General features: G+C 53.1%; 50 protein-coding genes, 2 tRNA genes, 1 other RNA gene, 2 pseudogenes and 1 other annotated feature. Of the genes and pseudogenes, 27 read left to right on the top strand and 28 right to left on the bottom strand.

Going from position 1 to position 57,502, the window contains the following annotated elements:
• Positions 1-141 precede the first annotated feature (141 nt).
• Entirely contained in the window at positions 142-1,560 is a 1,419-nt protein-coding gene (locus tag ACOTXD_RS13205; protein WP_061856460.1) for a YchO/YchP family invasin, read from the top strand.
• A 1-nt stretch (position 1,561) separates the two neighbouring features.
• Here ACOTXD_RS13205 and narL read toward each other — a convergent pair whose 3' ends face one another.
• Positions 1,562-2,212, bottom strand: coding sequence for a two-component system response regulator NarL (gene narL / locus ACOTXD_RS13200; protein ID WP_003856701.1), 651 nt, complete (start codon positions 2,210-2,212; stop codon positions 1,562-1,564).
• Entirely contained in the window at positions 2,205-4,001 is a 1,797-nt protein-coding gene (narX, locus tag ACOTXD_RS13195) for a nitrate/nitrite two-component system sensor histidine kinase NarX (protein ID WP_061856459.1), read from the bottom strand. The genes narL and narX overlap by 8 nt, the downstream gene beginning before the upstream one ends.
• A gap of 309 nt (positions 4,002-4,310) precedes the next feature.
• Between narX and ACOTXD_RS13190 the strand changes: the two genes are divergently transcribed.
• From ACOTXD_RS13190 to narI, 5 genes are all read left to right on the top strand, one after another.
• Positions 4,311-5,708, top strand: coding sequence for a NarK family nitrate/nitrite MFS transporter (locus ACOTXD_RS13190; protein ID WP_003856705.1), 1,398 nt, complete (start codon positions 4,311-4,313; stop codon positions 5,706-5,708).
• Positions 5,709-6,089: 381 nt separating this feature from the next.
• Positions 6,090-9,833 carry a nitrate reductase subunit alpha gene (locus tag ACOTXD_RS13185; protein ID WP_023300281.1) on the top strand — a complete coding sequence of 1,248 codons (3,744 nt, stop codon included), beginning with the start codon at positions 6,090-6,092 and terminating at the stop codon, positions 9,831-9,833.
• Positions 9,830-11,365, top strand: a complete 1,536-nt coding sequence (gene narH, locus ACOTXD_RS13180) for a nitrate reductase subunit beta (RefSeq protein WP_017384243.1) — start codon at positions 9,830-9,832, stop codon at positions 11,363-11,365. The genes ACOTXD_RS13185 and narH overlap by 4 nt, the downstream gene beginning before the upstream one ends.
• On the top strand, positions 11,362-12,072 hold the full coding sequence (gene narJ / locus ACOTXD_RS13175; RefSeq protein WP_022651366.1) for a nitrate reductase molybdenum cofactor assembly chaperone: 711 nt from the start codon (positions 11,362-11,364) through the stop codon (positions 12,070-12,072). The genes narH and narJ overlap by 4 nt, the downstream gene beginning before the upstream one ends.
• The gene (gene narI / locus ACOTXD_RS13170) at positions 12,072-12,749 is read left to right on the top strand and encodes a respiratory nitrate reductase subunit gamma (protein WP_003856712.1); all 678 of its coding nucleotides are present in this window, start codon (positions 12,072-12,074) and stop codon (positions 12,747-12,749) included. The genes narJ and narI overlap by 1 nt, the downstream gene beginning before the upstream one ends.
• Positions 12,750-12,960: 211 nt before the next feature.
• Here narI and ACOTXD_RS13165 read toward each other — a convergent pair.
• The 5 genes from ACOTXD_RS13165 to ACOTXD_RS13145 all read right to left on the bottom strand — a co-directional run bounded on the left by ACOTXD_RS13165 (position 12,961) and on the right by ACOTXD_RS13145 (position 14,846).
• Positions 12,961-13,091, bottom strand: a non-coding RNA gene (locus tag ACOTXD_RS13165) — RtT sRNA.
• A gap of 45 nt (positions 13,092-13,136) precedes the next feature.
• Positions 13,137-13,221 (bottom strand) — tRNA-Tyr (locus ACOTXD_RS13160).
• A gap of 34 nt (positions 13,222-13,255) precedes the next feature.
• Positions 13,256-13,340, bottom strand: a tRNA-Tyr gene (locus ACOTXD_RS13155).
• Between the two features lie 157 nt (positions 13,341-13,497).
• Positions 13,498-14,340 (bottom strand): formyltetrahydrofolate deformylase, encoded by an 843-nt coding sequence (purU, locus tag ACOTXD_RS13150; RefSeq protein ID WP_003856715.1) that lies wholly within the window; start codon positions 14,338-14,340, stop codon positions 13,498-13,500.
• Between the two features lie 41 nt (positions 14,341-14,381).
• Positions 14,382-14,846 carry a YchJ family protein gene (locus ACOTXD_RS13145; protein WP_045897570.1) on the bottom strand — a complete coding sequence of 155 codons (465 nt, stop codon included), beginning with the start codon at positions 14,844-14,846 and terminating at the stop codon, positions 14,382-14,384.
• 113 nt (positions 14,847-14,959) lie between these two features.
• On the opposite strand from ACOTXD_RS13145, the gene rssA reads away from it, so the two are divergent.
• The 3 genes from rssA (at position 14,960) to galU (ending at position 18,070) form a co-directional block, all read left to right on the top strand.
• Positions 14,960-15,862, top strand: coding sequence for a patatin-like phospholipase RssA (rssA, locus tag ACOTXD_RS13140; RefSeq protein ID WP_126501371.1), 903 nt, complete (start codon positions 14,960-14,962; stop codon positions 15,860-15,862).
• Positions 15,863-15,951: 89 nt separating this feature from the next.
• Positions 15,952-16,965, top strand: a complete 1,014-nt coding sequence (rssB, locus tag ACOTXD_RS13135; RefSeq protein ID WP_003856721.1) for a two-component system response regulator RssB — start codon at positions 15,952-15,954, stop codon at positions 16,963-16,965.
• Positions 16,966-17,164: 199 nt separating this feature from the next.
• Positions 17,165-18,070, top strand: a complete 906-nt coding sequence (gene galU, locus ACOTXD_RS13130; RefSeq protein WP_003856723.1) for a UTP--glucose-1-phosphate uridylyltransferase GalU — start codon at positions 17,165-17,167, stop codon at positions 18,068-18,070.
• A gap of 202 nt (positions 18,071-18,272) precedes the next feature.
• On the opposite strand, the gene hns is transcribed toward galU, so the two are convergent.
• A complete protein-coding gene (gene hns / locus ACOTXD_RS13125) occupies positions 18,273-18,686 on the bottom strand; it encodes a histone-like nucleoid-structuring protein H-NS (RefSeq protein ID WP_003856724.1) in 414 nt (137 codons plus the stop codon).
• 550 nt (positions 18,687-19,236) lie between these two features.
• On the opposite strand from hns, the gene tdk reads away from it, so the two are divergent.
• Complete coding sequence (gene tdk / locus ACOTXD_RS13120; protein ID WP_032610234.1) at positions 19,237-19,851, top strand: thymidine kinase; 615 nt, start codon at positions 19,237-19,239, stop codon at positions 19,849-19,851.
• 69 nt (positions 19,852-19,920) lie between these two features.
• Here the strand turns inward: tdk and adhE are convergent, their stop codons facing one another.
• Entirely contained in the window at positions 19,921-22,602 is a 2,682-nt protein-coding gene (gene adhE / locus ACOTXD_RS13115; RefSeq protein WP_003856730.1) for a bifunctional acetaldehyde-CoA/alcohol dehydrogenase, read from the bottom strand.
• A 480-nt stretch (positions 22,603-23,082) separates the two neighbouring features.
• Here adhE and ACOTXD_RS13110 point away from each other — a divergent pair, with 480 nt between their 5' ends.
• From ACOTXD_RS13110 to ACOTXD_RS13080, 7 genes and pseudogenes are all read left to right on the top strand, one after another.
• Complete coding sequence (locus ACOTXD_RS13110; RefSeq protein ID WP_017384236.1) at positions 23,083-23,730, top strand: YchE family NAAT transporter; 648 nt, start codon at positions 23,083-23,085, stop codon at positions 23,728-23,730.
• Between the two features lie 769 nt (positions 23,731-24,499).
• Positions 24,500-26,131: an oligopeptide ABC transporter substrate-binding protein OppA gene (gene oppA, locus ACOTXD_RS13105; protein WP_003856736.1), complete on the top strand. Its 1,632-nt coding sequence runs from the start codon at positions 24,500-24,502 to the stop codon at positions 26,129-26,131.
• Between the two features lie 82 nt (positions 26,132-26,213).
• Positions 26,214-27,134, top strand: a complete 921-nt coding sequence (gene oppB, locus ACOTXD_RS13100) for an oligopeptide ABC transporter permease OppB (protein WP_003856738.1) — start codon at positions 26,214-26,216, stop codon at positions 27,132-27,134.
• A gap of 12 nt (positions 27,135-27,146) precedes the next feature.
• Positions 27,147-28,055, top strand: coding sequence for an oligopeptide ABC transporter permease OppC (oppC, locus tag ACOTXD_RS13095; protein ID WP_003856740.1), 909 nt, complete (start codon positions 27,147-27,149; stop codon positions 28,053-28,055).
• Positions 28,056-28,066: 11 nt separating this feature from the next.
• A complete protein-coding gene (locus ACOTXD_RS13090; RefSeq protein ID WP_003856742.1) occupies positions 28,067-29,080 on the top strand; it encodes an ABC transporter ATP-binding protein in 1,014 nt (337 codons plus the stop codon).
• The gene (gene oppF / locus ACOTXD_RS13085) at positions 29,077-30,081 is read left to right on the top strand and encodes a murein tripeptide/oligopeptide ABC transporter ATP-binding protein OppF (protein WP_003856743.1); all 1,005 of its coding nucleotides are present in this window, start codon (positions 29,077-29,079) and stop codon (positions 30,079-30,081) included. The genes ACOTXD_RS13090 and oppF overlap by 4 nt, the downstream gene beginning before the upstream one ends.
• A gap of 14 nt (positions 30,082-30,095) precedes the next feature.
• A pseudogene (locus ACOTXD_RS13080) lies at positions 30,096-30,963 on the top strand (ion transporter).
• Positions 30,964-30,994: 31 nt separating this feature from the next.
• On the opposite strand, the gene ACOTXD_RS13075 reads toward ACOTXD_RS13080, so the two are convergent.
• Both ACOTXD_RS13075 and cls read right to left on the bottom strand, forming a co-directional pair.
• Entirely contained in the window at positions 30,995-31,324 is a 330-nt protein-coding gene (locus ACOTXD_RS13075; protein ID WP_006810881.1) for an HI1450 family dsDNA-mimic protein, read from the bottom strand.
• A 33-nt stretch (positions 31,325-31,357) separates the two neighbouring features.
• On the bottom strand, positions 31,358-32,818 hold the full coding sequence (cls, locus tag ACOTXD_RS13070) for a cardiolipin synthase (protein WP_003856750.1): 1,461 nt from the start codon (positions 32,816-32,818) through the stop codon (positions 31,358-31,360).
• A gap of 143 nt (positions 32,819-32,961) precedes the next feature.
• Here cls and ACOTXD_RS13065 point away from each other — a divergent pair, with 143 nt between their 5' ends.
• From ACOTXD_RS13065 to leuE, 4 genes are all read left to right on the top strand, one after another.
• A complete protein-coding gene (locus ACOTXD_RS13065) occupies positions 32,962-33,135 on the top strand; it encodes a YciY family protein (RefSeq protein WP_017384232.1) in 174 nt (57 codons plus the stop codon).
• A gap of 118 nt (positions 33,136-33,253) precedes the next feature.
• Positions 33,254-33,382 carry a KPN_01571 family protein gene (locus ACOTXD_RS13060; protein WP_208985927.1) on the top strand — a complete coding sequence of 43 codons (129 nt, stop codon included), beginning with the start codon at positions 33,254-33,256 and terminating at the stop codon, positions 33,380-33,382.
• Between the two features lie 11 nt (positions 33,383-33,393).
• Complete coding sequence (locus tag ACOTXD_RS13055; RefSeq protein WP_061856458.1) at positions 33,394-33,804, top strand: Exc2 family lipoprotein; 411 nt, start codon at positions 33,394-33,396, stop codon at positions 33,802-33,804.
• 67 nt (positions 33,805-33,871) lie between these two features.
• Positions 33,872-34,507 carry a leucine efflux protein LeuE gene (leuE, locus tag ACOTXD_RS13050; RefSeq protein WP_022651359.1) on the top strand — a complete coding sequence of 212 codons (636 nt, stop codon included), beginning with the start codon at positions 33,872-33,874 and terminating at the stop codon, positions 34,505-34,507.
• Positions 34,508-34,540: 33 nt separating this feature from the next.
• On the opposite strand, the gene ACOTXD_RS13045 is transcribed toward leuE, so the two are convergent.
• Positions 34,541-34,837 carry a YciI family protein gene (locus ACOTXD_RS13045; RefSeq protein WP_003856755.1) on the bottom strand — a complete coding sequence of 99 codons (297 nt, stop codon included), beginning with the start codon at positions 34,835-34,837 and terminating at the stop codon, positions 34,541-34,543.
• Positions 34,838-35,058: 221 nt separating this feature from the next.
• Here ACOTXD_RS13045 and tonB point away from each other — a divergent pair, with 221 nt between their 5' ends.
• Positions 35,059-35,769: a TonB system transport protein TonB gene (gene tonB, locus ACOTXD_RS13040; RefSeq protein WP_126501377.1), complete on the top strand. Its 711-nt coding sequence runs from the start codon at positions 35,059-35,061 to the stop codon at positions 35,767-35,769.
• A 38-nt stretch (positions 35,770-35,807) separates the two neighbouring features.
• On the opposite strand, the gene yciA is transcribed toward tonB, so the two are convergent.
• From yciA to ACOTXD_RS13015, 5 genes are all read right to left on the bottom strand, one after another.
• On the bottom strand, positions 35,808-36,203 hold the full coding sequence (gene yciA, locus ACOTXD_RS13035; protein WP_003856759.1) for an acyl-CoA thioester hydrolase YciA: 396 nt from the start codon (positions 36,201-36,203) through the stop codon (positions 35,808-35,810).
• A 98-nt stretch (positions 36,204-36,301) separates the two neighbouring features.
• Positions 36,302-38,488, bottom strand: coding sequence for a TonB-dependent siderophore receptor (locus ACOTXD_RS13030; protein WP_047051556.1), 2,187 nt, complete (start codon positions 38,486-38,488; stop codon positions 36,302-36,304).
• A gap of 180 nt (positions 38,489-38,668) precedes the next feature.
• Positions 38,669-39,208 (bottom strand): septation protein A, encoded by a 540-nt coding sequence (locus ACOTXD_RS13025; RefSeq protein ID WP_003856762.1) that lies wholly within the window; start codon positions 39,206-39,208, stop codon positions 38,669-38,671.
• 13 nt (positions 39,209-39,221) lie between these two features.
• Positions 39,222-39,965 (bottom strand): YciC family protein, encoded by a 744-nt coding sequence (locus ACOTXD_RS13020; RefSeq protein WP_061856457.1) that lies wholly within the window; start codon positions 39,963-39,965, stop codon positions 39,222-39,224.
• Positions 39,966-39,990: 25 nt separating this feature from the next.
• Positions 39,991-40,395, bottom strand: coding sequence for a YkgJ family cysteine cluster protein (locus ACOTXD_RS13015; RefSeq protein ID WP_003856766.1), 405 nt, complete (start codon positions 40,393-40,395; stop codon positions 39,991-39,993).
• 282 nt (positions 40,396-40,677) lie between these two features.
• Between ACOTXD_RS13015 and ompW the strand changes: the two genes are divergently transcribed.
• Entirely contained in the window at positions 40,678-41,310 is a 633-nt protein-coding gene (gene ompW, locus ACOTXD_RS13010; RefSeq protein WP_003856769.1) for an outer membrane protein OmpW, read from the top strand.
• A 286-nt stretch (positions 41,311-41,596) separates the two neighbouring features.
• Here ompW and yedF read toward each other — a convergent pair whose 3' ends face one another.
• The 8 genes from yedF to trpL all read right to left on the bottom strand — a co-directional run bounded on the left by yedF (position 41,597) and on the right by trpL (position 49,884).
• Positions 41,597-41,830, bottom strand: coding sequence for a sulfurtransferase-like selenium metabolism protein YedF (yedF, locus tag ACOTXD_RS13005; protein ID WP_003856774.1), 234 nt, complete (start codon positions 41,828-41,830; stop codon positions 41,597-41,599).
• On the bottom strand, positions 41,827-43,038 hold the full coding sequence (gene yedE / locus ACOTXD_RS13000; RefSeq protein WP_421766424.1) for a selenium metabolism membrane protein YedE/FdhT: 1,212 nt from the start codon (positions 43,036-43,038) through the stop codon (positions 41,827-41,829). The genes yedF and yedE overlap by 4 nt, the downstream gene beginning before the upstream one ends.
• 174 nt (positions 43,039-43,212) lie before the next feature.
• Positions 43,213-44,022, bottom strand: coding sequence for a tryptophan synthase subunit alpha (gene trpA, locus ACOTXD_RS12995; protein ID WP_032609356.1), 810 nt, complete (start codon positions 44,020-44,022; stop codon positions 43,213-43,215).
• Complete coding sequence (gene trpB, locus ACOTXD_RS12990) at positions 44,022-45,215, bottom strand: tryptophan synthase subunit beta (protein ID WP_003856780.1); 1,194 nt, start codon at positions 45,213-45,215, stop codon at positions 44,022-44,024. Before trpB ends, trpA begins: the two co-directional genes overlap by 1 nt.
• A 10-nt stretch (positions 45,216-45,225) precedes the next feature.
• Entirely contained in the window at positions 45,226-46,584 is a 1,359-nt protein-coding gene (trpCF, locus tag ACOTXD_RS12985) for a bifunctional indole-3-glycerol-phosphate synthase TrpC/phosphoribosylanthranilate isomerase TrpF (RefSeq protein ID WP_050870698.1), read from the bottom strand.
• Positions 46,585-46,587: 3 nt separating this feature from the next.
• Positions 46,588-48,183, bottom strand: coding sequence for a bifunctional anthranilate synthase glutamate amidotransferase component TrpG/anthranilate phosphoribosyltransferase TrpD (gene trpD, locus ACOTXD_RS12980; protein ID WP_048244299.1), 1,596 nt, complete (start codon positions 48,181-48,183; stop codon positions 46,588-46,590).
• Positions 48,183-49,745: an anthranilate synthase component 1 gene (locus tag ACOTXD_RS12975; RefSeq protein WP_045343250.1), complete on the bottom strand. Its 1,563-nt coding sequence runs from the start codon at positions 49,743-49,745 to the stop codon at positions 48,183-48,185. Before ACOTXD_RS12975 ends, trpD begins: the two co-directional genes overlap by 1 nt.
• A 23-nt stretch (positions 49,746-49,768) precedes the next feature.
• Positions 49,769-49,863 (bottom strand) — a sequence feature (Trp leader region).
• The gene (trpL, locus tag ACOTXD_RS12970) at positions 49,840-49,884 is read right to left on the bottom strand and encodes a trp operon leader peptide (protein ID WP_071524153.1); all 45 of its coding nucleotides are present in this window, start codon (positions 49,882-49,884) and stop codon (positions 49,840-49,842) included. Its footprint overlaps the feature before it by 24 nt.
• Positions 49,885-50,011: 127 nt before the next feature.
• Here trpL and rnm point away from each other — a divergent pair, with 127 nt between their 5' ends.
• Both rnm and ACOTXD_RS12960 read left to right on the top strand, forming a co-directional pair.
• The gene (gene rnm, locus ACOTXD_RS12965; RefSeq protein ID WP_023314252.1) at positions 50,012-50,905 is read left to right on the top strand and encodes an RNase RNM; all 894 of its coding nucleotides are present in this window, start codon (positions 50,012-50,014) and stop codon (positions 50,903-50,905) included.
• Positions 50,902-51,522, top strand: a complete 621-nt coding sequence (locus ACOTXD_RS12960; RefSeq protein ID WP_025756578.1) for an L-threonylcarbamoyladenylate synthase — start codon at positions 50,902-50,904, stop codon at positions 51,520-51,522. Before rnm ends, ACOTXD_RS12960 begins: the two co-directional genes overlap by 4 nt.
• 389 nt (positions 51,523-51,911) lie before the next feature.
• Here ACOTXD_RS12960 and wcaA read toward each other — a convergent pair whose 3' ends face one another.
• From wcaA to ACOTXD_RS12945, 3 genes and pseudogenes are all read right to left on the bottom strand, one after another.
• Positions 51,912-52,781, bottom strand: a complete 870-nt coding sequence (wcaA, locus tag ACOTXD_RS12955; protein WP_072201505.1) for a colanic acid biosynthesis glycosyltransferase WcaA — start codon at positions 52,779-52,781, stop codon at positions 51,912-51,914.
• A 33-nt stretch (positions 52,782-52,814) separates the two neighbouring features.
• Positions 52,815-53,117, bottom strand: a pseudogene (locus ACOTXD_RS12950) (pentapeptide repeat-containing protein); the annotation flags it as partial.
• Between the two features lie 200 nt (positions 53,118-53,317).
• Positions 53,318-53,896, bottom strand: a complete 579-nt coding sequence (locus ACOTXD_RS12945) for a tyrosine-type recombinase/integrase (protein WP_023306404.1) — start codon at positions 53,894-53,896, stop codon at positions 53,318-53,320.
• Positions 53,897-56,235: 2,339 nt separating this feature from the next.
• Between ACOTXD_RS12945 and ACOTXD_RS12940 the strand changes: the two genes are divergently transcribed.
• Both ACOTXD_RS12940 and ACOTXD_RS12935 read left to right on the top strand, forming a co-directional pair.
• Entirely contained in the window at positions 56,236-56,409 is a 174-nt protein-coding gene (locus ACOTXD_RS12940; protein WP_023306402.1) for a hypothetical protein, read from the top strand.
• Positions 56,410-56,466: 57 nt separating this feature from the next.
• Positions 56,467-57,300 (top strand): ArsR family transcriptional regulator, encoded by an 834-nt coding sequence (locus ACOTXD_RS12935; protein ID WP_421766423.1) that lies wholly within the window; start codon positions 56,467-56,469, stop codon positions 57,298-57,300.
• The last annotated feature ends 202 nt before the right edge of the window (positions 57,301-57,502 follow it).

Genomic DNA, 57,502 nt, shown 5'->3' with positions numbered 1-57,502 from the left:
GGTACGAATTTGTAGGTCGGGTAAGGCGAAGCCGCCACCCGACAAATCTTTTCAGGATATTCCTGAAATTTCTGTTAAGACTGGTTTTCAGGGCTTATGGCGTTAACATAATAAGTGTTTGTTCATAAACACAGGTTCTGATTGACGACGTTGAAGGCTGTATCGTCCCGCATCCGTTTTTTGCTGTTACTCCCCCTTTTTACGGCTGGAGCCCTTCACGGTGCGCCGAAATCCTTCGTGCAGCAGGCGCAGAATCCGTTTGATAATAACGGCGATAGCCTGCCGGATCTCGGTATGGCGCAACCGACCACCGAAGGCGAAAAGCATCTGGCTGAAATGGCAAAGGCCTTCGGTGAAGCCAGTATGACCGATAACGGCCTGACGGCCGGGCAGCAGGCGCGACAGTTCGCGTTTGGCAAAGTGCGGGATGCCGTCAGCGGTGAAGTCAACGAGCAGATTGAATCCTGGCTTTCACCCTGGGGAAACGCCAACGTCAATGTACTGGTGGATGACGACGGAAACTTTAACGGCAGCAGCGGTAGCTGGTTTATCCCCTGGAACGACAACACCCGTTATCTGAGCTGGAGCCAGCTTGGCCTGACGCAGCAGACAGATGGGCTGGTGAGCAATGTCGGGATCGGGCAGCGCTGGGTTGCCGGAAACTGGCTGCTGGGCTACAACACCTTTTACGACAACCTGCTGGAAGACAACCTGCAACGTGCCGGGCTGGGCGCAGAGGCGTGGGGTGAAAACCTGCGCCTGTCGGCCAATTACTACCAGCCGTTCGCTGGCTGGCAGCCGCGTTCCGACATCCGCGAGCAGCGCATGGCGCGCGGGTACAACGTAACGGCCAAAGCCTGGCTTCCCTGGTTTCATCACCTGAACACCAGCGTCAGCTTTGAACAGTATTTTGGCGATAACGTCGATCTGTTTAACAGCGGTACGGGGTATCACAACCCGGTTGCGGTCAACCTGGGGCTGAACTATACCCCCGTTCCGCTGGTCACCCTGACGGCTGCCCATAAGCAGGGCGAGAGCGGCGTTAGCCAGAATAACCTCGGGCTGAAGCTCAACTATCGTTTTGGCGTGCCGCTGGCGAAACAGCTTTCCGCCGGGGAAGTGGCGGCGACGCGATCGTTGCGGGGGAGCCGCTATGATTCACCCGATCGCGATAATCTGCCCGTGATGGAATTCCGTCAGCGCAAAACCCTCTCGGTATATCTGGCCACGCCGCCGTGGGATCTTAAGCCAGGCGAAACGGTGATGCTGAAGCTGCAAATTCGCAGCACGCACGGTATCCGGCAGATCCACTGGCTGGGTGATACCCAGGCGCTCAGCCTGACCTCACCGGCAAACGGCAACAGCAGCGATGGCTGGAGTGTGATCATGCCTGCATGGGATGATTCGGAAGGGGCGAAAAATACATGGCGGCTTACGGCCGTGGTGGAAGATAAGGATGGGCAGCGTGTCTCCTCCAATGAGATCACGCTTTCCGTGGTGCAACCGCTCGTCGCAATGCCTGCCGACGATCCACGGTGGAAGTTGCTGCCGGATGAGTAAGTTAAAAAATGCGCTCCTGATGCACCCAGACGGCGGCTTCGACGCGGGATTTTAACTTCATTTTTTTCAGCATGTGTTTGACATGCACTTTGACCGTGCTCTCGGTGATGTCCAGACGGCGGGCGATCATTTTGTTCGGCAGCCCCTGGGCAATCAGCTTCAGAATGTCACGCTCGCGCGGGGTCAACTGGCTGACGTCGCGGTCAGACGTGGCGCGGTTCGCACGCAGGCTGGCGGCCAGTACCGGCGTTAACGCTTCACTCAGCACCATCTCGCCTGCGGCAGCCTGTTGCAGCGCCTTGAGCAGATCTTCCGGCTCCATATCTTTCAGCAGATAGCCGTCTGCCCCTCGCTTGAGGGCGGTGACCACGTCTTCTTCATGGTTTGAGACGCTGAAGACCACCACCCGGCCAGAGAGGGATTTCTCCCGCAGCTTGTCGAGGGTTTCCAGGCCATTCATGCCCGGCATGTTGAGATCGAGCAAGATCAAATCAGGATCGAGCGATTCGGCAAGTTCAATACCCTGTTCGCCGTTGCTGGCTTCCCCGACGACGGTGATATCTGGCGCCATGCTGACAAGCTGTTTAACGCCAGTGCGCAGCATCGGATGATCGTCAATCAACAGGATAGATGCCGGTTCCTGATTAGTCATGGTTTTCTCCTTGAGCAGTTATGAGGGGCTTTTCGGGTATAAAGGTGACCACTACTTCGGTGCCACCTGACTCTCCCCGGCGAACCTGGCAATCACCGCGCAGGCTTTGCGCGCGGTCTCGCATGATAATTAAACCATAATGGTTCGTTCGTTCGGCATTTTCCGGCACGCCGCGGCCGTTATCCTGAACCCTGAGCTTCACCTGATTATCCTGGCAGCTGACGGTGACCGTAACGGCCGTCGCCTCGGCATGCTTGAGCACGTTGCTCAGGGCTTCACGGGCAATTTGCAGCAAATGGATCGCCTGGTGAGAGGGGACAAAACGCGGTGGCAGCTGGTAATCCAGCTTCACCGGGAAGCCCAGCCGGGCACTAAACTCCTGACAGCTGGACTCCAGCGCAGGGCGCAGCCCCGGCTCGGTGAGCTGCAAACGGAAGGTGGTCAGCAGCTCGCGAAGCTGAACCCACGAGGTGTTAAGCTCGTTGCGGATCTGGCTGAGCAGCTGTTTGCTGCTCTCGGGCATGCCTTCGTCCTGCATTTGCAGGCAGCTCACCTGCATCTTCATGCAGGAGAGGGACTGGGCGATGGAGTCGTGCAGCTCGCGGGCGATGGTGGCACGCTCCTCCATCACGATCAGCTGCTGCTGTTTCTCCTGGTGGCGGTCGAGCGCCAGCGTGGCCGTGAGCTGCTCAACAAGCGTATCGACCAGCTGCTGCTGGTCGTGGCTCAGGTGACGTCCGGCGGGCAGGGTGGCCAGCAAAATACCGTACTGGGTATGGCTGTCCATCAGCCGCCACTTGAGGGTCGTGCCGCTGGTGGTAAGCGGCGGCAAGCCGCGCGGGCACAGATGACACCCTTTATCGTCGCAGGAGATGTCCGACTGACAGGTAAATTCCTGATGGTTGTCCTCATCTTCAACGTCGTAAACCCGAAGCTCAAGATCGCGGAGCAGAGTCAGGTTTTGCAGGCCGTTCAGTACTGGCGAGAGACGTTCGCAAAGCGGGACCTGCATATGCAGGCGACGGTTCGCCTGCCAGAGGAAAGAGAGGATCTCGTTTTTCTGCTCAAGCCCGGCGGTTTTCTCCTGGACGCGTTGTTCCAGTACCGCGTAGCTTTCTGATAGCTCTGCCGACATGGTGTTGAGCGCCTCGCCGAGCATCGCCATTTCGTTGCGCCCGCTGATGTGCGTGCGCTGGGTAAAATCGCGCTGTGTGACGGCGCGGGCCATCGCCAGGAGCTGTTTCCAGGGGTTAAGCAACCGCGCGCGCAGCCAGATAACCGTGAAAATCAGCAGCAAACCCATAAACAGCGCCATTGCGCGGTGAACCATCACCACACGGTCAATGCGTAACTCTGTGGTGCGATCGAATGAGGAGACAAGATGATCGATGCGTGACACAAACCCGGCGACATCCTGGGCGACCGTTTCCCGGTCTTCCGCCCGCTTTAAGCCGGGCTCCAGCTGGGTATGCCAGTAGCCCTGAAGCGCCTTAAGCTGAGATTGCTGACCGTCACGGATGGCGGCTCTTTCCAGTTCAGGGCTGAATGCGGTACGCTCCATTTCGTCGATAAGCGGTTGGTCAGCCTGCGTCAGCGGCACCGACGCCAGTAGCCGGTAACTCTGCATACGTAGTGAGCCTGCCTCGTTGATGGCATGCGCGTTACCCTGTACACCCTGTACCAGCCAGCCAGAAATAGCCATGCCGGTCACACCGATAGCGGTGGACAGCAGAACAATAAGCGCCAGCTGGTTAACCAGCGTCAGCGGAGATAAACATCTTTTTAACATAGAGTTGCCGGGCTCCTGACGTGACCTGATTGCAGGAATGGCGCTATTCTGGTGCATACCCTGGAGTATACCCATACCAATAAAGGATTACCTCTAAATTGCCAGAGGGGTAACGGTTAGTGGGTGGACGAAGCAGGGATGCCTCAGCACCGTGAAAAACCACACCTTTTTTACGTTTTGCATCTACTCATTAAGAGTGATGGCTTTTTTTTTGCCGCAAAACCTCCCACTTTTCCTTTGATTTATATCAACTTACCGCCGCTCTAAAGCCCTAATGTTTGCAGCATCATTCGAGAATCAGAGGTGTCTATGAGTCACTCTTCCGCTCCCGAAAGGGAAACTGGTGCCGTTATTACAGACTGGCGTCCAGAGGATCCGGCGTTCTGGCAACAGCGCGGCCACCGTGTAGCAAGTCGTAATCTGTGGATTTCCGTTCCATGTCTGTTACTGGCGTTTTGCGTCTGGATGTTGTTCAGTGCGGTTGCGGTTAACCTGCCAAAAGTGGGCTTTACCTTTACCACCGATCAGCTGTTTATGTTGACCGCGTTGCCGTCGCTTTCAGGCGCACTGCTGCGCGTTCCTTATGCGTTTATGGTGCCGGTCTTTGGTGGTCGTCGCTGGACGGCTTTCAGTACCGGGATCATGATCATACCGTGCGTGTGGCTCGGTTTTGCGGTGCAGGATACCTCCACACCGTTTAGCGTGTTCGTGATTATCTCTCTGCTGTGCGGTTTTGCGGGGGCGAACTTTGCGTCCAGTATGGCAAACATCAGCTTCTTCTTCCCGAAAGCGAAGCAGGGTGGCGCGCTGGGCATTAACGGCGGCCTGGGTAACATGGGCGTGAGCGTGATGCAGCTGATTGCCCCGCTGGCGATCTCTGTCTCCATCTTTGCGGCCTTTGGCGGCGGCGGTGTGACGCAGCCCGACGGTTCCGTGCTGTTCCTGCAAAACGCCTCCTGGATTTGGGTACCGTTCCTGGTGGTCTTTACCCTGGCGGCGTGGTTCTTCATGAACGATCTGTCCGCGTCCAAAGCGTCACTGAGCGAGCAGCTGCCGGTTCTGAAGCGTGGCCACCTGTGGGTGATGGCGCTGCTGTATCTGGCGACCTTCGGCTCGTTCATCGGTTTCTCCGCAGGCTTTGCCATGCTGTCTAAAACCCAGTTCCCGGACGTGCAGATCCTTCAGTTTGCCTTCTTCGGTCCGTTTATCGGCGCGCTGGCACGTTCGCTGGGCGGGATGATCTCCGACCGTCTGGGCGGGACGCGCGTTACGCTGGTGAACTTTGTTGTAATGGCCATCTTCTGTGCGCTGCTGTTCCTGACGCTGCCTGCGGGTGGTGAGGGGGGTAACTTCTTTGCCTTCTTCGGCGTCTTCATGGTGCTGTTCCTGACCGCCGGGCTGGGCAGTGCGTCTACTTTCCAGATGATCTCTGTCATCTTCCGCAAGCTGACCATGGACCGCGTGAAAGCGCAGGGTGGGAGCGACGAGCAGGCAATGCGTGAAGCCGCCACCGATACCGCTGCGGCGCTTGGGTTTATCTCTGCGATAGGCGCGATTGGCGGCTTCTTTATTCCAAAAGCGTTCGGTATCTCACTGGATCTGACCGGCTCTCCGGCGGGTGCGATGAAAGTATTCCTCGTCTTCTATATCGCCTGCGTGGTCATCACCTGGCTGGTATATGGCCGTAATACCAAGAAAAACAAGTAAGCTTGATTATCCGTTTGCGCGGCCTGAGTGCCGCGCTTTTTTTAATCGCTGAATAGTTACAACATACTAATGGCGTTACCCGTGCTCACCCGCAGGTCACGCTGTGATCGCCATCGCTTTACAGGTGTTTCTACCCCTTAATACCTAAGATGTTAAATTTTGCCTCGCTTATTGTACGATAAATAAAATATATCTATATAAATCATAAGGTTAAAAAATATTAACAGCTACCGCTTTGGTGGTATTTGATCTAATACCCCCCCTCAGAGTCCCCCTTCGTCTTGATCGTTATCAATTCTCACCATCTTTCATAGCGTTACCTTCGCTGCAAATCAGCAATGTCGATTTAGAGAGCCACAGGCTCCACACAGGAGATACCCGATGAGCAAATTTTTGGACCGGTTTCGCTACTTCAAACAGAAGGGTGAAACTTTTGCCGATGGGCACGGACAGGTTCTGGATACCAACCGGGACTGGGAAGACGGTTACCGTCAACGCTGGCAGCATGACAAAGTTGTCCGTTCTACCCACGGCGTAAACTGCACTGGCTCATGTAGCTGGAAGATTTTCGTTAAAAACGGTCTGGTGACCTGGGAAATGCAGCAGACCGATTATCCGCGTACCCGTCCGGATATGCCGAACCACGAGCCGCGTGGCTGCCCGCGTGGGGCCAGCTACTCGTGGTATCTCTACAGCGCAAACCGACTGAAATACCCGCTGATGCGTAAACGCCTGATGAAAATGTGGCGTGAAGCGAAAGTGCAGCACAGCGATCCGGTTGATGCCTGGGCCTCCATCATTGAAGATGCCGACAAAGCGAAAAGCTTCAAGCAGGCGCGTGGTCGCGGTGGTTTCGTTCGCTCTTCCTGGAAAGAGGTGAACGAGCTGATTGCGGCTTCCAACGTCTACACCGTGAAAACTTACGGTCCTGACCGTGTGGCAGGCTTCTCGCCAATTCCGGCGATGTCGATGGTCTCTTACGCCTCCGGCGCGCGCTACCTGTCACTCATCGGCGGTACCTGCCTGAGCTTCTACGACTGGTACTGCGACCTGCCGCCAGCGTCGCCACAGACCTGGGGCGAGCAGACCGACGTGCCGGAGTCCGCTGACTGGTACAACTCCAGCTACATCATCGCCTGGGGCTCTAACGTTCCGCAGACCCGTACCCCGGATGCGCACTTCTTTACTGAAGTACGTTACAAAGGGACCAAAACCGTTGCCGTGACCCCAGACTACGCCGAAATTGCCAAGCTGTGCGACCTGTGGCTGGCGCCGAAACAGGGTACCGATGCCGCCATGGCGCTGGCGATGGGCCACGTCATGCTGCGCGAATTCCACCTCGACAAGCCAAGCCAGTATTTCACTGATTACGTGCGTCGCTACACCGACATGCCAATGCTGGTGATGCTCGAAGAGCGTGACGGCTATTACGCCGCAGGCCGTATGCTGCGTGCCGCAGATCTGGTGGACGCGCTGGGTCAGGAAAACAACCCGGAGTGGAAAACGGTCGCCTGCAACAGCAACGGCGAGCTGGTGGCGCCAAACGGCTCTATCGGCTTCCGCTGGGGCGAAAAAGGCAAATGGAACCTGGAGCAGCGTAACGGCACCACGGGTGAAGAGACGGAACTTCGTCTCAGCATGCTGGGCAGCCAGGATGAGATCGCCGATGTCGGCTTCCCGTACTTTGGTGGTGAAGGTTCCGAGCACTTCAACAAGGTTGAGCTGCAAAACGTTCTGATGCACAAACTGCCGGTTAAGCGCCTGCAACTGGCGGACGGTTCTACTGCTCTGGTCACTACCGTCTACGATCTGACCATGGCGAACTACGGCCTGGAGCGCGGCCTGAACGATGAAAACTGCGCGACCAGCTATGATGACGTGAAGGCTTATACCCCGGCCTGGGCGGAGCAGATTACCGGCGTGCCACGCGCGCAGATCACCCGTATCGCGCGTGAATTTGCGGAAAACGCCGACAAAACCCACGGTCGCTCCATGATCATCGTCGGTGCCGGTCTGAACCACTGGTATCACCTCGATATGAACTATCGCGGCCTGATCAACATGCTGATCTTCTGCGGCTGCGTCGGGCAGAGCGGCGGCGGCTGGGCGCACTACGTGGGCCAGGAAAAACTGCGTCCGCAGACCGGCTGGCAGCCGCTGGCGTTTGCCCTTGACTGGCAGCGTCCGGCCCGTCACATGAACAGCACCTCCTACTTCTATAACCACTCCAGCCAGTGGCGCTACGAGACGGTTACCGCCCAGGAACTGCTATCGCCGATGGCGGATAAATCCCGCTACAGCGGCCACCTGATTGACTTCAACGTGCGCGCTGAGCGTATGGGCTGGCTGCCGTCTGCGCCGCAGCTGGGCACGAACCCGCTGCGCATTGCGGAAGCGGCGAAGAAAGCGGGCATGTCACCGGTTGACTACACCGTTAAATCCCTCAAAGACGGCTCAATCCGCTTCGCGGCAGAACAGCCGGAGAACGGTAAAAACCATCCGCGTAACCTGTTCATCTGGCGCTCTAACCTGCTGGGTTCGTCCGGTAAAGGCCATGAATACATGCTGAAATACCTGCTCGGTACCGAAAACGGTATTCAGGGTAAAGATCTCGGCAAGCAGGGCGGCGTGAAGCCAGAAGAAGTTGAATGGAAAGACAACGGTCTGGACGGCAAGCTGGATCTGGTGGTAACACTGGACTTCCGTCTGTCCAGTACCTGCCTGTACTCCGATATCGTGCTGCCTACCGCCACCTGGTACGAAAAAGACGACATGAATACGTCGGATATGCATCCGTTTATTCATCCGCTGTCTGCGGCCGTTGACCCGGCATGGGAATCAAAAAGCGACTGGGAAATCTACAAAGACATCGCGAAGAAATTCTCCGAAGTCTGTGTAGGACACCTGGGCAAAGAGACCGACGTGGTGACGCTGCCAATCCAGCACGACTCCGCTGCCGAACTGGCGCAACCGCTGGACGTGAAGGACTGGAAAAAAGGCGAGTGCGACCTGATCCCAGGCGTAACCGCGCCGCACATTATTCCGGTTGAACGTGATTACCCGGCAACGTACGAGCGCTTTACCTCTATCGGCCCGCTGATGGAAAAAATCGGTAACGGCGGGAAAGGGATCGCCTGGAACACCCAGAGTGAAATGGACCTGCTGCGCAAGCTCAATTACACCAAAGCGGACGGCCCGGCGAAAGGCCAGCCGATGCTGAACACGGCGATTGATGCGGCGGAAATGATCCTGACCCTGGCCCCGGAAACCAACGGCCACGTGGCGGTGAAAGCCTGGGCGGCCCTGAGCGAGTTTACCGGTCGTGACCATACGCACCTGGCGAAGAATAAAGAGGAAGAGAAAATCCGCTTCCGCGATATTCAGGCCCAGCCGCGCAAGATTATCTCCAGCCCGACCTGGTCTGGCCTCGAAGATGAACATGTGTCCTATAACGCCGGATACACCAACGTTCACGAGTTGATCCCATGGCGCACGCTTTCTGGCCGTCAGTCTCTGTATCAGGACCACCAGTGGATGCGTGACTTCGGTGAAAGCTTGCTGGTTTACCGTCCGCCAATCGACACCCGCTCCGTGAAAGCGGTGATGGGTGCGAAATCAAACGGTAACCCTGAGAAGGCGCTGAACTTCCTGACGCCGCACCAGAAGTGGGGTATCCACTCCACCTATAGCGACAACCTGCTGATGCTGACCCTGTCGCGCGGGGGGCCAATCGTCTGGATGAGCGAAGCGGACGCCAAAGATCTGGGTATCGAAGATAACGACTGGATTGAAGTGTTCAACAGCAACGGTGCCCTGACGGCACGTGCGGTGGTGAGCCAGCGCGTACCGGCCGGGATGACCATGATGTACCACGCGCAGGAACGTATCGTTAACCTGCCGGGGTCTGAGATCACCGAACAGCGCGGCGGTATTCACAACTCCGTGACCCGTATTACGCCGAAGCCGACCCACATGATCGGTGGTTATGCCCAGCTGGCCTACGGCTTTAACTACTACGGCACCGTAGGATCGAACCGCGATGAGTTCGTGGTGGTACGTAAGATGAAGAATATTAACTGGTTAGATGGCGAAGGTAATGACCAGGTACAGGAGAGCGTAAAATGAAAATTCGTTCACAAGTCGGCATGGTGCTGAATCTGGATAAATGCATCGGCTGTCATACCTGCTCAGTCACCTGTAAAAACGTCTGGACCAGCCGTGAAGGTATGGAGTACGCCTGGTTCAACAACGTGGAAAGTAAGCCGGGCACCGGCTTCCCGACCGACTGGGAAAACCAGGAGAAATGGAAGGGGGGCTGGATCCGTAAAATCAACGGCAAACTGCAACCGCGCATGGGTAACCGTGCCATGCTGCTGGGTAAAATCTTCGCTAACCCGCATCTGCCGGGCATCGATGATTACTACGAGCCGTTTGATTACGACTATCAGAACCTGCACAACGCGCCGGAAAGCAAACACCAGCCGATCGCCCGTCCTCGCTCGCTGATCACCGGCCAGCGCATGGACAAAATTACCAGCGGTCCAAACTGGGAAGAGATTCTGGGCGGCGAGTTCGAAAAACGCGCCAAAGACCAGAACTTCGAGAACATGCAGAAGGCGATGTACGGCCAGTTCGAAAACACCTTCATGATGTACCTGCCGCGCCTGTGCGAACACTGCCTTAACCCGGCGTGCGTGGCGACCTGCCCAAGCGGCGCCATCTACAAGCGTGAAGAAGATGGCATTGTGCTGATCGACCAGGACAAGTGCCGCGGCTGGCGTATGTGCATCACCGGCTGCCCGTACAAAAAAATCTACTTCAACTGGAAGAGCGGTAAGTCTGAGAAGTGCATCTTCTGCTACCCGCGTATCGAAGCCGGTATGCCGACCGTCTGCTCAGAGAGCTGCGTAGGTCGTATCCGCTACCTCGGCGTGCTGCTGTACGACGCGGACGCGATTGAAAATGCCGCAAGCACCGAGAACGAGAAAGATCTGTATCAGCGTCAACTAGACGTCTTCCTCGATCCAAACGATCCGAAGGTTATTGAGCAGGCGCTGAAAGACGGTATTCCGCAGAGCGTGATTGACGCCGCACAGCAGTCTCCGGTGTACAAAATGGCGATGGACTGGAAGCTGGCCCTGCCGCTGCACCCGGAATACCGCACGCTGCCGATGGTCTGGTACGTGCCGCCGCTGTCTCCGATTCAGTCTGCGGCGGATGCGGGTGAACTGGGCAGCAACGGCATTCTGCCGGACGTGGAAAGCCTGCGTATCCCGGTTCAGTATCTGGCCAACCTGCTCACCGCCGGGGATACCCAGCCGGTACTGCTGGCGCTGAAACGTATGCTGGCGATGCGTCACTTCAAACGTGCGGAAACCGTTGACGGCGTGAACGATACCCGCGCGCTGGAAGAGGTTGGTCTGACCGAAGCGCAGGCGCAGGAGATGTACCGCTATCTGGCAATCGCTAACTACGAAGATCGTTTCGTGGTGCCGAGCAGCCACCGTGAACTGGCTCGCGAGGCCTTCCCGGAGAAAAGTGGGTGTGGCTTTACCTTTGGCGACGGTTGCCACGGGTCAGACAGCAAATTCAACCTGTTCAACAGCCGCCGCATCGACGCGATGGATGTGACCAGCAAAACGGAGCCGCACCAATGATTGAACTCGTCATTGTTTCGCGTCTGCTCGAGTACCCTGATGCTGCGCTTGTGCAGCATCAACAGGAACTCTTTGATGCACTCGCGTCATCTGAAAACCTGGATAAAGAGGATGCCCAGAAGCTGGGCGTTTTCCTCCGCGATCTGCTGGCGCGCGATCTTCTTGATGCGCAGGCGGACTACAGCCAGCTGTTTGACCGGGGTCGTGCCACGTCTCTGCTGTTGTTCGAACACGTTCACGGTGAATCCCGCGACCGTGGTCAGGCGATGGTGGATCTGATGGCCCAGTACGAGCAGCACGGTTTGCAACTCGACAGCCGCGAGCTGCCGGATCACCTGCCGCTGTATCTGGAATATCTGGCGCAGTTGCCGAAAGAGGAAGCGCTGGGCGGGTTGCAGGACATTGCTCCCATTCTGGCGTTGCTCGGCGCGCGTCTCCAGCAACGTGAGAGCAGCTATGCAGTCCTGTTTGATCTGCTGGTGAAACTGGCTAACGCCTCGGTTGACAGTCAAAAAGTGGCGGAAAAAATCGCGGATGAAGCCCGGGACGATACCCCACAAGCACTGGATGCCGTCTGGGAAGAAGAGCAGGTGAAATTCTTTGCTGACCAGAGCTGTGGCGAATCTGAAATCTCCGCGCATCAGCGTCGTTTTGCCGGAGCGGTGGCTCCGCAATATTTGAATATCTCTAACGGAGGACAGCACTAATGCACTTCCTGAATATGTTCTTCTTTGACATTTACCCGTATATCGCGGGCACCGTGTTCCTGGTGGGAAGCTGGCTGCGTTATGACTATGGCCAGTACACCTGGCGTGCTGCCTCCAGCCAGATGCTGGATCGTAAAGGGATGAACCTGGCGTCAAACCTGTTCCACATCGGGATTTTGGGGATTTTCGCCGGTCACTTCCTGGGGATGCTGACCCCGCACTGGATGTACGAAGCGTGGCTGCCGATTGACGTGAAGCAGAAGATGGCGATGCTCGCCGGTGGCGCCTGCGGCGTGATGACCCTGGTGGGTGGTCTGTTGCTGCTGAAACGCCGTCTGTTCAGCCCACGCGTGCGGGCTACCACGACCGGAGCGGACATCCTGATCCTCTCCCTGCTGATGGTGCAGTGTGCGCTTGGTCTGCTGACCATTCCATTCTCTGCGCAGCATATGGACGGCAGCGAGATGATGAAGCTGGTGGGATGGGCGCAGTCTGTCGTGACCTTCCGCGGGGGCGCCTCTGAGCATCTGGACGGCGTGGCGTTCATCTTCCGCGTTCACCTGGTGTTGGGTATGACCCTGTTTGTGCTGTTCCCGTTCTCTCGCCTGGTGCACATCTGGAGTGCGCCGGTGGAGTACCTGACGCGCAAATATCAGGTTGTGCGTGCTCGTCGCTGATTCGCTGTATTAATACAACCCCGCATATGCGGGGTTTTTTTTGTCCCCGATCCAGGGTTTCGTGCGGATGCCGGGTGGCGGTTGCGCCTTACCCGGCCTACAGAATTCACTATGCTCGAATCGAACCTTGGTCGAAGCTTCTTATTTTTCCCCGCATGGGAGAACCATGGGGCATTGTGCTTTTGGATAGTGCTAAAGAATCTGGAAGTGATGGTGGTGGGGGAAGGATTACTCAGCGCTTCGCGCTTCGACCTTCGGGTCGTTGCTTGCGGCAACGCTTTCTCGCTACGCTCGAATCGAACCTTGGTCGAAGCTTCTCATCCTTCCCCGCACTGAAGAACCATGGGGCATTGTGCTTTGAGAGAGTGCTGTAGCATCTGGAAGTGATGGTGGTGGGGGAAGGATTCGAACCTTCGAAGTCGATGACGGCAGATTTACAGTCTGCTCCCTTTGGCCGCTCGGGAACCCCACCAGGGGTAATTCATATTTTGAGGTAAAGCTGGAGATGGTGGTGGGGGAAGGATTCGAACCTTCGAAGTCGATGACGGCAGATTTACAGTCTGCTCCCTTTGGCCGCTCGGGAACCCCACCACGGGGTAATGCTTTTAACTGGCCTGCTTCCTGTTGGAAGCGGGGCGCATCATATCAAATGAGACGCCCCTGTAAAGCATTCCTTTAGGAAAATGAAGCTGTTTGCCTGCTTTTTATCCGCAAAGGCGTAAAGCTAATCAATTCATTTTCCGAGGGATTAAAGAATAATCGTTCTGTTGCCGTACACAAAGACGCGCTGGGCAAGTACCTGATACAGCGCACGGCTTAGTACGTTCTTCTCAACGTCACGGCCGGCACGCATCATATCTTCTGCCGTGTAGGTGTGATCCACGTGAATCACGTCCTGCATGATGATTGGGCCTTCATCCAGATTATCATTCACGTAGTGCGCGGTTGCGCCAATGATTTTCACCCCACGCTCGTATGCCTGGTGATACGGACGCGCGCCAATAAAGGCTGGCAGGAAGGAGTGGTGGATGTTGATAATCTTGTTCGGGAAGCGCGCCACGAAGGATGGCGTCAGCACGCGCATATATTTCGCCAGCACCACGTAGTCCGGGTTATGCGCTTCAATCGCAGCAGCCATCAGGTTGTCGTGCTCTTCACGGGTATGGCCTTCGTGACTGACCAGCTCAAACGGAATGTCGAAACGTTCTACCAGCGTACGCAGCGTCTCGTGGTTGCCAATGACGGCGGCAATTTCGACGTCCAGGCCACCGTAGTTGGCTTTCATCAGCAGATCGCCCAGGCAGTGCGCCTCTTTGGTGACCAGAATGACAATGCGGCGACGGCCCGCCGGGTTCAGCTCGCGCACCGAGCCTTCCGGCAGGGCGCTGTCCAGATCGGCAAGCAGGGTTGTGTCGTTGAAAATGCCTTCCAGTTCGGTACGCATAAAGAAGCGACCGGTACGGTGGTCAACGAACTCGTTGTTCTGCACGATATTCAGTTCATGCTTGTAGCAAATGTTGGTAATTCGTGCGATCAGCCCTTTTTGATCGGGACAGATAGTGCGCAGAACTTTACGTTGTAATGATTGCATCGCCGGGAAATCCTGTTTATGTATTTGCGAAGTCTGAGTTGTCAGGCATTACTGCCGCAACACTTTTTAAATTTTTTTCCTGAACCACAGGGGCAGGGATCGTTACGACCGAATTGCGGACGTGTGCCGTCAATATAATACCATTGCCCGCTGTCCTTTAAGAACCGTGAGCGTTCAATGATGGCGCCGGGTTTGTTTTGTTCGCTAAAGCGGGCGACAAAACTGACATAGCCCTCGTTGGCATTGCGGCCGGGAGCGGCTTCAAAGACGGTGAGGCCCTGCCAGACGGTGTTGGCAAATCCGGCTTCAATCTCTTGGCGAAAATCGGCAGCATGGCAGGACGGATGCCAGGTTTTAATCAGGTAGTCTGCGTTTTTGATCACAAAAGCAGTATACCGCGAGCGCATAAGGTGTGACGGCTCTGGTGCAACCTGCTCGCCAGAAAGATATCGCTGGCAACATAGGCTATACTCCAGAGCGCTACCACAGGGGCAGAGTTGAGACACGATTCTCTTCCTGGAACAAAAAATAAGGCGTTAAACGCTTAAGGTAGCAATATGTTAACTGAGCAGGTGCGTTGACGCTATGTCGGGAATCCAGGGGAAGTAAAACAGGGCTAATGAGAAAGGTAAAAATTGGACTGGCGTTGGGCTCAGGTGCTGCCCGGGGTTGGTCACATATTGGCGTTATCAATACCTTAAACCAGATGGGGATTGACGTTGATATTGTTGCAGGATGTTCTATCGGGTCGCTGGTCGGATCTGCGTACGCCTGCGGTAAGCTCCCGGAGCTTGAAAGCTGGGTGCGCTCCTTCAGTTACTGGGATGTGCTGCGCCTGATGGATCTCTCCTGGCAGCGTGGCGGCCTGCTGCGCGGCGAACGCGTGTTCAATCAGTTTCGCAAGATAATGCCCCTCGCTGACTTCCGCCACTGCCAAATGCCTTTCGGGGCCGTTGCAACCAACCTCAGTACGGGCAGGGAGTTATGGCTCACCGAAGGGGATATTCATCTCGCCGTTCGTGCATCCTGTAGTATGCCTGGGTTAATGGCGCCTGTGCCTCACAACGGCTACTGGCTCGTTGACGGTGGTGTAGTGAATCCTGTCCCTGTCTCTCTGACGCGCGCCATGGGGGCGGATATCGTTATTGCCGTGGATTTACAGCACGATGCTCACCTCATGCAGCAAGATTTGATGCCGGTTAATCTTCAGAGCGATGATGCGGAAGAAGAGAAACTTGCCTGGCATGCTCGATTACGCGGCAGAATAGGGCGCCTGGCTGCCCGTCGCGCGGTGACCGCACCGAACGCCATTGAAATCATGACGACCTCTATTCAAATTCTTGAGAATCGCCTGAAGCGAAACCGTATGGCTGGCGATCCTCCGGATATTCTTATTCAACCCTATTGTCCACAAATCTCTACCCTTGATTTCCACCGGGCTGAGGCCGCCATAGCAGCGGGCTCGTTAGCCGTCGAAAAGAAAATAGATGAACTGTTGCCTTTTGTGCGTACAGCACGTTGAGCACTTTTTTGATTACTTCAGCAAAATCTGACAGGCGATAGTACCAATAGCATGCCACTATTGAGTAACTGTCAGCCAGGGGAGGAACCATGACACAGCCATTGGCCGGAAAACATATTTTGATAGTAGAAGACGAGCCCGTTTTCCGATCGCTACTGGATTCGTGGTTATCCTCACTGGGTGCAACCACGTCCCTTGCCGAAGATGGCGTCGAGGCACTGGAAAAAATGGCCAGCATGGCGCCGGATCTGATGATCTGCGATCTTGAGATGCCGCGCATGGACGGATTAATGCTGGTAGAAAACCTGCGTAATGAAGGTTATCAGACACCGATACTGGTGATCTCGGCCACCGAAAATATGGCGGATATTGCTAAGGCGTTGCGTTTAGGTGTGCAGGATATTCTGCTCAAACCGGTTAAAGATTTGAACCGTCTGCGTGAAACGGTGTTGGCCTGCCTGTATCCCAATATGTTTAATTCCCGGGTGGAAGAAGAAGAACGTCTTTTCCAGGACTGGGATGCTTTAGTCAGTAATCCTCTCGCGGCCGCGAAGCTGCTTCAGGAACTTCAGCCGCCGGTGCAGCAAAATATCTCTCATTGCAGAGTAAATTATCGCCAGCTGGTAGCGGCTGACCAGCCTGGACTGGTGCTGGATATTGCGCCGCTCTCGGATTCCGACCTCGCTTTTTATTGCCTGGATGTTACCCGAGCGGGAGATAACGGCGTTCTGGCGGCCTTATTACTCCGGGCGCTGTTTAATGGATTGCTACAGGAACAATTATCCCATCAGGGGCAACGACTTCCTGAGCTAGGCAGTTTACTAAAACAGGTCAACCAACTTTTTCGCCAGGCCAATTTACCGGGGCAGTTCCCGCTTCTGGTTGGCTATTATCACAGCGGGTTGAATAACCTTATTCTGGTGTCTGCGGGATTAAATGCCACACTGAATACTGGCGAACACCATATTCAGGTGAGTAACGGCGTGCCGTTGGGTACGCTGGGAAATACTTACCTTAATCAAATTAGCCATCGCTGCACCTCCTGGCAGTGCCAAATTTGGGGTGCCGGAGGGCGGTTACGCTTAATGTTGTCCACGGAGTAAGCAGTCAGATTTTATTTTTCAGATTGCTTTACCTGTGTTTTTGCTGGCAGTGCTACTATCGCTGCAAGTTTCATGCGTATTTGTCTTAATTGATCGGCAACGCGTTCTTTTCAGACCCGTATTAGTGGCTGAGACTGTATACTCAACGCGTTATTCAATGCATAAAAGTTCAAAACTTGAACAGTTCAGGAGAATTTCAATGGCTGCCCTTAATTCGAAAGTCAGAAAGGCCGTTATCCCGGTGGCGGGATTGGGTACCAGGATGTTGCCAGCGACGAAGGCAATCCCAAAAGAGATGCTGCCTCTGGTTGATAAGCCATTAATCCAGTATGTCGTGAATGAATGTATTGCAGCAGGTATCACCGAAATTGTGCTGGTGACGCATTCATCTAAAAACTCTATCGAAAACCATTTCGATACCAGTTTCGAACTCGAAGCAATGCTGGAAAAACGCGTTAAGCGCCAGCTGCTGGAGGAAGTGCAGTCTATTTGTCCTCCACACGTTACCATTATGCAGGTTCGTCAGGGCCTGGCGAAGGGCCTGGGGCATGCAGTATTGTGCGCACATCCTGTAGTGGGTGATGAGCCGGTCGCGGTTATTCTGCCTGATGTGATCCTTGATGAGTACGAGTCCGATCTTTCCCAGGAAAACCTGGCGGAAATGATTAAACGCTTCGACGAAACCGGCAGCAGCCAGATTATGGTTGAGCCAGTCGACGACGTGACCGCTTACGGCGTGGTTGACTGCAAAGGCGTTGACCTGCAACCTGGCGAAAGCGTACCGATGGTTGGCGTTGTTGAAAAACCTAAAGCGGACGTCGCGCCGTCTAACCTTGCTGTTGTTGGTCGTTACGTACTGAGCGCTGAAATTTGGGCGCTGCTGGCGAAAACGCCTCCGGGTGCGGGCGATGAAATCCAGCTGACGGATGCTATCGATATGCTGATCGAGAAAGAGACCGTGGAAGCCTACCATATGAAAGGTAAGAGCCATGACTGCGGGAATAAGCTCGGTTATATGCAGGCATTCGTCGAATATGGTATTCGCCATAACAGCCTGGGTGAAGAATTTAAAGCCTGGCTCAAAGGTAGCGTGGGTATTAAGTAATAAACTCACCAGCCTGTGAACAAGACCGGTGTGGCGTCGCCCACCGGTTTTTTTATGCCTGTCACTCTGTAAATGACGGGGGATTGTCAAGGACGTTAAATACGGAGCCTCACAATATGACAGAATGTAAGGAGATGTTCGGGCGGATATTACAGGCATAAAAAATCCCGCATTAAGCGGGATTTTTCAGAATCTTTCCAGATTAATCCTTGATCAGGAAGTCATCCAGTTGTTTACCTTGTTCGTCCATTGCTTTCTTGATTACAGCAGGAGTACGGCCCTGGCCAGTCCAGGTTTTCTCTTCGCCGTTCTCATCGATGTAGCTATATTTAGCAGGACGTGCCGCGCGTTTTGCTTTGGTACCGGTTTTAGCCGCAGCCATGCTGTTCAGCAATTCGTTTGGATCGATACCATCGGCAATCAGCATTTCGCGATACTGTTGCAGTTTACGTGTACGTTCTTCGATTTCAGCCGCAGCTGCGCTTTCTTCTTCACGACGTTCGTTAACTACAACTTCTAATTTTTCGAGCATTTCTTCAAGCGTCTCAAGGGTACATTCTCTTGCCTGCGCACGAAGAGTACGGATGTTGTTCAGAATTTTAAGTGCTTCGCTCATTGTAGTAATCTCAAACTTATAATGGGGGTGGGTTTGTTGTCCTAATAATAGAGCCTTAATTTCACTTGTGCAATAGGTGGGAATGTAAGGAATTCAAAAAATACAAAATAAACGACGCTATTATTAATTACGCTAACTTAAATTTCATTGTTTGTTGGGGCTGCGAGATATCGTTTCAAACGGCAAAAGCGCGTCATTTGCATGTTTGTTTTGTGACTTTTACCTCAGGAATTATAGTTGCGGTTGATAAATATCAGCCTTTTGTATTACCCCGTGTAAACGCAGCGAAGCCAGGAATAGTTAATAAATAGTGAATTTTAATGAACGAAGAAGACACTATAAAAAGAAGTGTTATCTCTGGTTGCGGTCTCACCTTATTGTCAGTGTTTAATGCCTTTACTGCCTGTTTTAACGCATTATTTTGCGCTGCTCGCGAAGGATTTACCGGTGCATGGCAGGTTGGAGTGTGCTGCTCGCCGCAGCTGACGGTACAAAATATGGTACAATGATCCATCGGGAATATTTCACATTGATTAGGGTTCTTCGGCCAATGGCACAACTTTATTTCTACTATTCGGCAATGAATGCAGGGAAATCGACGGCGTTACTGCAATCCTCATACAATTATCAGGAGCGGGGGATGCGTACCGTTGTTTATACCGCCGAAATCGACGATCGCTTTGGGGCAGGGAAGGTAAGCTCAAGAATAGGGCTTTCATCGCCTGCAAGGCTGTTTAACCCTCAAACGGACCTGCTGGAGGACATTCGTGTCGAGCATGCCTCTAAGCCTGTCCATTGCGTGCTGGTAGATGAAAGCCAGTTCCTGACCCGTGAGCAGGTCCATGCGCTTTCAGAGGTCGTTGATGAGCTGGATATTCCCGTTCTTTGCTATGGATTACGTACCGATTTTCGTGGGGAGTTATTTGCCGGCAGCCAGTATCTGCTCGCCTGGTCGGATAAGCTGGTTGAGCTGAAAACAATCTGCTTTTGTGGCCGCAAGGCAAGTATGGTTCTTCGCCTGGACCAGTCGGGTAAACCCTATGCTGATGGCGAGCAGGTGGTGATAGGAGGCAATGAACGTTATGTCTCGGTCTGCCGCAAGCATTATAAAGAGGCGCTGGCTGTAGGCTCGCTGACGGCGTTACAGGGCGACAATCGAAAATAACAAGAATGTTTTACCGATCCTCAGATATAAAAAAACCCGCTGCTGGCGGGTTTTTTATCACACTGTCAACTAAGCGTTTTTCTTCGCTTTCTTGTCAGCCTTTACAACTGCGGGGATTTCAACTTTTACGGCTGCGACATCGCTTTCAGTGAAGTTACGACCGTAATAAGTATCCAGCAGGATCTGTTTCAGTTCGGAAATCAGTGGGTAGCGCGGGTTAGCACCAGTACACTGGTCATCGAATGCATCTTCAGACAGCTTATCTACGTGAGCGAGGAAGTCAGCTTCCTGAACGCCTGCTTCGCGGATAGATTTAGGAATACCCAGTTCCGCCTTCAGACTTTCCAGCCATGCCAGCAGTTTTTCGATCTTCGCGGCAGTACGGTCGCCCGGTGCGCTCAGACCCAGGTGATCGGCGATTTCAGCATAACGACGGCGCGCCTGTGGACGGTCGTACTGGCTGAATGCAGTTTGCTTGGTTGGGTTGTCGTTGGCGTTATAGCGGATAACGTTGCTGATCAACAGGGCGTTCGCCAGACCGTGAGGAATGTGGAACTGTGAACCCAGCTTGTGCGCCATAGAGTGACAGACACCCAGGAAGGCGTTAGCAAACGCGATGCCCGCGATTGTTGCCGCACTGTGTACACGTTCACGCGCAACAGGGTTTTTCGAACCTTCGTTGTAAGAAGCTGGCAGGTTTTCTTTCAGAAGTTTCAGCGCCTGCAAAGCCTGACCGTCAGAGAACTCAGAAGCCAGTACGGAAACGTAAGCTTCCAGAGCGTGAGTTACCGCATCCAGACCACCGAACGCACACAGTGATTTCGGCATTTCCATGACCAGGTTGGCGTCAACGATAGCCATATCTGGCGTCAGTGCGTAGTCAGCCAGCGGGTATTTCTGACCGGTTGCGTCATCAGTCACAACGGCAAATGGCGTCACTTCTGAACCAGTACCGGATGTGGTGGTGACGGCGATCATTTTCGCTTTCACGCCCATTTTCGGGAACTTGTAGATACGTTTACGGATATCCATAAAGCGCAGCGCCAGTTCTTCGAAGTGAGTTTCCGGATGCTCGTACATCACCCACATAATTTTCGCAGCGTCCATTGGGGAACCGCCACCCAGTGCGATGATCACATCAGGTTTGAAGGAGTTCGCCAGTTCAGCACCTTTACGGACAACGCTCAGGGTTGGGTCAGCTTCAACTTCAAAGAAGACTTCAGTTTCGACGCCAGCCGCTTTCAGAACAGAGGTGATCTGGTCTGCATAGCCATTGTTGAACAGGAAACGGTCAGTCACGATGAGCGCACGTTTGTGGCCATCAGTAATCACTTCATCCAGCGCGATTGGCAGAGAGCCGCGGCGGAAGTAGATAGATTTCGGAAGTTTGTGCCACAACATGTTTTCAGCTCGCTTAGCAACGGTTTTCTTGTTGATCAGGTGTTTTGGACCAACGTTTTCAGAGATGGAGTTACCACCCCAGGAACCACAACCCAGAGTCAGGGAAGGTGCGAGTTTGAAGTTGTACAGATCACCGATACCACCCTGAGAAGCAGGGGTGTTGATCAGGATACGTGCCGTCTTCATCTTCTGACCGAAGTAAGCAACACGCTCAGGCTGGTTATCCTGATCGGTGTACAGGCAAGAGGTGTGGCCGATACCGCCCATTGCCACCAGTTTCTCTGCTTTTTCTACCGCGTCATCAAAATCTTTCGCACGGTACATTGCCAGCGTTGGGGAGAGTTTCTCGTGAGCAAACGGCTCACTTTCATCAACGACTTTCACTTCACCAATCAGAATCTTGGTGGTAGCAGGGACGCTAAAGCCAGCGAGTTCAGCAATTTTATACGCTGGCTGACCTACGATAGCTGCGTTCAGTGCACCATTTTTCAGAATCACGTCCTGAACGGCTTTCAGTTCTTTACCTTGCAACAGGTAGCCGCCGTGGCTGGCGAAACGTTCACGAACGGCGTCGTATACCGAATCAACCACGACAACAGACTGTTCAGATGCGCAGATAACGCCGTTATCGAAGGTTTTAGACATCAGCACAGAAGCAACTGCACGCTTGATATCTGCCGTTTCGTCGATCACAACAGGAGTATTACCTGCGCCTACGCCGATGGCTGGTTTACCGGAGCTGTATGCTGCTTTAACCATACCAGGACCACCGGTCGCCAGAATCAGGTTAATGTCCGGGTGATGCATCAGAGCGTTGGACAGTTCAACAGAAGGTTGGTCGATCCAGCCGATGAGATCTTTTGGCGCACCCGCAGCAATGGCTGCCTGAAGCACGATATCTGCTGCTTTGTTGGTGGCGTCCTTCGCACGTGGATGCGGAGAGAAAATGATTGCGTTACGAGTCTTCAGACTGATGAGAGATTTGAAGATGGCGGTAGAGGTTGGGTTAGTGGTTGGAACGATACCGCAAATGATGCCGATCGGTTCTGCGATGGTGATGGTGCCGAAAGTATCGTCTTCTGACAGCACACCGCAGGTTTTCTCATCTTTATAGGCGTTGTAGATATACTCTGAAGCAAAGTGGTTTTTGATCACTTTATCTTCAACGATACCCATGCCGGATTCGGCAACGGCCATTTTAGCGAGAGGGATTCGAGCATCAGCAGCAGCCAGAGCGGCCGCGCGGAAGATTTTATCAACCTGTTCTTGGGTGAAATTGGCATATTCACGCTGGGCTTTTTTTACGCGCTCGACGAGGGCGTTCAGTTCAGCGATATTGGTAACAGCCATAATGCTCTCCTGATAATGTTTAAACTCTTTTAGTAAACCAGCGCTCGATACGTCTGACAGTATAGTCAGAGCCGATCCCACTTGCGTAACACACAGTAAAACAAAGGATTACTCACTGCTCCAGCTCACTAATTTACTAAAAGAGCCTTACCTTAGCATCATACCTTTTTGATAGGTGATCTCCCTGGCGGCGTAACCAAGATTACTCACTTCTGAGTACGAAAATTATGATCGAGATCAATTTTGTCCTAAGCTGATACCTTTCAGCAGGGTTATTTTGTGCTAATTATTCTACTGTTAAATAATTAAGTAACTATTGGAAGCGGCGATATCATTGATAACACAAATGTTTAACATCATGAATTGATAACGTTTAAGAACAGATTTCTGGTGAAGTGTGCGGCTAAAAAGCGTATCTTCAGCGCGGATTTATCATGACACGCAGTTTCTCCCCGGACATGCTCAATTGCGGAGCTTAATGTGATTCAAACGCTCTTTGATTTCCCTACATATTTCAAGTTTTTTATCGGCTTGTTTGCTCTGGTTAACCCGGTAGGGATCATCCCTGTCTTCATCAGTATGACCAGCTATCAGACGGCTGCGGCACGAAATAAAACCAACCTGACGGCAAACCTGTCGGTGGCGATCATCCTACTTACGTCTCTTTATCTCGGGGACGCCATTCTTCAGGTCTTCGGCATCTCGATTGATTCGTTCCGTATAGCAGGCGGGATCCTGGTAGTGACGATTGCCATGTCGATGATCAGCGGCAAGCTGGGGGAGGATAAACAGAACAAGCAGGAAAAATCAGAGACAGCAATCCGCGAGAGCATTGGGGTTGTGCCACTGGCGCTGCCGCTGATGGCGGGCCCGGGGGCGATCAGTTCCACCATTGTCTGGGGAACGCGCTACCACAGCCTGATGCACCTGATTGGCTTTTCCGTCGCCATTGCGCTGTTCGCGCTGTGCTGCTGGGGCGTATTTCGTATGGCGCCATGGCTGGTTCGCTTGCTGGGACAAACGGGCATCAACGTGATTACCCGTATCATGGGTCTGTTGTTAATGGCGTTGGGCATCGAATTTATCGTTACCGGTATAAAAAGTATTTTCCCCGGGTTAGTACACTGACTTTCATTTGAAAGAGCGGAGCCAGCGGCTCCGTTTTTTTTACGTGATTATCTGCAAATCATATAAATAAAGTTGAAATAGGCGCCAGTCATAATAAGTTCTACTAATAACCCTCTTTTGTTGTTTTTCAAGAGGTTGTTTATTTTCATTTCCCCTTGCCGCGCATAAATCCCTCAAACCCTCTGTTATTTTACTCACATGATACTCTGGGGCTTGCTGACAGATAACCGAAATGATATTAGTAATTTCGATGCTGACTCAGACGAATGTGCTAAATAATAATCAATTGTTAAATTATCGTGAAAATTCGTTCAACTAAGCCATGTCGTCGCGTTTGGAGCAACAAAATTTCTTATGTGTATGAATTATATCTCTTTTTGTTGATTTCAGCGTAAGCCATGGTTAGCGCCTTAGTTATGCCAGCCATCGTAAAAGAGAAATGCTTAACAAATTTGCAAAATGTATTGGCGAGAGTTGGCACCATTTGGTACTTTCCGGCCTTATATTTTGCAGCATTAAACAAGTTGATGAGAACTATTTTCATATAGCCCTCACGTAAGATATCCAATGCATCTCTCTGACAGGGGAAAGGTGTAAAGAATCGACGCAAGACCGCCGTACGAGCGGTCAGTAATAATGAAGTCGGTGATAGCAAGAAGTAAAAAAGAACCTGACAGTAGCAAAAAAAACTCCTGCGCTGTACAGGCCCCAACAGGGGATTACACAACTGGCGAAGGCCAGTCATTATAATGAGTGGAGTATCAACACAATGTCCATCATCACAAAAAAAAGTCTGGTAGCGGCGGGGATTTTAACTGCGCTAATCGCGGGCAACGCTGCAATGGCTGCGGACGTTCCTGCTGGTGTTCAGCTGGCTGAGAAGCAAACGCTGGTACGTAATAACGGTGCGGAAGTGCAGTCTCTTGATCCGCACAAAATTGAAGGTGTTCCAGAGTCTAACGTTAACCGCGATCTGTTTGAAGGTCTGCTGGTGACTGACGTAGACGGCCACCCGGCTCCGGGCGTGGCGGAAAAATGGGACAACAAAGATTTTAAAGTCTGGACCTTCCATCTGCGTAAAGATGCCAAATGGTCCGACGGTACGCCGGTTACCGCCGAAGATTTCGTCTATAGCTGGCAGCGTCTGGCGGATCCAAATACCGCCTCCCCGTATGCGAGTTACCTCCAGTATGGCCATATTGCCAATATCGATGACATCATCACGGGTAAAAAGCCAGTAACCGACCTGGGCGTAAAAGCCATCGATGCCAATACCTTTGAAGTGACGTTGAGCGAACCTGTTCCGTACTTCTATAAGCTGCTGGTTCACCCGTCCGTCTCCCCGGTACCAAAATCCGCGGTGGAAAAATTTGGTGAAAAATGGACGCAGCCTGCGAATATCGTGACCAACGGTGCATATAAGCTGAAGGACTGGGTCGTTAACGAACGTATGGTGCTGGAGCGCAACCCGCAGTATTGGGATAATGCGAAGACCGTTATCAATCAGGTCACCTACCTGCCAATCTCTTCTGAAGTGACGGACGTAAACCGCTACCGCAGTGGTGAAATCGACATGACCTATAACAACATGCCGATTGAACTGTTCCAGAAGCTGAAAAAAGAGATCCCGAAAGAAGTTCACGTCGATCCGTATCTGTGCACCTACTATTACGAAATTAACAACCAGAAAGCACCGTTCACCGACGTACGTGTTCGTACCGCACTGAAGCTGGCTCTGGATCGCGACATTATCGTGAATAAAGTGAAGAATCAGGGCGACCTGCCAGCTTACAGCTACACCCCGCCTTACACCGACGGTATGAAGCTGGTTGAACCTGAATGGTTCAAATGGTCCCAGGAAAAACGTAACGAAGAAGCGAAAAAACTGCTGGCTGAAGCTGGCTATACCGCCGACAAGCCGCTGACCTTTAGCCTGCTGTACAACACCTCTGATCTGCATAAAAAACTGGCTATTGCCGTCGCGTCTATCTGGAAGAAAAACCTCGGCGTGAACGTGAAGCTGGAAAACCAGGAATGGAAGACCTTCCTCGATACGCGCCACCAGGGAACCTTTGACGTGGCACGTGCAGGATGGTGTGCGGACTATAACGAACCGACCTCATTCCTGAACACCATGCTGAGCGACAGTTCGAACAACACCGCACACTATAAGAGCCCGGCGTTTGATAAGCTGATTGGCGAAACCCTGAAGGTGGCAGATGACGCCCAGCGCGCCGATCTGTACGCGAAATCAGAACAACAGCTCGATAAAGACTCTGCGATCGTTCCGGTTTACTACTACGTTAACGCCCGCCTGGTGAAACCATGGGTAGGGGGTTATACCGGTAAAGACCCGTTGGATAATATTTCCGTTAAGAATCTTTATATTATCAAGCATTAATGGCAATACGTGGGGCGAGCGAGCTTGCCCCACTGTGTCTATTTTGTAACATTCATCAGGCACACGCCAGAAGGTACGGGCAATGTTGAAATTTATCCTGCGTCGCTGTCTTGAAGCGATTCCAACGTTATTTATTCTAATTACAATTTCCTTCTTCATGATGCGTCTTGCACCGGGCAGTCCTTTTACCGGTGAACGCACGCTTCCGCCAGAAGTTATGGCCAACATCGAAGCGAAATACCATTTAAACGATCCTATCACCACGCAGTACTTCAACTATCTGAAGCAACTTGCACACGGTGATTTTGGTCCGTCATTTAAATATAAAGACTATTCCGTTAACGACCTGGTGGCGTCCAGCTTCCCGGTATCGGCTAAATTAGGAGCTGCTGCATTTATCCTGGCCGTTGTTCTCGGTGTCACTGCGGGCGTTATCGCCGCGCTTAAACAAAATACCCGATGGGATTACGCCGTAATGGGGGTCGCAATGACCGGGGTGGTTATCCCCAGCTTCGTTGTTGCGCCGTTGCTGGTCATGATATTCGCCATAACCCTGAAATGGCTTCCCGGAGGCGGCTGGAACGGCGGGGCGCTGAAGTTCATGATATTGCCGATGGTGGCATTATCTCTGGCCTACATCGCCAGTATCGCCCGTATTACCCGCGGTTCAATGATTGAAGTCCTGCATTCGAACTTCATCCGTACCGCCCGTGCGAAAGGGCTGCCGATGCGCCGGATTATTTTCCGTCATGCCCTCAAGCCTGCACTGTTACCGGTACTCTCCTATATGGGGCCTGCTTTCGTCGGCATTATCACCGGTTCAATGGTGATTGAAACCATTTATGGTCTGCCGGGCATCGGGCAGCTGTTTGTTAACGGGGCGCTTAACCGTGACTATTCGCTGGTGCTGAGCCTGACGATCCTCGTGGGCGCGCTGACCATTCTGTTTAATGCCGTTGTCGATGTGCTGTATGCCGTTATCGACCCGAAAATCCGTTACTAACTGGAGCACGCCATGATGTTGAGTAAGAAAAACAGCGAGGCGCTGGAAAACTTCAGTGAAAAGCTGGAGGTTGAAGGTCGTAGCCTTTGGCAGGACGCCCGCCGTCGTTTTATGCATAACCGCGCCGCCGTTGCCAGCCTGGTCGTGCTGGTGCTTATTGCGCTGTTTGTCACCCTGGCGCCAATGCTCTCTCAGTTCACCTATTTCGATACGGACTGGGGCATGATGTCCAGCGCGCCGGATATGGAATCCGGGCACTATTTCGGTACCGACTCTTCCGGGCGTGATTTGCTGGTGCGAGTGGCGATTGGCGGCCGTATCTCCCTGATGGTTGGCATCGCGGCGGCGCTGGTGGCGGTGATCGTCGGCACGCTTTACGGTTCGCTTTCCGGATACCTCGGCGGGAAAGTAGACTCCGTGATGATGCGTCTGCTAGAAATCCTGAACTCCTTCCCGTTCATGTTCTTCGTCATTCTGCTGGTGACCTTCTTTGGTCAAAATATCCTGCTGATCTTCGTGGCGATCGGGATGGTGTCCTGGCTGGATATGGCGCGTATTGTGCGCGGCCAGACGCTGAGCCTCAAACGTAAGGAGTTTATCGAAGCCGCACAGGTTGGTGGCGTTTCTACCGCCAATATTGTGGTGCGTCATATCGTTCCTAACGTGCTGGGCGTGGTGGTGGTATACGCCTCCCTGTTGGTGCCAAGTATGATCCTGTTTGAATCTTTCCTGAGCTTCCTGGGATTAGGTACGCAAGAGCCGCTGAGTAGCTGGGGCGCTCTGTTAAGTGATGGCGCAAACTCCATGGAAGTGTCACCGTGGTTACTGCTGTATCCGGCGGGCTTCCTGGTCGTCACCCTGTTCTGTTTCAACTTTATCGGCGATGGCCTGCGTGATGCCCTCGACCCGAAAGACCGTTAAGGAGCGCCGTCATGACTATTATTGAAACGGCAACCGCGCCACAGGCGCAACAGCGGACCAGCGCACTGCTGGACGTTAAAGACCTCCGCGTGACGTTTAAAACCCCCGACGGTGATGTTACTGCCGTTAACGATCTCAACTTCGACCTGCGTGCCGGTGAAACGCTGGGCATTGTGGGCGAATCCGGTTCCGGTAAATCCCAGACCGCATTCGCGCTGATGGGCCTGCTGGCATCAAACGGCGTGATCGGTGGTTCGGCGACGTTTAACGGAAAAGAGATCCTGAATTTGCCGGAACATGAGCTGAATAAGCTGCGCGCCGAGCAGATTTCAATGATTTTCCAGGACCCGATGACGTCCCTGAACCCCTATATGCGTGTGGGCGAACAGCTGATGGAAGTGCTGATGCTCCACAAGGGGCTGGGTAAAGCCGAAGCGTTTGAAGAGTCCGTCAAAATGCTGGATGCGGTGAAAATGCCTGAGGCACGTAAGCGCATGCGCATGTATCCGCACGAATTCTCCGGCGGTATGCGCCAGCGCGTCATGATCGCGATGGCATTGCTTTGTCGGCCAAAACTGCTGATCGCTGATGAACCGACCACCGCTCTGGACGTGACCGTCCAGGCGCAGATCATGACGTTGCTGAACGAGCTGAAGCGCGAGTTCAACACCGCCATCATCATGATCACCCACGATTTAGGCGTCGTTGCCGGGATCTGCGACAAAGTGTTAGTCATGTATGCAGGCCGCACGATGGAATACGGTAATGCCCGCGATGTGTTCTACCAGCCAGCCCATCCGTACTCTATCGGGTTGCTGAATGCCGTACCGCGCCTTGATGCGGAAGGGGAGTCGCTGCTGACTATCCCGGGTAACCCGCCAAACCTGCTGCGTCTGCCAAAAGGCTGTCCGTTCCAGCCGCGTTGTCCGCATGCGATGGAAATCTGTAACAGCGCACCGCCGCTGGAAGCGTTTGTCCCAGGCCGTCTGCGCGCCTGCTTTAAGCCGCTGGAGGAGCTGGTATGAACGCAATTGACGAAAAAAGAAATGTGCTGCTCGAAATCGCTGACCTGAAGGTCCATTTCGATATCAAAGACGGTAAACAGTGGTTCTGGCAGCCTGCCAAAACCCTGAAAGCGGTGGATGGCGTCACGCTACGCCTGTACGAAGGGGAGACCCTGGGCGTGGTGGGTGAATCTGGCTGCGGCAAATCGACATTTGCGCGTGCGATCATCGGCCTGGTGAAAGCCACCGACGGGAAAGTGGCCTGGCTTGGCAAAGATCTGCTGGGGATGAAGCCGGATGAATGGCGCGACGTGCGCAGCGACATCCAGATGATTTTCCAGGATCCGCTGGCATCCCTGAACCCGCGTATGACCATTGGCGAAATCATTGCCGAGCCGCTGCGCACCTATCATCCGAAGATGCCGCGCCAGGAAGTTCGCGATCGGGTGAAAGCGATGATGCTCAAGGTGGGTCTGTTGCCTAACCTCATCAACCGCTACCCACATGAGTTTTCCGGCGGTCAGTGCCAGCGTATCGGTATCGCACGCGCGTTGATCCTTGAACCAAAACTGATTATCTGTGACGAGCCGGTTTCGGCGCTGGACGTCTCCATCCAGGCCCAGGTGGTTAACCTGCTACAGAAACTGCAACGGGAAATGGGGCTGTCGCTGATCTTCATCGCCCACGATCTGGCGGTGGTAAAACACATTTCGGACCGTGTGCTGGTCATGTATCTGGGCCACGCCGTGGAGCTGGGTACGTATGATGAGGTGTACCACAATCCGCTGCACCCTTATACCAAAGCGCTGATGTCTGCGGTTCCCGTTCCGGATCCCGATCTGGAAAAAAATAAAACCATTCAGCTTCTGGAAGGTGAACTGCCTTCGCCAATCAACCCGCCTTCAGGCTGCGTATTCCGTACGCGATGCCCAATAGCCGGGCCGGAATGTGCAAAAACACGGCCGGTTCTGGAGGGCAGTTTCCGACATGCGGTTTCCTGCCTGAAAGTAGACCCGTTATAATCGCAAGGGCTGACATGATGTCAGCCCTTATTTTTCGAGGTTAATGTGTCGCGATTATTCACGTCGGCCCGTCAGCGGCTGTATCACCTTTTATTTGATCCTGAGACGGTTTCCGGTCGCCGTTTCGAAGGCCTGTGTGGTTTATTTGCCCTGATTAGCGTCATTATTATCTTTATCGAATCCGGCGCCGGAACGCAGTACCATATGACGTATGAGGAGTGGCACGTTTTCGTCTGGCTGGAATTGATTGTCACGCTGGTGTTTACCGCGGAATATGTGCTGAGGGTCATTAGCTGGCCAAATCCGGCGAAATACGTTTTCAGCTTCTGGGGATTTATTGATTTAGCCACCATCCTGCCGCTGTATGTCATGTGGCTGTGGCCTGAGATCAGCCTGAATTATGTGTTTGCCTGGCGCGCAATGCGGGCGATTCGCGTGTTACGAATTCTCAAACTGCTGCGCTTTATGCCGTCGCTGCGGGTTTTTTGGGTCGCCATTGTCAGCGCCCGCCACCAGCTGATTCTCTTCTATTCGTTTATTGCTATCGTGATGATCGTTTTTGGCTCCCTGATGTATTTAATCGAAGGGCCAAAATACGGGTTTACCACGCTTAATGCGTCTGTTTACTGGGCTATCGTCACGGTGACCACCGTGGGCTATGGTGATATTACCCCGCATACGCCGCTCGGACGTATTGTGGCATCGGTTCTTATCCTGATCGGCTATTCAGTAATAGCGATACCAACGGGGCTAATTACCACCCATATGAGCAGCGCCTTCCAGAACAGCAAGCAGCAACGCAAATGTCCGAATTGTCAGCAGGGGAATCATGAACCCGGCGCGCGGTTTTGTCACCGCTGTGGAAATGCCTTACCGGATTAAATAAAAAAGGCTGCGCGGGCAGCCTTTTTTATTATTCGCGCCAGAGAATATGGCACAGTTTGTGATCTTTCTCGCGGCACAGCAGGACGCGGGCAAAGATGTCGTTAATTTCTCCGCCGTCTTCATCTGCCAGGCCAATCACCACCTCTGCGAAGAAGTCCGGGTTGAGGTCAAAATCGACGTGTTCGGCCCAGTCTTCAGACGGATCGAACAGCTCAGCACCGCCACGCTCTTCAAATTGCAGGTTGAAAAGAATGACGTCAGCAGGGTCGAGATTATCGACCGCCAGCTCGAGAAAAATATCGTAGGCCTGTTCGAGCGTTTCGTCTTCGGTCAGGCGATTGTTCAGATCCATTTCCATGATGACTACCTGTTAAACATCGTTGGGCACGTTTTACAGCAACGGGCTAAAGAAGTAAAACAGTCGTTCGGCAATTCGCTGCCACAGCGGACGTTTCGCCCACAGTCTGGCGTCCAGCAGGCGTGAGCGGGAGATATAATCGTCCTGAACCGCTGCCAGATCGCCACCGAACCCGGCGTCATCAATGACCAGCGTAATTTCAAAATTCAGCCATAGACTGCGCATATCGAGGTTAACGGTGCCCACCAGGCTCAGCTCTCCGTCCACCAGCACGCTCTTGGTATGTAACAGCCCGCCTTCGAACTGATAAATTTTAACGCCTGCGGCCAGCAGCTCACTAAAGAACGCGCGGCTTGCCCATCCCACCAGCAGCGAATCGTTCTTGCGCGGCATAATAATGCTCACATCCACTCCGCGCTGTGCCGCTGTACAGATGGCATGCAGAAGGTCGTCGCTGGGAACGAAATAGGGCGTGGTCATGATCAGATATTCCCGCGCGGAGTAGGCGGCGGTCAGCAGTGCCTGATGGATCAGATCTTCCGGGAAGCCAGGACCGGATGCGATAGTGTGGATAGTGTGCCCGCTGGCTTCCTCAAACGGCATGATATTGCCATCCGGGGGCGGGGGAAGAATGCGTTTACCGGTTTCAATTTCCCAGTCGCAGGAGTAGACGATACCCATTGAGGTCGCGATCGGTCCCTCCATCCGCGCCATCAGATCGATCCATTGCCCCACGCCGGAATCCTGCTTGAAGAAGCGGGGGTCAACCATGTTCATGCTGCCGGTGTAGGCGATATAGTTATCGATCAGAACCATTTTCCGGTGCTGGCGGAGATCCATGCGGCGCAGAAAGACGCGGAAAAGATTCACTTTCAGCGCCTCGACCACCTCGATACCGGCGTTGCGCATCATGCCTGCCCACGGGCTACGGAAAAAGGCCACGCTGCCGGCGGAGTCCAGCATCAGGCGGCAGTGGATACCGCGACGTGCAGCGGCCATTAGCGATTCGGCGACCTGGTCCGCCATGCCGCCCGGCTGCCAGATATAAAACACCATCTCGATATTATGCCGGGCGAGCTGGATATCACGGATCAGCGCCTGCATCACATCATCAGAAGAGGTCATCAGTTGCAGCTGATTGCCTTTTACCCCAGCAATCCCCTGGCGGCGTTCGCACAGCTTGAACAGAGATGCGGCCACGCTGCTGTTCTCTTCAGCGAAGATATGCTTGCAGGCTTTAAGGTCGGCAAGCCATTTCGCCGTGGAGGGCCACATGGCGCGGGCGCGTTCGGCGCGGCGTTTACCCAGATGAAGTTCACCGAAAGAGAGATAGGCGATGATGCCCACCAGCGGCAGGATGTAGATAATCAGAAGCCAGGCCATGGCGGAAGGTACCGCTCTGCGTTTCATCAGAATGCGCAACGTCACCCCGGCAATTAACAGCCAGTATCCTAAAATGACCAGCCAACTCACCACGGTGTAGAAGGTTGTCATAAATAAAAAATCCTTTTGAAAGCGTATTGTTATGAGTTTACGCATCAGGATTCATCTGGCAAATAAAAACGGCAGATAAAAGCGCTGGTTTGCCGCCTGCTTAGGCATATAATGGCATCTCTGTTAGAGAAAGAGTTGTAGACATGAAGCGCAGTAGAACTGAAGTTGGGCGCTGGCGCATGTTGCGACAGGTGAGTCGTCGTAAGGCTCGTTGGCTGGAAGCACAATCCCGCCGCAATATGCGTATCCACGCCATCAGAAAATGTGGCCTGAACAGACACCGTAACGCGCTGTTGTTCGCGGTCCAGGACATCTGAAAAGCATGAAGGGCACCGTAAAGGTGCCCATTAAACATCCAGGCTATCAATTTTTGCAGTCTCCTTCCGTTTGCTTTCCGCGATATACTAAGTCCCCATAACGTCATGATATTAAAAGATGAATCCTTATCTCTGGATTTTTATTGTACTTTTGGCGCTGGATGCGCTCAGAGAAGATTTAGGACTTTCGTCATTTTCCTCATTGGCAGATTATGTTTTCGCATGGGGAATACATTGGCTTTATTAAAGGAAAAAAGGATGAACGGAAAAGTAATGGCAGCACTCTTTGGGATTGCGATATTAAGCGGTTGTGCCAGCAGCAAAACCTCACCCGAACGGCACGCGTTTTATTTCGTGTCGCATCAGTCCAGCTTTACTGGCGGCAATTACACCTCCAGCGTGCAGAAAAATTATCAGCTGAACGTGGCGCAGTTCCGCGAGCTTTATGCCCGGGGCAAAGCTGACCGCGCGGAAGGGCGGACTCAGGCTGAAGCCAGTGAATACGCGCAAAGCATTCGCGATCAGCTGAAAGAAAATGCGACGTCTCAGGAATTGTTCGCAGGCAACACGAAGGATAAATGGTCTTCGGACATGGACAGTAAAGACGCCCTGTTATTTGGTAACGAACTGGCCGCGACTTATCTTGATGGCTATAACGGCGTACAATAGCGCAACTGATTCAGGGGATACCGTAATTACCGGTATCCCCGCTGTTTTTGAGCGAAAGGAGTAAGACGTGTTTGCGGAGTTTGGTGTACTGAATTTCTGGACCTATGTTGTCGGCGCATTTTTTATCGTGCTGGTTCCAGGACCGAACACCTTGTTTGTGCTGAAAACAGGGATTGGCCACGGCGTTAAGAAAGGCTATCTGGCAGCCACCGGTGTGTTTATTGGTGATGCCGTGCTGATGTTTCTGGCCTGGGCAGGCGTCGCCGCGTTGATCCAGACCACTCCGGTATTATTTAATATTGTCCGCTATCTGGGCGCGTTTTATCTGCTGTGGCTGGGCGGGAAAATGCTCTGGTCCGTTATGATGCGTCAAAAAAATGCGCACGAAAGTAGCGCCGAACCGGCAAGCGCAATCCTTAAGCGTTCGCTGGTGCTGAGCCTGACGAACCCGAAAGCGATTCTCTTTTACGTGTCGTTCTTCGTACAGTTCATTGATGTCAATGCGAAGAATACCGGCACGTCGTTCCTGATCCTCGCCACAACGCTTGAGCTGATCAGCTTCATGTACATGAGCTTCCTGATTTTCTCAGGCGCGTTTGTCACGCGTTACCTCAAAACCAAAAAGAAACTGGCGAAGCTGGGGAACGGGCTGATAGGTCTGCTGTTTGTCGGATTTGCGGCGAGGCTGGCGTCGCTGCACTGAATGAAGAAAAGGCTCCCGAGGGAGCCTTTCGTTTCAGAATACTTTTTTATACGGACGAACCGTGACTTTCTCGTACACGCCGGCTGCGACGTACGGGTCTGCTTCTGCCCAGGCCTGCGCGGCTTCCAGAGATTCAAACTCGGCAATCACCGTGGAGCCGGTAAAACCCGCCGCGCCCGGATCGTTGCTGTCAACGGCAGGCATCGGGCCTGCGGTCAGCAACCGACCTTCATCCTGTAGCAACTGTAAACGCGCCAGATGGGCAGGGCGAACGGAAAGACGTTTTTCCAGAGAATCAGGTACATCTTCAGCGTAAATCACGTAAAGCACGGCAAAGCTCCTTAACCGGTAAAAGTGACAATTACGTTATGTGAAAGCACAAATGACTGCAATGTAAAGATAATAACAATGTTAAAACCCTGATCTGGATGCCCCTTTTTTGCCCTCATGTACGCTTAAATTGCGCCAGGACAAAGTGTCTTATTGAATATGATTGCTATTTGCATTTAAAATCAAGGTTCGGTTTTTTAACGTTGATGATTATGACTTCGATGACCCTTGATTTACCTCGCCGCTTTCCATGGCCGACGCTGCTTTCCGTCGTTATTCACGGTGCTGTCGTGGCGGGTCTGCTCTATACCTCGGTTCATCAGGTTATTGAAATGCCGGCGCCCGCGCAGCCAATTTCTGTGACCATGGTATCGCCTGCGGATCTTGAGCCGCCGCAGGTTGCGCCGCCGCCGCCACAGCCCGTTGTTGAACCCGAGCCAGAGCCAGAGCCCGAGCCGGTTCCTGAACCGCCGAAAGAAGCGCCGGTGGTGATCCATAAGCCGGAGCCGAAACCTAAGCCGGTCAAAAAGGTGGAAGAGCGTCCGAAACGCGAAGTGCGTCCGGTTGAGCCACGCGCCACGCAGCCGGTTGAAAATGTCGCCCCGTCACGTCCGCTGATGAATAACACCACGACCGCGACAAAACCGACGGTAACGGCGCCAGCAGGCCCGCGCGCGCTGAGCCGTAACCAGCCGCAGTACCCGGCACGTGCTCAGGCGTTACGTATTGAAGGGCGTGTACGGGTGAAATTCGACGTTACGGCCGATGGACGTGTCGATAACGTGGAAATCCTGTCCGCACAGCCGGCGAATATGTTTGAACGTGAAGTTAAATCGGCCATGCGCAGGTGGCGCTATGAAGCCGGTAAACCCGGCAATGGGTTGATTGTGAACATTGTCTTCCGCCTGAACGGCGGGGCACAGATGGAATAAAAGAAGCCTCCGCAAGGAGGCTTTTTTTTACCTGAGGATCAGCTCCGTGGGAGCTGGCGGGGCTTACCGTCGCTATCCACCGCCACATAGATGAATAATGCTTCCGTCGCCTTATAGCGCTGACCAATCGGTTCAGAAGAGACTTTTTTTACCCATACTTCAATGTTGATGGAGACAGACGTATTGCCGCGTTTTACGCAGCGTGCATAACAGCACACCACGTCCCCCACCGCGACAGGGCGCAGGAAGGTCATGCCATCGACCCGGACTGTCACCACGCGCCCGTGTGCAATCTCTTTTGCCAGGATTGCACCGCCCATATCCATCTGCGACATCAACCAGCCGCCAAAAATATCGCCATTGGCATTCGTATCCGCAGGCATTGCCAGTGTGCGTAAAACCAGTTCGCCCTGTGGGGCGTCATTTGTTGTCATTGTTTTTAAACTCGTAACTGAAGACTTCAGGCGGGATGCTACTATGATTTCTGGCTGGAGAGAATAGGGTTAGCGCCCGCAGAGCAGGCGCCTTAGGGTCAGAAGGACAGGGTCACGCCTGCGTAATACGCACGGCCTGGTTCGTTATAGGTCGATGCACCGTCATTTTCTCGGTAAATCTGCTTATCAAAGAGGTTGCTGATCCCGGCATTCAGGCGGAGATCTTTTGTCAGCTGATAATTGCTGCCGATCCCAACGATGGAATAGGCGCCAATCTCTTTATCTGACATCGCATTCTGCTCTTTGCGGATTTCAGCATTTTCTCTTGGCTTCTGGCGGCCATACATCGTCCAGCTAAGGTTCGCTGAAAGTTTGCTGCTAACCTGCCAGTCGAGCATCGTGTTGACGGTATATTTTGGAATAATCGACAGAGGGTTGCCGGTGTCCTTACTTTCAGACTGAATCATATACGTCGCATTGGTACGCCAGGTTAGCGTGTCGCGGATAACCGGGACGGTGAGGTTGCCTTCCAGCCCCTCAACGACAGCCTTTCCTCCGTTCTGCCACTGAAGGATATTTGCGCCGCTGCTTGTCTGGCCCAGCACATCCGTTCCTGAAACGATCTTGTTTTTGTAATCGTTGCGGAACCAGGTTATGCCCGCCTCGTAGCCTTCCAGCGCAAAGGCCAGGCCAATCTCTTTGTTCACGCTGATTTCAGGATCCAGATCCGGGTTACCTAACAGGTAACAGCTTCCTTCGGAAACGTTGTTCGGGCAGCCATTGCCGCGGGTGGAAAGCAGATAGCCTTCGCTGGATTGATACAGGTTTGGCGCTTTAAATACCCGAGCGATACCCGCTTTAACCTTGAACATGTCACCCAAATCCTGAGAGACGTTCAGGCTCGGGCTCCAGTTGCTGCCAAACTGATTGTGATAATCAAAGCGGAGCCCCGGGATCAGGTTGGTGCCCTGACGCGCTTCAATATTGTCCTCAAGATAGATGCCGGTGAGGTCAGCGCTGTTTTTGCTGTTGCGCTCAGAAGCCGTGCCGGGAACGCCGTTAATCACTTCTCCCGACACATTTGTCGCCTGCATTGAGGCCGGATCGTTCAGTTCATCACGATTCCATTCTGCACCCACGGTTAGCGTCTGTTCGACCAGCCAGAAGAAAGGAATGTTCAGTTCACCCGTTGAACGGTATGACTCCAGCCGGCTGGTATCGTATTTATCGCTATTGATCATCCCCTCAACTTTGCCCGTAGAGCCTTCTTCCAGGCGGGTGTTGTTGGTCTTTTCATAATAGACACCGAACTTTGACTGACCCCAGTCCCAGATGCCGTTGTGCGTAATGCCATAAGACTGGCGGTACATTCGGTTGGTTTCGTGTCCATACAGGGACGACACCAGACCGTCAGGGCTGACGTTGCTGTTGCTGTATTGAGTATCACCCGCGTAGATATTGCCCTGGCGGCTGTAGCTGTAGTCGAAATCGATAATCTGCTGTGGCGTGAGTTTCCAGGAGAGCAGGGCATTGATGTCCTTGTTGCGCACGCCTTCACGTCCGGCGGCGTAAGAGCCATTTTGCGCGGTGTTGATGTCCTGAGCATCTGCGTCAGTTTTATTGATATTCCCGTACAGGCGCATCGTTAACGCATCGCCCGCAAGAGGGCCGCTCAGATCAAAATTAGCGCGTTTCGTCGCCCCCTCTTTATCATTTTCAGGCTGGTTAGTGTACAGGGAGAGCGAGCCGTGCCAGTCGTTGGTCGGGCGTTTGGTAATGATGTTGACGACGCCGCCGGCCGCCCCCGAACCATAGCGGGCGGCAGCAGGTCCCCGGAGCACTTCAATGCGCTCAACCATCTCTGGCGGAACCCAGTTAGTATCCCCGCGGGTGTCGCGCTCCCCGCGCCAGCTGTAGCGCACCGAGTTACGTGACGTCACCGGCACACCGTCAATCAGAATCAGCGTGTTCTCCGGCCCCATACCGCGGATATCGATCTGGCGGTTGTTGCCGCGGCTGCCTGTCGCGCTGTTTCCGGTGAGGTTAACCCCGGGCATTTTGCGAATAATTTCTGAAAGATCGTTAACCGGTGGATCCTTTTCTATGTCCTTTGCCGTGATGATGGAAACCCCCGGCTGTTGCTTCAGCGCCTCTTCAGCGGTGGCCTGAACAACCATTGTTTCACCATCGGCGAGAGGATCTTCCGCTGCGTGCGCGCTCTGGTATAGCGTTGAAAAAATGGCGAGCGTAAGTGTAGCCGGGGCAAATCTTATTATGTTATTCATCAACTCATTTCCATTTGTTAAAAATGCGATGACGAATATTAATGATAGTCATTCTCATTACAATAAAGTGACAGCAATCTCCATAAAATCTTCATGATTCAGACATTTTCGCAGGAAGGATGTAGAGAAAAGAGAAGGCGGGAAAAGAGGCCAGACCGCGTGGCGATCTGGCCAGAAGGATCAGTGCTTGTCATCCTGCGGCATGTGGCGATAAATATAAACGCCGCTGAGCAGGGTGAAGATAAGAGTCAGCGCCGTCAGGCCAAACACCTTGAAGTTGACCCAGATATTCTGCGGGAGCCAGAATGCGATATAGATATTCGCCAGACCACACAGAATAAAAAATAGCGCCCAGGCGATATTCAGACGCCCCCACACAGCCTGCGGCAGGGTCAGTTCTTTCCCCAGCATGCGCTGGATCAGCGGCTTCTTCATCACCCACTGGCTGATGAGGAGTGCGCCCGCAAACAGGCCGTAAATCACCGTGACCTTCCATTTGATAAATTCATCATTGTGGAAGAACAACGTCAGGCCACCAAACACCGCCACCATCAGGAAGGTGATGAGCGCCATCTTTTCAACTTTGCGATAGCGAACCCAGCTGTAAATCAGCACCACAGCCGTTGCCACAATCAGCGCCAGCGTGCCGGCATAAATGTCGTACAGCTTATAAAAAGCGAAAAATACGATCAGCGGTAAAAAATCAAGAAACTGCTTCATTCTGCGATCCCAGTTACTGACGAATTAACATGTACAGGCGGAACAAATAGACCAGCAGCACGGCTGAAATCAGATTGCTCAGCGTATTGGCGACAACCGCTCCGACGTTTGGCGTTAACACCGCAAAATTCGGCGCAAACAGCAACAGCAGAGTCTTGGCCAGCAGCCAGCTGATAACGGCCGGGGCGACCAGTCGCATATTGGCCCATGCGAGCCTGATGCTGCTGCGCATGGCGGTGAAAATGCCCAGTTTGTCCTGCACAACCATTACTGGCGCGAATGAAAGCACGATAGCCAGCAGCACGCCCGGAACGACCACCAACATGATCCCCATCTGGGCCAGCAGCGTGGTCAGGAAGATGAGGATAAACAGCTTTGGCAGCACCGGAGCACTGGCCCCGATTGCACGTAACGCGCTGACGCGTTGGCCGGCAGATACCAGTTGGATCATCAGCAACACGCCACCCGCCAGAATGGCGTTGCCAATCAGACCCGAGAAGGTAGATGCCGCAGATGCGCGCAGCAAGATTTGCTGTTGCTCAGGCGTCATATTCTGCACAAGGTCAAACAACCCTGCGCTGCCTGCAAGATGATCCCCCTGGCTCAGCGTGGCAATCTGTTCATCACTGGGTGAGAACGCATGACCCAGCACCACCGTAATAAAGGCGCACAACAACGCGATCAGTAAAAAGGTAATGAACTGATTGCGGAAAAAATTTCCCGTGTCACGGTAGACAGACTTCGCCGTGATAGACATGCACTCTCCTTGAGTATTGCAGGTGTTAATTAGCCGGCAATTGTACACCGGATAACACGCTGGTGGCAGCATCAAGGCTTGTATGGAAAAGCATATCTTTGTAAAGCGGCGGTAATCCATAGCGGGCGCGGGCGCGATTGCATGCCTCATTGACCTGCCCATCCTCTCCCGACATCGCGAAAGTGCGACACGGGCTGGGGCGATCCGCGTAAATGGAGCAGCGGGTGGATACCCCAGGTTCACCTTCCAGTGCCACACAGCGGCTCTGTTTTTGATTGGTGCCGCGCATACAGCGCAGAAAAGGGGTTAAGGGTTCAGTGAGATCGACCGGAACGGTGCCGCCGCCATCGCTGGCTTCAGCCCAATAGAAAGAGACTCGAAAATACGCACAACAGGCTCCGCACGTCATGCACGGGTTATGATCACTCATGGCACACCTGCAAAAGTAGAACGCATCAAATCACATTGTGAGAGCGATAAATTATCCAGCCGCTACAGGAAGCGCAAGAGAGGGAAAACAGAAAATTTTGTAACCATGAAATGCCAAAAATTGACGCGGTAACAACTTATTGCTTTATGAGGTGTCACCAAAAATTAACCTAGATCAATGAATGTTAACTTACTGGTTTTAATGTGATCTGTGTTAGATCACTTATTACTCATTTGTGAGTATATTCTCCTCCGCAATTAAAACCACAACGATGGAGCGGATATGAAAAAATTAGCGGTGGCAGCCCTTATCTTAAGCAGTCTCTCTGGCGGCGCTTACGCGCATGAAGCAGGTGAATTCTTTATTCGTGCCGGTTCGGCAACGGTACGTCCAACGGAAGGGTCCGACAATGTGCTGGGTATGGGCGGGTTTAACGTCAGCAATAACACCCAGTTAGGCCTGACGTTTACGTATATGGCAACGGATAACATTGGCGTCGAGCTTTTAGCCGCCACGCCATTCCGTCACCGCGTCGGTTTAGGACCGACCGGGGACATTGCCACGGTGCACCATTTGCCACCAACGCTGATGGCGCAGTGGTACTTCGGAGATTCCAGCAGCAAGGTGCGCCCTTATATTGGTGCAGGCGTTAACTACACCACCTTCTTTGATGAGAAATTTAACGATACCGGTAAAGAGGCCGGGCTCTCCGATCTCAGCCTGAAAGACTCGTGGGGCATGGCGGGACAGGTTGGTCTGGATTATCTGATTAATCGTGACTGGCTGATCAACGCCTCTGTCTGGTATATGGACATTGATACGGACGTGCGCTTTAAAGCTGGCGGGCAGCAGCAAAGTATCAATACCCGTCTGGATCCGTGGGTATTTATGTTCTCAGCAGGCTATCGTTTCTGACAGAAGATATATCCCCTGTCAGCCGGTGATTGCTGTATGGTGGTTGTTCCACACACCTGTCTGGAGGGGATATCCCCAACATCAAATTTGAGTGTCCGGTTTGTGCAGGTAAACAGTTTCAGTTCACGACGTTCAGCCCAGCACATAGCCTACCTCACGGTGCTATCTGTTCCGTTTGCGGAACACGTCTCACCATTCATTCATGCCTGCCGAAGCTCAGACGACGACGGTGGCCAAAGCCAGTAAACTAGAAAAGGCCTCTGAGAGGCCTTTTTCGATCGTGAAATCACTTCTGAATTAAATAACGAATGGTTGGTCCGTCCTGCTGGATATCCAGCACGGTATAGCCGTGATTTTTGGCATCAAGCGGAATGTTATTGATCGACTGGGGGCAATCGCTCACCACTTCCAGAATTTCACCTTTCTTTAACTGCGGTAGCGCTTCAAGCGTGGCGACGGCCGGGTAAGGGCAAGGTTCACCCACCATATCGAGACGATAATCAGGCACGATCTCTTTCATGCGGCATTCTCCTGAGTTTCAGTTTTGGCGGTGGCGCGTCGGAAGAAGCGCTTCTCTTGTGCAACAACCAGTAAGAAGGCGATGAGCAGCAGGGCATAGGTCACCAGGAGCCCCCCGAGTGGACCAAAGGTTTTCAGCAGGTTGACCTTGTCCCAGTTTGTTGCCAGCACCGGAGAGACGTCATCCCAGTAGCAGGCCAGAAGGGTAGAGCCAATCACGTTACCCAGACCCACCCACCAGTAATGCACCTGGCCTTCCACAGCGCGATACATCCAGCCGGTTTCACACCCGCCCGCCAGCACAATGCCAAAGCCAAACAGCAGCCCGCCAATCACGGCATTTGGGCCCGCCCACATGATTTTCGGTTCCACGCCGAGCTGAACGTAGCTGAAGATGCCGATCGCGCTCACGGCCATACCGGCAATGATCGCCTTCGCCATCATGGTTCGTCCGGTGATCCACATATCGCGAAACGCGGAGGTAAAGCAGATCTGCGCGCGTTCAATCAGCAGACCAAAACCGACGCCGAACAGCATGGCCAGACCGAGTTTGGGCTGATTCATCGCCGTGCAAATCGCCCAGGCAACCATGGCAAAAAAGACCAGCATACCGAGGCGGAAGCGACGACGCGCCTGATCGGGTTTTTGCGTTAACGGAGAGGCAGCGTTAACTTTCGTCATTTTCACCGGAATGCGGAACAGCGGCAGCAGGGTGAATTTAGCACCGAAGTAGGAGCCGATGGCGGTGGCGACGGCAAAGAACCAGGCATGCAGCGAGAACTGCGGAATGCCGGTAAAGAACGCGGCCAGATTACAGCCCATCGCCAGACGAGCGCCAAACCCGGCAATGATGCCGCCGACCACGGCCTGCATAATGCGGATGCGGCTTTTCGGCATGCGCAACTTAACGTTGTTGGCCCACAGCGCGGCCGCAAAACAGCCGCCGAACATGCCAATGATCATCATCCCGTCGATGCGGGTCAGCGGTGTGCCCTCAAGATGGATCAGTTTGAAGTAGCCCCACTCTTCGGCATGGACGCCTGCCAGCTGTAATAGCTGCCCACCCCAGCGGGTAAACTCGCCCGTAACAGCCCAGAAGGTGCCGGTAATACCGAAATAATAGGTAGAGAGAATGCCTGCCGCGATAACGGCCGGAACAGGTGACCAGAACTTAACCAGGTAAGTCTGTTTGAAGGAATACCATGACATGAATAACCTCTGAACTCAGAAGGGTAACGCTAAAAAGAGCCCAGATCATACGCTTACGCGAAAGTTTGGAAAGTCATTCACACCGAAAATATCGACAGGATCAATTTTGACCTGCTTCTTTCAGGAAGAGAGGAGGGAAAACCGCCTGACGCCGGGGCCAGACGGTGTTAACGGTTACGCCTTGCGCGTGGCCGCTTTCATGGATGTGACGAATGCGTGTAATTCAGCCAGCATCTGCTGTGGCTTATCCACGTTCTTCTCGATAATTTTCACGATAGCCGAACCCGAAATGGCCCCGGCGGCTTTCGCGTCAATCGCCGCAGTAACCTGATCCGGTGAGGAAATGCCAAAGCCCTGAAGCGGCGGTGCAGCATGGTATTCTGCAAGCTTCTCCACCAGATGATGCAGCGGCAGCGCGGCTTTGTTTTCCGCACCGGTGACGCCCGCACGGGAGAGCAGGTAGGTGTAACCTCGTCCGTAAGAGGCAATCTGGCGCAACAGATCGTCATCGGCATTCGGTGGACAGATGAAAATCGGCGCGACGTTGTGGCGCATTGCCGCCTGACGGAATGGCGCAGACTCTTCAACGGGCACGTCAGCCACCAGCACGGAGTCAACGCCCACGCGGGCGCACTCTGCGTAAAACGCATCAATACCGCGGCTGAACACCAGGTTGGCGTACATCAGCAGGCCGATCGGAATGGTCGGGTGCTTCTGACGGATCGCCGCCAGCATTTCAAAGCACTGGCTCGGCGTCACGCCCGCGGCAAACGCGCGTAGCGTTGCGTTCTGAATGGTCGGGCCATCCGCCAGCGGATCGGAGAACGGAATACCGAGCTCCAGCGCGTCGGCACCGGCATCAATCAGGGTGTCGATAATCTTCAGCGACTGCTCCGGGCCGGGGTCGCCCAGCGTCACGAAGGGAACGAACGCGCCTTCCTGGCGCGCTTTCAGTTGTGCAAATGCGTTGTCGTAGCGTTCCATCAGATTTCCCCTCGTGCTTTCAGAATATCGTGAACGGTGAAGATATCTTTGTCACCGCGACCGGAAAGGTTTACCACCAGCAGCTGCTCTTTTTCCGGGTTTTCCTTCATCATTTTCAGCGCGTGCGCCAGCGCGTGGGAAGACTCCAGCGCCGGGATGATCCCTTCATTGCGGCACAGCGTTTTGAAGGCCTCCAGCGCTTCGTCATCGGTGATGGAGACATAATCCGCGCGGCCGGTGCTGTTCAGGAACGCGTGCTGCGGCCCTACGGACGGGAAATCCAGCCCGGCAGAGATCGAGTAAGACTCCTCAATCTGCCCTTCATCGGTCTGCATCATTGGGGCCTTCATGCCGAAGTAGATCCCCACGCGGCCATGCTTCAGCGGCGCACCATGCTCGCCCGTTTCAATGCCGTGGCCGGCAGGCTCAACGCCAATCAGCCCAACGCTGGTTTCGTCGATAAAATCGGCAAACATGCCGATGGCGTTAGATCCGCCGCCAACGCAGGCGATCACCGCATCCGGCAGGCGACCCTCTTTTTCGAGGATCTGCGCTTTAGTCTCTTCGCCGATCATGCGCTGGAATTCACGCACGATGGTCGGGAACGGGTGCGGGCCCGCGGCGGTACCGAGCATGTAGTGGGCGGTTTCGTAGCTGCCAGACCAGTCGCGCAGCGCTTCATTACAGGCATCTTTCAGCGTGGCAGAACCGCTGTGCACCGGGATCACTTCCGCCCCCATCAGACGCATACGGAACACGTTTGGCGACTGGCGCTCAACGTCCTTCGCCCCCATGTAAATGCGGCATTTCAGGCCGAGCAGGGCGCTGGCGAGCGCTGAGGCCACACCGTGCTGCCCCGCGCCGGTTTCGGCGATGATTTCGGTTTTACCCATCCGCTTCGCGAGCAGCGCCTGGCCCAGCACCTGGTTAGTTTTATGCGCGCCACCGTGCAGCAGATCTTCACGCTTAAGATACAGCGTAGTTTTAGTGCCTTCGGTCAGGTTGCGGCACTTTGTCAGCGCCGTCGGACGACCGGCGTAGTTTTTCAGCAGGTCAGTAAACTCCGCCTGAAACGCCGGATCTTTCTGTGCGCTCACGAACGCTTCTTCCAGCTGGCGCAGCGCGGGCATCAGGATTTGTGGGACATACATCCCACCGAACTCACCAAAATACGGGTTAAGTAATGTCGTCATCTTCTCTTCCTTAATATGCACGCAGAGTTTTAAATACCGATGCCAGCTTGCTGGCGTCTTTAATGCCCGGTTGGGACTCTACGCCTGAATTGAAATCGAGGCCGGCGCAGCCGGTTTTGGCCGCTTCCACACAGTTATCGGGGCTTAATCCCCCCGCCAGCAGGACATTGTCCAGCACTTCGCCACGCAGCAGTGACCAGTCGAAACGCTGCCCCGTGCCGCCCTGGCCGTTGTCGAGCACGTATTTATCAACATGCTTCAGGTTACGCGCGGGCAGGGTGGCGCCAACGCTTTGCGCTTTCCAGATCTGAACCTGAGGCGCCAGAGCATGTCGCAGAGCATCAATGTACGCCTGATCTTCATCGCCATGCAGCTGAACCGCGCTCAGGGATAACGCGTCCGCTTTAGCCGCAACGTCGTTAATATCCGCATCGCGGAACACGCCCACGTAGTTCAGTGGCGCAGCCGCCATCACCTTGCGCGCCTGTTCCTCATTAACGGCGCGAGGAGAGGACTCAACAAAGATCAGACCACCATAGATTGCGCCCGCTTCATATGCGGCCTGCGCATCCTGTTCACGGGTCAGGCCGCAGACTTTGTTCTCACCCAACAGCACGCGGCGCACGGCCGCATTAAGATCGTCGTGTTCCATCATCGCGGAGCCGATCAGGAAACCGTTGGCAAAGTGGCTGAGTTCGCGCACCTGAGCGTAGCTGTTTATCCCGGATTCGCTGATCACCGTGACGCCCGCGCCCAGACGCGGCGCAAGCTGGCGCGTACGGTTGAGGTCAATCGACAGGTCGCGCAGGTCGCGGTTGTTAATGCCGACCACTTTTGCTTCCAGCGTGATGGCGCGCTCCAGCTCCTCTTCGTTGCTCACTTCGGTCAGCACGCCCATATTCAGGCTGTGCGCGACGGCGGAGAGCTGGCGATACTGCTCGTCATCCAGCACGGAGAGCATCAGCAGGCAGGCATCGGCCTGGTAAAAGCGCGCCAGCCAGATCTGATACGGGTCGATAATAAAGTCTTTGCACAGAATCGGCTGCGGCGCGATGCCGCTGACTACGGGCAGAAAATCGAAGCTGCCCTGGAAATATTTCTCATCCGTCAGCACAGAAATGGCAGACGCATGATGCTTGTAAATACCGGCAATACGCGCCGGGTCGAAATCGTCGCGGATCACGCCTTTGGACGGAGACGCTTTTTTACACTCCAGAATAAACGCGGTACGCGCGCCCTGGAGCGCATCATAAAAACGACGGCTGCTCGGAACGACGTCATTCTGAAAACTGGCGAGCGGCTGCTGTTGCTTGCGGGCTTCCACCCAGATGGCCTTATCGGCGACGATTTTCGCTAAAACGGTCTGCATTATTTACCCTCTTGCCGCAAGTGCGGTAACGCGATCGTAAGCTGCACCGGAGCGCAGTACGGCCAGAACTTTTTGGGCGTTGGCTTTTAGATCTTCCTCGCCATGTAAACGCATCAGCATGGCTACGTTGGCCGCCACGGCGGCCTCATGGGCGGCCTCACCTTTACCTTGTAATAAGCGCGTGAGAATGTCACGGTTTTCTTCCGGCGTGCCGCCCGCCAGGGCGTCCTGATGGTACGGGGTCAACCCGAAGTCAGCGGCCTCAAGCTGATAGTTCAGCACTTCGCCGTTATTCAGTTCCGCCACCAGCGTGGGCGCATGCAGGGAAACTTCATCCATCCCGCCGCTGTGTACCACGGCGGCGCGTTGGTAACCGAGGACGCGCAGCGTCTCCGCAATCGGCAGGACCAGCTCCGGGCTGTAAACGCCAATCAGCGCCAGCGGCGGGTGCGCCGGGTTAATGAGTGGACCGAGCACGTTAAACAGCGTGCGGGTTTTAAGCTGCTGGCGAACCGGCATCGCGTGGCGGAAACCGGTGTGATACTTCGGCGCAAACAGGAAACAGACGCCCAGGTCATCCAGCGCTTCACGGGAACGCTCGGCGTTCATGTCCAGGTTGATACCGAAAGCTGCCAGCAGGTCGGACGATCCTGAACGGCTGGACACGCTGCGGTTGCCGTGTTTCGCCACTTTCAGACCGCATGCCGCGGCCACAAAGGCGCTGGCGGTGGAAATATTGATACTGTTACTGCCGTCGCCACCGGTCCCGACAATATCGGCAAACGGGTAGTCCGGGCGCGGGAACGGGGCGGCATTTTCCAGCAGCGCGGTTGCCGCGCCGGCGATCTCCTGCGGGCTTTCGCCGCGCACTTTCATGCTCACCAGCGCAGCGGCCAGCTGCTCAGGCTTCAGCTCGCCGCGCACGACGGCGGAGAACAGCTGGTGGCTCTCCTGCTGGCTCAGGGTCTGAGCCTGATACAGTTTTTCCAGAATCGGTTGCAGGGTGTTGGTCTGCTCCAGCTTTTGCAGCGCCCAGTCGAGCGTTTGCTCCAGCAGGCGCGCGCCGTTGGACGTCAGGATAGATTCCGGGTGGAACTGCATCCCGCAGACGCGATCCGCATCATGACGCACCGCCATCACCATCCCTTCAAACGAGGCGTTAATGGTCAGCCCGGCCGGAATGTTGCTGCCAACCAGCGAGTGGTAACGCGCTACCGGAAGCGGGTTCGGCAGCCCGGCAAACATCGCCTGACCGTCATGTTCAATGCTTGACGCTTTGCCATGCAGGATCTCCCCCGCCTGACCCACGTAACCGCCGTAGGCTTCGACAATCGCCTGATGGCCAAGGCAGATGCCGATAATCGGCAGCTTGCCGCGCATACGGGTCAACAGCTCAGGCATACAGCCTGCTTCGCTCGGTGCGCCTGGGCCCGGGGAGAGCATCAGCACCGGGTTTTGCATGGTCGCCAGACGGTCAATCAGCGTCTGGGCCGGAACGTGGTTGCGATAGATAACGACGTTGTGACCATTCGCACGCAGCTGATCTGCCAGGTTGTAGGTAAAGGAGTCGATATTATCGAGCAGCAGAATGTCAGCCATCAGAAAATCTCCTGTGCATGGTGTGCGGTAGCAATGGCGCGCAGTACCGCGCGCGCTTTACTGCGGGTTTCGTCGGCTTCCGACTGCGGAACAGAATCCAGCACAATCCCGGCCCCGGCCTGGACGGTGGCAATGCCGTCCTCAACGTAGGCGGAGCGGATCACGATGCAGGTATCAAGGTCACCGTGAGCGGTGAAATAGCCCACGGCACCACCGTAGCTGCCGCGACGGCGTCCTTCCGCTTCGGCGATCAGCTGCATAGCGCGGACTTTCGGCGCGCCGCTCAGGGTGCCCATGTTCATGCAGGCGCGGTAGGCGTGCAGAACGTCGAGGTCGTGGCGCAGTTCACCCACCACCCGGGAGACCAGGTGCATGACGAAGGAGTAGCGGTCGACTTTGGTCAGGTCCGCCACGTAGCGGCTGCCTGGCGTGCAAATGCGTGCCAGATCGTTACGCGCCAGGTCAACCAGCATCAGGTGTTCGGAGAGCTCTTTATGGTCGGTACGCATTTCCAGTTCAATGCGGCTGTCGAGATCGCGGTCCAGGGAGCCATCGGCACGACGGCCGCGTGGGCGGGTTCCCGCTATCGGGTAGATCTCAATCTGGCGGCTGGTGGCGTCGTACTTGAGGGAGCTTTCCGGCGACGCGCCAAACAGGGTGAAATCATTGTCCTGCATAAAGAACATGTAAGGGCTTGGGTTGCTCTTTTTAAGCACATCGTAAGCCGCCAGCGGCGACGGGCAGGGTAGTGAGAAGCGACGGGACGGCACCACCTGGAATATCTCCCCGGCACGAATCGCTTTTTGCATCTGACGCACCACCGCGCCGTACTGATCGTCGGTCTGACTCACCTCGCAGGTCATCTTTTCAACACGCTGCACCGGGAGTGCGGGCGGTGCTTCCGACATCTGCTGTTGCAGTTGGGCGATGCGCTGCGCGAGGCGATTTTTCTCAGACGCAGACGGCGTGAACAGGCTGGCCTGGATGCGGGTGTATTTTCTCTGATGGTCGATCACCAGCAGGGTTTCGGCCAGGTAGAAGCAGTAGTCCGGGCAGCGGTTACCCTGCTCGGTTTGGGGTAAATCTTCAAAGCCAGCAACCAGGTCGTAAGCAAACAGCCCGCCAAAGAACATTGCTTCGCGCTCATCTTCCGGTACGGCCACCAAATTTTGCAGCAGACGGAAGGCGTCAAAAACGGAGAGCGAGCAGAGGCGGGCATCCTCATCCAGCAGCTGGCTTACCGGTGGGAAATGCAGAATTCTCAGGTCCGGATGACGCTCATTTTCAATACCTGAAGGCAGAGCCGCATCCAGCAGCGGCAGCAGCGACGCGCCATTCTCAGATAACGCCTTAATAGTGACGGTGTCACCCGACGCGGTAATGCGTAACGCGCTGTCAACCAGCAGCAGGCTTTTGAGATCGTCCTTGCTGTCGATGTCAGCAGATTCCAGCAGCAGCGTCGCGGGACGTGCGCCGCACACCTGATGAAACAGCGCGGTAGGGTTATGGCGATAGGCCGCCTCGCAGGTCAGCAGTTCGAGGTGGGGTTTGGCTGTTTGCATGTTGTTGTTCTCATATTCTGTTCAAAAAAAAGCCCGCTGGGTAGCGGGCTGGGTATCTGTTTGCTTATCGCAGACGCGTGACACTGCCCGAAGATCAGGAAGTACGCCACCAACCGTGCAGAGCGAAATGTGCTGTCATTTTCAGATACCTTTCTCGTGTGAACTTGCGTACTAGTTAACTAGTTCGATGACGTGTTGTCAACCCCTGATTTCAGTATTTCACGGTTAGTCGGTATCATAGGGGCTTCGGATGTCTCCAACCTGTTATGGGAAGTGCTTTGAGCGATACCACCTACGCCGTAATTTATGATTTACACAGCCATACGCAGGCTTCAGATGGCCTGCTGACACCCGAAGCTCTGGTCCATCGCGCCGTTGAAATGCGTGTCGGCACGCTGGCAATAACCGATCACGATACCACTGACGGCATTCCCGCCGCGCGCGCCGAGATTGTCCGCAGCGGACTGGCGCTGGATCTGGTGGCCGGGGTTGAGATCTCGACGGTCTGGGAAAACCACGAAATTCATATCGTTGGCCTGAACATCGATACAGAACATCCGGCCATGCGTGCTTTTTTGCAAGAACAAAAAACACGCCGCAATCAACGCGCGGAGATGATTGGCGAACGTCTGGAAAAAGCGCATATTCCCGGTGCGCTGGAAGGCGCGCGAAAGCTGGCGAACGGTGGGGCGGTGACGCGCGGCCATTTCGCCCGTTTTCTGGTGGACGCTGGTAAGGCGACGACCATGGCGAATGTCTTTAAAAAGTATCTGGCGCGCGGGAAAACCGGATACGTTCCCCCACAGTGGTGTACAATAAAACAAGCTATTGATGTGATTCATCATTCTGGCGGTAAGGCCGTGCTGGCCCATCCGGGGCGGTATAATCTTTCTGCTAAATGGCTGAAAAGACTGCTGGCACACTTTGCCGAATGCGGCGGTGAGGCGATGGAAGTTGCCCAGTGTCAGCAGGCACCCAATGAACGTTCGCAGCTCGCGACCTACGCCCGTCAGTTTGGCCTGCTTGGCTCACAGGGTTCAGATTTCCATCAGCCCTGCGCGTGGATTGAACTGGGGCGCAAGCTCTGGTTACCCGCGGGCGTTGAGCCTGTCTGGCAGCTCTGGGAACAGCCACAGCAAATTGAAGAGAGGGAAGTATGAGTCAGTTTTTCTATATCCATCCGGATAACCCCCAGCCACGTCTGATTAATCAGGCCGTGGAGATCGTCCGCAAAGGCGGCGTTATTGTCTACCCAACCGATTCTGGCTACGCGCTGGGCTGTAAAATTGAGGACAAAGGGGCGATGGAGCGCATCTGTCGCATCCGCCAGCTGCCGGACGGCCACAACTTCACCCTGATGTGTCGCGATCTCTCTGAACTGTCGACCTACGCTTATGTTGATAACGTGGCCTTTCGCCTGATTAAGAACAACACGCCCGGTAACTACACCTTCATTCTGAAAGGGACAAAAGAGGTGCCGCGTCGTCTGTTGCAGGAAAAACGTAAAACCATCGGCATGCGCGTGCCGTCGAACCCGATTGCCCAGGCGCTGCTGGAAACCCTCGGCGAGCCGATGCTCTCCACATCGCTGATGCTGCCGGGCAGTGAGTTTACCGAGTCCGACCCGGAAGAGATCAAAGATCGTCTGGAGAAGGTGGTGGAGCTGATTATCCATGGCGGCTATCTTGGCCAGCAGCCGACCACCGTGGTGGATCTCACCGAAGACACGCCAGAAGTCATTCGTGAAGGCGTGGGCGATGTTAAGCCTTTCTTGTAAGGGTGTAAGCAGATATACTACGCGGCCATCAAAGCAGGGCGCCGCCCTGTTTTTGACCTGATTCGACGCCTGTGAAGGCGCACAAGATAAATATTAAATATTTTGCAATCAATTAGTTAATGTGTCTCGGTTAATGGTTATTACCAGCTTGTGTGACAGCCATTAGCTACATCTCGACTCTCATCATGTATGTACACGTTTCCCTACCATTCCTGTCTTCGTTGGTACTGTTCCTTACTTGGTATTAATACGACAAATTGGAAAGCCTCATCGATTCTCTCGCTCAAAGACAACGCTCATTTGTCGAAATTATGCTTGATAGTAAACGCGAAGACTATCCCATCTGGAACAATACCTAACTGTAATTATCCTCTCATCATATGCACGTGTTAGAACTTCCTGTTCCGGAAGCTGGAATACATCATCAGATAGCGTTTCAGATTGCGTAATGTCATCAGATTCATTAGCGTTTGTGGTCGCATCCTTTTGTTGCGAATGTAGTACAGGGTGAAAAGCTGATATTTTTTACTCGATACGTCTAATTTTGCTTTGTGCTTCCGGTAAAAATCCAGATAACCTGAAAACTTACGTCCTGAGCAGGTGATGCGGACCTCACCGTGATTGACATATAGCACCTGAGTTATCACGTCCAGTTTGAAAGGATCGCCATAGGTTTCAGCCAACCGGTAGAATGCATCATAATCCTGAGCGGCGGTCAGGTGTTCATCAAACAGAACCTGCTGCATCCGGCTGGTTAAAGTAAGCATCTGGTTGCCGATAATATTCCGCTTATCAAACAGGTTCTTTTTATAGGGAGGTTTAGGGTAAACCTGTAATTCATTAAGGTGCTTGTATCCGGTGCTGTCGCAAAGGTAATCATCAGCGTATAAGAAGCTGTGCTGTTGAAGTTTATGTTGGCAGGCAAGAAAGGAGGACAGGCGTGTCGGCAGCCATTCATCATCATCATCCAGACCCGTTATCAGATATCCCTTGGCCATTCGTATCGCCTGATTCCGGACGGCACAGGCTCCGGAATTAAATTCATTGCGGATGTAGGTAATGCGCGGGTCATTCAGATCGGCGATATAAGTCTGAAGTTTATCAAATGACGATGAGAAATCATCGATAATAATGAGTTCCCAGTGTGTATAATCCTGTTTCAATACTGATTGTATAGCCCTGATCGTCAGTGTTTCACGGTTCCAGGTAGGCATATAGACGGAGATGAGCGGTCGGGATGAAAGCGTGTCGCTGCTAATATCCACACGCTCTGTCAGTGCCCCAGTAAAAGTAGCTTTTTGTATGTCACTCCCTGAAAAGTCCACTCCGGTACAGTTCGCGTGACTGAAAATCGCCCCTTCCGTTTTACAGTGGCTGAGATTTGCCCCTTTCAGAGAGGCATATGAGAAATCGGCTCCCCGAAGATCGCTGAACGAAAGATCGCAACCCGATAAATTAATATTACGCAAGTTAAACCTCCTAAGATCCATAAACCGCAGGTCCGAACCTGCCAGATCCGACTGGTGACGAGGGTTCTTAAGGTCAATGTGATGATATTTCAGCAGTTTTTTTTGAATTCTATTTTTGCTGTTCATGTTCAGCTTACTGTGAGTATCGATAATAAATTAGGCTTGCAGTTAATCACTCCCCATATCATTCTGCAATTGTACCCATTCATTTTCAGAAATATTCCCAAAGACAAACTGACGTTATGTAACATTTGTTTATAGTCGTCTGGCGTTCGCCAAGGATGGCAAAACTGCCAACGTCAGCACATTCAAACTTTTCATGGTGATCACCATTCTAAAGAAAACTCCTCTGTTAAATCGTCCTGCACGTCCTGACCGTACCCGATGTAATACATGGTTGAACGTGGATCTGTCTGCCCCAGGAAATGGGCGATAGTTTCAATAGCTACACCATTTTCGAATAGGATTCGCCCCCGACTTTTTCGCGGCGTATGGCAGCCCACGTTAGAGAATCCGGCTCTACGTCCCATCTTCCCAAATTCAGTGAATACCGTGTTACGGGTTACTGCGTTGCCTTTACTACGTAGATCGCCCTTGCTAAAGATGAAATCCGTCTTCACTGGCATATCGGCTTGCTCTGCCTTACGTTGCGCTACGGCTGACAGCATCGCGGCTGTCACCTTTGGCCTCACTACGTTTCCGGTTTTCTCCTGCTTCACCTTAAGGTGAGATTGCCCTTCTACATCTTCGTACCGGAGTTTGAGCACATCAGAGATACGTAGACCGCTTTCATACATAAACACCCACAAGCAATAAAACAGGTTGCTTCTGGCGTTGCGCTGTAGCTCTGCTGCTACTGCCTTAACTTCGTCTGCACTCTTTAGCGCCTGACTAATACCTTTCATCTTTACCCCTCCTTATGTTCGTTTCGGTGAAAACATCATTGATCAGAAATTGATCATTTTCAACAGGTTGTACGATACGTATGTTTAAGAAGAGCACAAAATGATCAAAATGTGTGCGCGGTTGCTTGAGTTGCTTAACGGCGTGATCGAGGCCGCCCCAATTCTGCCGCCTGTCAGTACCGAATATCTGTAACTAATTGAAAAATAAAAATAAATTAAATTTTATCAATGATTCATAAAACTGTGGTTATGTCAAGAAATTTATTTTCTATGGTGGGGTGTTACCCCTGTTCGCACGGTGAAGTGATGGAAAAGTGTACTGAATAAGTTAAATCAACAAGTTACAGAATACACTTTTCTAATGTGTATCGAAGCGGGGCGATATTGCACGATAGATGATAATAATTCTCACCTGAGTTGATTGCATCAAGAAATGATTAGAATGCTAATTAATTGGCGGGTTTTGGCATGGAAAAAGAAACATCGTTTCAATTTAGAAAACTCGTTCAACGAATCTGGCACGGGTGCAAAGTAGTTTTCATGACAAATGGCGCTGTATTCAGCACTACACAACGGTTTGGCTAAACTGATCATTCTGACAATGAAAGTGAACAATCTACTTTAGCTTACATTTACCCAGGATCTTTACCTGTCATTTAAGATAGGTTTTGACGTTATTAATGTGGGGTTTCGATAGGGATAACCTAATATTTTCCTCTGGCTGTTCTTAGGATTGTTGCATGTGCGATTCGTTGGGTGAAGGGCTGAAAGTGACGTTTTGTCACTCTCGTAATTTACGGGAAAAACCCGTATGTTCAGATGTTGGTTAACTGGATATACAGGAAAAACCCGTATGTCTGCATGATGACATACAGGAAAAACCCGACTATGTGACGGAGCGTCACACATACTAATCGTCCTATCTGTGACGTTATGTCACACTTACAAACTACTTCTGTGACGTTATGTCACACTTACAAACTACTTCTGTGACGTTATGTCACACTTACAAACTACTTCTGTGACGTTATGTCACACTATAAGACTACTTAATTATAATACTAAGATCTATAAGACTATGTTTGTGGATTTGACCTTTTGCGCTGGTCGCAAAGATCATTTGCCTGGCGTCAATCGCCGTCACTCCTGGCAAGCAGCCTTACTTCGCTTCCTTTCGGGCTACGTTGGCTGAAGGTCTGATCGGTACTTTGGATAACCCTCAAATTGAGGTGTATTTGCACCTGTGATAATCGGATAGCCATCAAATTGAGGGATAAACTCAAGATATAACCCTCAAAATGAGGGATAGATTGGCAGGATAACCCTCAAATTGAGGTGCTATACAAAGAGAGATCTAAAAGCGATCTCTAAAAGAGAGCTTTTAGAAGATCTTGTGAAAGATTCGCTTTGCTGGCGTGTGTCGCCTGGCAAGTGACCTGATTCGCCTTTGGGTGGCTACTCGGTCAGCCGCTCACGACGCAGCGATCAGCGCATCTGTATGTGATTGTGCCAGGGCTTCGCCCTCGTGAAACGAGGCACAGAAGCTATGCGCCGTGTGCGCAATGTCTTTCGGCATAACTTCTGCCTGTCTTCCATGCTCCGCATTTCATCCATGCAAAGTTAGCCCACGGCTAAGGCTTCACTGGTCGCTGATAGCTCCAGTTCATCCAGCCTCAATCCAATACCATCACCTACTATCCTGATAACTAACGTTATCCCTCAGTAGTTGTGCTATTGGTTTCGGTAAGTGCCAGAGGGCGGAAGTGATGCGAATAGAACGCCTCAGACGCGCTGTAAGCGGTTTTGAGATGGTAGGGAATGCAGATACTACTGATATCACAAAAGCTCTCAGAACGCGATACAGGAGGTTTTGTTAGTGTGAGAAGGGGTTGAACAAATAGCCTGAGTGTGTTAAAATTTTAATTCACTTAATTTTGAAATTAGCTATTGACTTTGAAATCATTTCATGTTATAGTAAGTTTTGTCGGGTGAGGAAAGCATTCATCCCGTCATCTTATTAGGCATCCAGCCTGACCCAAACAATCCAAATCACACCGCACTATCAGGCAACGTTAATAACGTTCTCCCCTGGACGGTGTTTTCGTTTATCTCACGCAAGGAGAATCAACATTAAGTATTTTAATCCAGAACTTGTCTTCGAGGCTTTGAAAACTGGAGACAAGACCCGCAAGGCACTTAACAGCCAGCGAGCAGCAGCACAGCGTCAAGGATATTTGGAACACGCTGAAAGATTGCGTAAAGGAATCGAACTTTACGATCAATGGAAAGCTGAACAGGCTGAAACCACCGCCAACGAATAAACCAGAAGGAGAAACCATATGAGCGACATTATAAACGCAACCCCAAAGGGGAAGGCATTCACTACTCTGAAAATTGATGATTCAACGTTTCAAGCCCTTTTTAAGGCAGCGAGAGCGCAGAGAATTACCGTAAGAGAATACATTCTTTCTATTCTTGACCAGCACGCGGAGAAATTAACAGAGGGCAAGTGATCCCAAACTCACCTATTAACCGCGCAAGCGGTGACGACAAACAAGGAATAATAACCAATGACCAAAATAAAATACATCGATACTAACGATTTCGATTATGTTCCATCTGAAACAGCATTTCTCGAATGCACCAGGATCACCAATCTGAAATCAGGCATTACAGAGTCACTCACAAACAATGACAAAGATTTTTACGTCAGGATGCGGCATCGCTACTATTACTTCGTGAAAGAGTTGGGCGGTACTTATTACGATAACGTCGATCAGCTTGGTCAAAGTATTGGTGTCAGCCCAGCAACGGCAACACGTATTGTTGCAAAGCTGGGAAAGATCGGTCTTATTTCCAGTGATAATCCAAAGCGATCCAATCAATGGACTGTTACACCGCTCACGCCGGAAAACTTCCTCTTAGAACGTGATCGTAACGCGCTGGAAGATAAAGCCGATCCTGATTGGGTGGATTGTCTGAAACATCCAGTTTTTGGCAATGCCAAAGAAGACGTAGCGCCAGAGGTGCAGGAAGAAAAGCAACCTGTTCCAGAAGCCGATCCGATGTGCGAGTTTGACGATATGCCGGAAGAAGAAGCGCCAGCGCCGGAAAAAGTGGAGCCAACACCGAAGCCAAAGCCCACGAAGAAACCAACGCCAAAGAAAGCACCAGCCAATCAGCAAGCCATTTCCCCATTCGAGTTTAAAACGCCACGAGACGAACGTTTTGATGGGTTAGCCTTTGAAAGGTTAAACGACGCATCTGATCGCTTCTTAGTTTTCCAGGATTACGATCTGCCATACCTCGTGTTATTCGAAAGTCAGGGGAAACTAACCAACCCAGCCGCAATAGAACATTTGAAAATGAAGAGGAATCTCTTCGAAATAACAGGGCGCTTGTAGCCATTTTAACCAGGAGGACTAATTGATACAATACTTAGTGAAATACGGCGTTGACCGTATTCAGATTAATGACGCTGGAAAGCGTGTGTTAGAAATGACCTGCTCCCCGTTGATTAATACACCCCGATGTTAGTAATGTCTTCATAAGCCACATGAGGACATTCCCATGAAGAAGCGTTTTTCCGACGAACAGATCATCAGT

Source organism: Enterobacter cloacae complex sp. CDL013 (assembly GCF_049238805.1).
In the GTDB taxonomy this organism is placed as follows: Bacteria; Pseudomonadota; Gammaproteobacteria; order Enterobacterales; family Enterobacteriaceae; genus Enterobacter; species Enterobacter hormaechei_C.
The sequence above is the reverse complement of the archived record's forward strand: the minus strand, read 5'-3'. Positions and strand labels throughout refer to the sequence as shown.

Bases quoted from the DNA above. Each gene is read 5' to 3' on its own strand.
- narH (WP_017384243.1), top strand. From the start codon at position 9,830: ATGAAAATTCGTTCACAAGTCGGCATGGTGCTGAATCTGGATAAATGC.
- yciA (WP_003856759.1), bottom strand. From the start codon at position 36,203: ATGACAACAAATGACGCCCCACAGGGCGAACTGGTTTTACGCACACTG.
- trpCF (WP_050870698.1), bottom strand. From the start codon at position 46,584: ATGCAGACCGTTTTAGCGAAAATCGTCGCCGATAAGGCCATCTGGGTG.
- oppA (WP_003856736.1), top strand. From the start codon at position 24,500: ATGTCCATCATCACAAAAAAAAGTCTGGTAGCGGCGGGGATTTTAACT.
- tdk (WP_032610234.1), top strand. From the start codon at position 19,237: ATGGCACAACTTTATTTCTACTATTCGGCAATGAATGCAGGGAAATCG.
- trpD (WP_048244299.1), bottom strand. From the start codon at position 48,183: ATGGCTGACATTCTGCTGCTCGATAATATCGACTCCTTTACCTACAAC.
- ACOTXD_RS13055 (WP_061856458.1), top strand. From the start codon at position 33,394: ATGAACGGAAAAGTAATGGCAGCACTCTTTGGGATTGCGATATTAAGC.
- ACOTXD_RS13015 (WP_003856766.1), bottom strand. From the start codon at position 40,395: ATGAGTGATCATAACCCGTGCATGACGTGCGGAGCCTGTTGTGCGTAT.
- yedE (WP_421766424.1), bottom strand. From the start codon at position 43,038: ATGTCATGGTATTCCTTCAAACAGACTTACCTGGTTAAGTTCTGGTCA.
- tonB (WP_126501377.1), top strand. From the start codon at position 35,059: ATGACCCTTGATTTACCTCGCCGCTTTCCATGGCCGACGCTGCTTTCC.
- trpA (WP_032609356.1), bottom strand. From the start codon at position 44,022: ATGGAACGCTACGACAACGCATTTGCACAACTGAAAGCGCGCCAGGAA.
- purU (WP_003856715.1), bottom strand. From the start codon at position 14,340: ATGCAATCATTACAACGTAAAGTTCTGCGCACTATCTGTCCCGATCAA.
- ACOTXD_RS12940 (WP_023306402.1), top strand. From the start codon at position 56,236: ATGAGCGACATTATAAACGCAACCCCAAAGGGGAAGGCATTCACTACT.
- ACOTXD_RS12935 (WP_421766423.1), top strand. From the start codon at position 56,467: ATGACCAAAATAAAATACATCGATACTAACGATTTCGATTATGTTCCA.
- narI (WP_003856712.1), top strand. From the start codon at position 12,072: ATGCACTTCCTGAATATGTTCTTCTTTGACATTTACCCGTATATCGCG.
- cls (WP_003856750.1), bottom strand. From the start codon at position 32,818: ATGACAACCTTCTACACCGTGGTGAGTTGGCTGGTCATTTTAGGATAC.
- narJ (WP_022651366.1), top strand. From the start codon at position 11,362: ATGATTGAACTCGTCATTGTTTCGCGTCTGCTCGAGTACCCTGATGCT.
- hns (WP_003856724.1), bottom strand. From the start codon at position 18,686: ATGAGCGAAGCACTTAAAATTCTGAACAACATCCGTACTCTTCGTGCG.
- ACOTXD_RS13020 (WP_061856457.1), bottom strand. From the start codon at position 39,965: ATGTCTATCACGGCGAAGTCTGTCTACCGTGACACGGGAAATTTTTTC.
- rssB (WP_003856721.1), top strand. From the start codon at position 15,952: ATGACACAGCCATTGGCCGGAAAACATATTTTGATAGTAGAAGACGAG.
- ACOTXD_RS13190 (WP_003856705.1), top strand. From the start codon at position 4,311: ATGAGTCACTCTTCCGCTCCCGAAAGGGAAACTGGTGCCGTTATTACA.
- ACOTXD_RS12975 (WP_045343250.1), bottom strand. From the start codon at position 49,745: ATGCAAACAGCCAAACCCCACCTCGAACTGCTGACCTGCGAGGCGGCC.
- ACOTXD_RS13065 (WP_017384232.1), top strand. From the start codon at position 32,962: ATGAAGCGCAGTAGAACTGAAGTTGGGCGCTGGCGCATGTTGCGACAG.
- oppB (WP_003856738.1), top strand. From the start codon at position 26,214: ATGTTGAAATTTATCCTGCGTCGCTGTCTTGAAGCGATTCCAACGTTA.
- ACOTXD_RS13030 (WP_047051556.1), bottom strand. From the start codon at position 38,488: ATGAATAACATAATAAGATTTGCCCCGGCTACACTTACGCTCGCCATT.
- rnm (WP_023314252.1), top strand. From the start codon at position 50,012: ATGGGAAGTGCTTTGAGCGATACCACCTACGCCGTAATTTATGATTTA.
- ACOTXD_RS12945 (WP_023306404.1), bottom strand. From the start codon at position 53,896: ATGAAAGGTATTAGTCAGGCGCTAAAGAGTGCAGACGAAGTTAAGGCA.
- narL (WP_003856701.1), bottom strand. From the start codon at position 2,212: ATGACTAATCAGGAACCGGCATCTATCCTGTTGATTGACGATCATCCG.
- galU (WP_003856723.1), top strand. From the start codon at position 17,165: ATGGCTGCCCTTAATTCGAAAGTCAGAAAGGCCGTTATCCCGGTGGCG.
- trpB (WP_003856780.1), bottom strand. From the start codon at position 45,215: ATGACGACATTACTTAACCCGTATTTTGGTGAGTTCGGTGGGATGTAT.
- oppC (WP_003856740.1), top strand. From the start codon at position 27,147: ATGATGTTGAGTAAGAAAAACAGCGAGGCGCTGGAAAACTTCAGTGAA.
- ACOTXD_RS13075 (WP_006810881.1), bottom strand. From the start codon at position 31,324: ATGGAAATGGATCTGAACAATCGCCTGACCGAAGACGAAACGCTCGAA.
- ompW (WP_003856769.1), top strand. From the start codon at position 40,678: ATGAAAAAATTAGCGGTGGCAGCCCTTATCTTAAGCAGTCTCTCTGGC.
- narX (WP_061856459.1), bottom strand. From the start codon at position 4,001: ATGTTAAAAAGATGTTTATCTCCGCTGACGCTGGTTAACCAGCTGGCG.
- ACOTXD_RS13090 (WP_003856742.1), top strand. From the start codon at position 28,067: ATGACTATTATTGAAACGGCAACCGCGCCACAGGCGCAACAGCGGACC.
- ACOTXD_RS13025 (WP_003856762.1), bottom strand. From the start codon at position 39,208: ATGAAGCAGTTTCTTGATTTTTTACCGCTGATCGTATTTTTCGCTTTT.
- yedF (WP_003856774.1), bottom strand. From the start codon at position 41,830: ATGAAAGAGATCGTGCCTGATTATCGTCTCGATATGGTGGGTGAACCT.
- ACOTXD_RS12960 (WP_025756578.1), top strand. From the start codon at position 50,902: ATGAGTCAGTTTTTCTATATCCATCCGGATAACCCCCAGCCACGTCTG.
- adhE (WP_003856730.1), bottom strand. From the start codon at position 22,602: ATGGCTGTTACCAATATCGCTGAACTGAACGCCCTCGTCGAGCGCGTA.
- oppF (WP_003856743.1), top strand. From the start codon at position 29,077: ATGAACGCAATTGACGAAAAAAGAAATGTGCTGCTCGAAATCGCTGAC.
- ACOTXD_RS13185 (WP_023300281.1), top strand. From the start codon at position 6,090: ATGAGCAAATTTTTGGACCGGTTTCGCTACTTCAAACAGAAGGGTGAA.
- ACOTXD_RS13060 (WP_208985927.1), top strand. From the start codon at position 33,254: ATGAATCCTTATCTCTGGATTTTTATTGTACTTTTGGCGCTGGATGCG.
- rssA (WP_126501371.1), top strand. From the start codon at position 14,960: ATGAGAAAGGTAAAAATTGGACTGGCGTTGGGCTCAGGTGCTGCCCGG.